This window comes from Colwellia sp. 6_MG-2023, from assembly GCF_030547765.1.
GTDB lineage: Bacteria > Pseudomonadota > Gammaproteobacteria > Enterobacterales > Alteromonadaceae > Colwellia.
Genome location: NZ_JAUOPP010000007.1, coordinates 57672 through 115342, shown reverse-complemented (window position 1 = coordinate 115342; position 57671 = coordinate 57672). Strand labels below are relative to the sequence as shown.

General features: G+C 37.4%; 41 protein-coding genes and 1 pseudogene (1 of these 42 only partly in view). 24 read left to right on the top strand and 18 right to left on the bottom strand.

Annotated features, from left to right (window positions below; genetic code table 11):
• On the bottom strand, nucleotides 1-590 hold the 5' portion of the coding sequence (locus tag Q4503_RS06590) for a GNAT family N-acetyltransferase (RefSeq protein ID WP_303601765.1). It extends 7 nt beyond the left edge of the window; 590 of the gene's 597 nt are visible here — the first part of the coding sequence; its start codon is at nucleotides 588-590; the stop codon falls past the left edge of the window.
• Between the two features lie 237 nt (nucleotides 591-827).
• On the opposite strand from Q4503_RS06590, the gene Q4503_RS06585 reads away from it, so the two are divergent.
• Complete coding sequence (locus tag Q4503_RS06585) at nucleotides 828-2204, top strand: FAD-binding oxidoreductase (RefSeq protein WP_303601764.1); 1377 nt, start codon at nucleotides 828-830, stop codon at nucleotides 2202-2204.
• 94 nt (nucleotides 2205-2298) lie between these two features.
• On the opposite strand, the gene Q4503_RS06580 is transcribed toward Q4503_RS06585, so the two are convergent.
• The 3 genes from Q4503_RS06580 to trxA all read right to left on the bottom strand — a co-directional run bounded on the left by Q4503_RS06580 (nucleotide 2299) and on the right by trxA (nucleotide 5108).
• Complete coding sequence (locus Q4503_RS06580; protein ID WP_303601763.1) at nucleotides 2299-3270, bottom strand: D-2-hydroxyacid dehydrogenase; 972 nt, start codon at nucleotides 3268-3270, stop codon at nucleotides 2299-2301.
• 83 nt (nucleotides 3271-3353) lie between these two features.
• Complete coding sequence (locus tag Q4503_RS06575) at nucleotides 3354-4559, bottom strand: NnrS family protein (protein WP_303601762.1); 1206 nt, start codon at nucleotides 4557-4559, stop codon at nucleotides 3354-3356.
• A 216-nt stretch (nucleotides 4560-4775) separates the two neighbouring features.
• Nucleotides 4776-5108 carry a thioredoxin gene (gene trxA / locus Q4503_RS06570; RefSeq protein ID WP_303601761.1) on the bottom strand — a complete coding sequence of 111 codons (333 nt, stop codon included), beginning with the start codon at nucleotides 5106-5108 and terminating at the stop codon, nucleotides 4776-4778.
• 129 nt (nucleotides 5109-5237) lie between these two features.
• Between trxA and Q4503_RS06565 the strand changes: the two genes are divergently transcribed.
• The 3 genes from Q4503_RS06565 (at nucleotide 5238) to Q4503_RS06555 (ending at nucleotide 8877) form a co-directional block, all read left to right on the top strand.
• Nucleotides 5238-6119, top strand: a complete 882-nt coding sequence (locus Q4503_RS06565; protein WP_159817288.1) for a LysR family transcriptional regulator — start codon at nucleotides 5238-5240, stop codon at nucleotides 6117-6119.
• Nucleotides 6120-6372: 253 nt separating this feature from the next.
• Complete coding sequence (locus tag Q4503_RS06560; protein ID WP_303601760.1) at nucleotides 6373-7602, top strand: hypothetical protein; 1230 nt, start codon at nucleotides 6373-6375, stop codon at nucleotides 7600-7602.
• Nucleotides 7603-7950: 348 nt separating this feature from the next.
• Nucleotides 7951-8877: a hypothetical protein gene (locus Q4503_RS06555; RefSeq protein WP_303601759.1), complete on the top strand. Its 927-nt coding sequence runs from the start codon at nucleotides 7951-7953 to the stop codon at nucleotides 8875-8877.
• A gap of 405 nt (nucleotides 8878-9282) precedes the next feature.
• Here the strand turns inward: Q4503_RS06555 and Q4503_RS06550 are convergent, their stop codons facing one another.
• Entirely contained in the window at nucleotides 9283-11979 is a 2697-nt protein-coding gene (locus Q4503_RS06550) for a TonB-dependent receptor (protein WP_303601758.1), read from the bottom strand.
• Nucleotides 11980-12634: 655 nt separating this feature from the next.
• Nucleotides 12635-13066 (bottom strand): annotated as a pseudogene (locus Q4503_RS06545) (transposase); the annotation flags it as partial.
• A gap of 264 nt (nucleotides 13067-13330) precedes the next feature.
• Here Q4503_RS06545 and Q4503_RS06540 point away from each other — a divergent pair.
• Entirely contained in the window at nucleotides 13331-15523 is a 2193-nt protein-coding gene (locus Q4503_RS06540; protein WP_303601757.1) for a M3 family metallopeptidase, read from the top strand.
• A 222-nt stretch (nucleotides 15524-15745) separates the two neighbouring features.
• Entirely contained in the window at nucleotides 15746-16603 is an 858-nt protein-coding gene (locus Q4503_RS06535) for a hypothetical protein (protein ID WP_303601756.1), read from the top strand.
• Between the two features lie 115 nt (nucleotides 16604-16718).
• Here Q4503_RS06535 and Q4503_RS06530 read toward each other — a convergent pair whose 3' ends face one another.
• Nucleotides 16719-17501, bottom strand: coding sequence for a hypothetical protein (locus Q4503_RS06530; protein ID WP_303601755.1), 783 nt, complete (start codon nucleotides 17499-17501; stop codon nucleotides 16719-16721).
• Nucleotides 17502-17562: 61 nt separating this feature from the next.
• Between Q4503_RS06530 and Q4503_RS06525 the strand changes: the two genes are divergently transcribed.
• The 4 genes from Q4503_RS06525 to Q4503_RS06510 all read left to right on the top strand — a co-directional run bounded on the left by Q4503_RS06525 (nucleotide 17563) and on the right by Q4503_RS06510 (nucleotide 21156).
• Nucleotides 17563-18492, top strand: a complete 930-nt coding sequence (locus tag Q4503_RS06525; protein ID WP_215974191.1) for a bifunctional GNAT family N-acetyltransferase/hotdog fold thioesterase — start codon at nucleotides 17563-17565, stop codon at nucleotides 18490-18492.
• On the top strand, nucleotides 18489-18971 hold the full coding sequence (locus Q4503_RS06520; protein ID WP_303601754.1) for a nuclear transport factor 2 family protein: 483 nt from the start codon (nucleotides 18489-18491) through the stop codon (nucleotides 18969-18971). Before Q4503_RS06525 ends, Q4503_RS06520 begins: the two co-directional genes overlap by 4 nt.
• An 11-nt stretch (nucleotides 18972-18982) precedes the next feature.
• Nucleotides 18983-19843 carry an NAD(P)-binding domain-containing protein gene (locus Q4503_RS06515; RefSeq protein WP_303601753.1) on the top strand — a complete coding sequence of 287 codons (861 nt, stop codon included), beginning with the start codon at nucleotides 18983-18985 and terminating at the stop codon, nucleotides 19841-19843.
• 371 nt (nucleotides 19844-20214) lie between these two features.
• Complete coding sequence (locus Q4503_RS06510; protein WP_303601752.1) at nucleotides 20215-21156, top strand: tRNA-dihydrouridine synthase; 942 nt, start codon at nucleotides 20215-20217, stop codon at nucleotides 21154-21156.
• Between the two features lie 75 nt (nucleotides 21157-21231).
• On the opposite strand, the gene hutH is transcribed toward Q4503_RS06510, so the two are convergent.
• From hutH to hutC, 3 genes are read right to left on the bottom strand one after another with little or no spacing between them, the layout of a single operon-like run.
• Nucleotides 21232-22776 carry a histidine ammonia-lyase gene (hutH, locus tag Q4503_RS06505; RefSeq protein WP_215974195.1) on the bottom strand — a complete coding sequence of 515 codons (1545 nt, stop codon included), beginning with the start codon at nucleotides 22774-22776 and terminating at the stop codon, nucleotides 21232-21234.
• 1 nt (nucleotide 22777) lies between these two features.
• Entirely contained in the window at nucleotides 22778-24481 is a 1704-nt protein-coding gene (gene hutU / locus Q4503_RS06500; protein WP_303601751.1) for a urocanate hydratase, read from the bottom strand.
• 39 nt (nucleotides 24482-24520) lie between these two features.
• A complete protein-coding gene (hutC, locus tag Q4503_RS06495; RefSeq protein WP_215974197.1) occupies nucleotides 24521-25249 on the bottom strand; it encodes a histidine utilization repressor in 729 nt (242 codons plus the stop codon).
• Between the two features lie 256 nt (nucleotides 25250-25505).
• Here hutC and hutI point away from each other — a divergent pair, with 256 nt between their 5' ends.
• From hutI to Q4503_RS06475, 4 genes are all read left to right on the top strand, one after another.
• On the top strand, nucleotides 25506-26714 hold the full coding sequence (gene hutI, locus Q4503_RS06490) for an imidazolonepropionase (protein WP_303601791.1): 1209 nt from the start codon (nucleotides 25506-25508) through the stop codon (nucleotides 26712-26714).
• Nucleotides 26715-26805: 91 nt separating this feature from the next.
• Nucleotides 26806-27501 carry a hypothetical protein gene (locus tag Q4503_RS06485; RefSeq protein WP_303601750.1) on the top strand — a complete coding sequence of 232 codons (696 nt, stop codon included), beginning with the start codon at nucleotides 26806-26808 and terminating at the stop codon, nucleotides 27499-27501.
• Nucleotides 27502-27517: 16 nt separating this feature from the next.
• Complete coding sequence (locus Q4503_RS06480; protein WP_303601749.1) at nucleotides 27518-29872, top strand: EAL domain-containing protein; 2355 nt, start codon at nucleotides 27518-27520, stop codon at nucleotides 29870-29872.
• The gene (locus Q4503_RS06475) at nucleotides 29869-31158 is read left to right on the top strand and encodes a hypothetical protein (protein ID WP_303601748.1); all 1290 of its coding nucleotides are present in this window, start codon (nucleotides 29869-29871) and stop codon (nucleotides 31156-31158) included. The genes Q4503_RS06480 and Q4503_RS06475 overlap by 4 nt, the downstream gene beginning before the upstream one ends.
• 60 nt (nucleotides 31159-31218) lie before the next feature.
• On the opposite strand, the gene Q4503_RS06470 is transcribed toward Q4503_RS06475, so the two are convergent.
• Nucleotides 31219-31911 carry a glycerophosphodiester phosphodiesterase family protein gene (locus tag Q4503_RS06470; RefSeq protein ID WP_303601747.1) on the bottom strand — a complete coding sequence of 231 codons (693 nt, stop codon included), beginning with the start codon at nucleotides 31909-31911 and terminating at the stop codon, nucleotides 31219-31221.
• Between the two features lie 121 nt (nucleotides 31912-32032).
• Here Q4503_RS06470 and rluF point away from each other — a divergent pair, with 121 nt between their 5' ends.
• A complete protein-coding gene (gene rluF, locus Q4503_RS06465) occupies nucleotides 32033-32845 on the top strand; it encodes a 23S rRNA pseudouridine(2604) synthase RluF (protein WP_303601746.1) in 813 nt (270 codons plus the stop codon).
• Between the two features lie 169 nt (nucleotides 32846-33014).
• Here rluF and Q4503_RS06460 read toward each other — a convergent pair whose 3' ends face one another.
• The 6 genes from Q4503_RS06460 to Q4503_RS06435 all read right to left on the bottom strand — a co-directional run bounded on the left by Q4503_RS06460 (nucleotide 33015) and on the right by Q4503_RS06435 (nucleotide 39336).
• The gene (locus tag Q4503_RS06460) at nucleotides 33015-34397 is read right to left on the bottom strand and encodes a lyase family protein (RefSeq protein WP_303601745.1); all 1383 of its coding nucleotides are present in this window, start codon (nucleotides 34395-34397) and stop codon (nucleotides 33015-33017) included.
• Between the two features lie 13 nt (nucleotides 34398-34410).
• Nucleotides 34411-34779: a hypothetical protein gene (locus Q4503_RS06455; protein WP_303601744.1), complete on the bottom strand. Its 369-nt coding sequence runs from the start codon at nucleotides 34777-34779 to the stop codon at nucleotides 34411-34413.
• Nucleotides 34780-35207: 428 nt separating this feature from the next.
• A complete protein-coding gene (locus Q4503_RS06450; protein ID WP_303601743.1) occupies nucleotides 35208-37103 on the bottom strand; it encodes a propionyl-CoA synthetase in 1896 nt (631 codons plus the stop codon).
• Between the two features lie 87 nt (nucleotides 37104-37190).
• Nucleotides 37191-38102: a spermidine synthase gene (locus tag Q4503_RS06445; RefSeq protein ID WP_303601742.1), complete on the bottom strand. Its 912-nt coding sequence runs from the start codon at nucleotides 38100-38102 to the stop codon at nucleotides 37191-37193.
• Entirely contained in the window at nucleotides 38095-38727 is a 633-nt protein-coding gene (locus tag Q4503_RS06440; protein ID WP_215974206.1) for a fused MFS/spermidine synthase, read from the bottom strand. The genes Q4503_RS06445 and Q4503_RS06440 overlap by 8 nt, the downstream gene beginning before the upstream one ends.
• A 69-nt stretch (nucleotides 38728-38796) precedes the next feature.
• Entirely contained in the window at nucleotides 38797-39336 is a 540-nt protein-coding gene (locus tag Q4503_RS06435; protein WP_303601741.1) for a GNAT family N-acetyltransferase, read from the bottom strand.
• 223 nt (nucleotides 39337-39559) lie between these two features.
• Between Q4503_RS06435 and Q4503_RS06430 the strand changes: the two genes are divergently transcribed.
• Nucleotides 39560-40324, top strand: a complete 765-nt coding sequence (locus Q4503_RS06430) for a CPBP family intramembrane glutamic endopeptidase (RefSeq protein ID WP_215974208.1) — start codon at nucleotides 39560-39562, stop codon at nucleotides 40322-40324.
• 178 nt (nucleotides 40325-40502) lie between these two features.
• On the opposite strand, the gene uvrA is transcribed toward Q4503_RS06430, so the two are convergent.
• The gene (gene uvrA / locus Q4503_RS06425) at nucleotides 40503-43328 is read right to left on the bottom strand and encodes an excinuclease ABC subunit UvrA (protein ID WP_303601740.1); all 2826 of its coding nucleotides are present in this window, start codon (nucleotides 43326-43328) and stop codon (nucleotides 40503-40505) included.
• 414 nt (nucleotides 43329-43742) lie between these two features.
• Between uvrA and Q4503_RS06420 the strand changes: the two genes are divergently transcribed.
• The 8 genes from Q4503_RS06420 (at nucleotide 43743) to Q4503_RS06385 (ending at nucleotide 57664) form a co-directional block, all read left to right on the top strand.
• Nucleotides 43743-45146, top strand: a complete 1404-nt coding sequence (locus Q4503_RS06420) for an MFS transporter (protein WP_303601739.1) — start codon at nucleotides 43743-43745, stop codon at nucleotides 45144-45146.
• 140 nt (nucleotides 45147-45286) lie between these two features.
• On the top strand, nucleotides 45287-45601 hold the full coding sequence (locus tag Q4503_RS06415) for a Crp/Fnr family transcriptional regulator (protein ID WP_303601738.1): 315 nt from the start codon (nucleotides 45287-45289) through the stop codon (nucleotides 45599-45601).
• Nucleotides 45602-45777: 176 nt separating this feature from the next.
• Nucleotides 45778-46884 (top strand): sensor histidine kinase, encoded by a 1107-nt coding sequence (locus Q4503_RS06410; protein WP_303601737.1) that lies wholly within the window; start codon nucleotides 45778-45780, stop codon nucleotides 46882-46884.
• A 7-nt stretch (nucleotides 46885-46891) separates the two neighbouring features.
• Nucleotides 46892-47746: a LytTR family DNA-binding domain-containing protein gene (locus tag Q4503_RS06405; protein WP_215974213.1), complete on the top strand. Its 855-nt coding sequence runs from the start codon at nucleotides 46892-46894 to the stop codon at nucleotides 47744-47746.
• Nucleotides 47747-48040: 294 nt separating this feature from the next.
• Nucleotides 48041-50689, top strand: a complete 2649-nt coding sequence (locus Q4503_RS06400) for a glycoside hydrolase family 16 protein (RefSeq protein WP_303601736.1) — start codon at nucleotides 48041-48043, stop codon at nucleotides 50687-50689.
• Between the two features lie 72 nt (nucleotides 50690-50761).
• Nucleotides 50762-53728: a TonB-dependent receptor gene (locus Q4503_RS06395; protein WP_303601735.1), complete on the top strand. Its 2967-nt coding sequence runs from the start codon at nucleotides 50762-50764 to the stop codon at nucleotides 53726-53728.
• Nucleotides 53729-53844: 116 nt separating this feature from the next.
• Nucleotides 53845-55134 carry a sugar MFS transporter gene (locus tag Q4503_RS06390; RefSeq protein ID WP_303601734.1) on the top strand — a complete coding sequence of 430 codons (1290 nt, stop codon included), beginning with the start codon at nucleotides 53845-53847 and terminating at the stop codon, nucleotides 55132-55134.
• On the top strand, nucleotides 55121-57664 hold the full coding sequence (locus Q4503_RS06385; RefSeq protein WP_303601733.1) for an exo 1,3/1,4-beta-D-glucan glucohydrolase: 2544 nt from the start codon (nucleotides 55121-55123) through the stop codon (nucleotides 57662-57664). The genes Q4503_RS06390 and Q4503_RS06385 overlap by 14 nt, the downstream gene beginning before the upstream one ends.
• Nucleotides 57665-57671 lie beyond the last annotated feature (7 nt).

Below are 57671 nucleotides of genomic sequence, written 5' to 3'. Positions count from 1 at the left end.
AAATAAATAATCATTTCCGCAGCTTCACAATGACAGTCATACCCACACAGAGTACAGTTATACCCCTGCTTACTGTCTTCGTGCCATTTATCTGGGTGAGATTTAACTAATTCCCCACCGCAATGCGTAAAGTAAGCGACAGCGCTATTATTAGGGCTCTGTTTCCAAAGGTGTGATATTCCAGCTTGAGCGCCTTGCTTTTTAGCTGTTTGAATAGAGAGTTGTAATAATGCTTTTCCTATACCAAACCCACGATACGCTTCATCTACAGTATTACACTTGAAGTAACAGCATTGATCTTTAGATACTTGCCATAACTCTGGGCTATACCATTGATCTATATTCCAATGCTCTGGCGCAAAAGTAATCCGAAAACCAATAAGTTTTTTATCTGGATCTGTTTTCTCAGGGCTTGCATCTGAATTCCATAATGCGACATAACAACAGTTTTCACTTTTACTTATGCCACGAGAAGCCCAGTCGGCGATGCTTTCTTCATTGAGGTAGCCATCACCATGTACTTCATTAGCTAAATGAATAACCTGTTTGAAGTATTGTGGTGTTAATTTTTCGTAACTAACATGTGGCATAATATTTATAAAAACTCCGCATTAAGGTTTATCGATAAGCTCACACTTGCTTTGGTGAGTATAGCGATCATACCGCAAATAAATAAAAAATAACAAAATCATCTCACTATAATATAAAGTGTATTCATGCTTAATGCTCATATAGAGTTAGAGTTAATTCACCTAGTCAGATTAGAGTGATAGACAATGAGTGTCTATGAGACAGCTAGTAAATTTCAGTAATTGAGAGAATGAAAGATGTACGATCCAATGTTAGATGATTCACCTGGTTGTGGTATTCCTTATCCTAATAGTTATTGGGCAGATGTTTCTGGCGGGCATAGCGAGAATAAATCGGAAGATGACGGACCGCTTACCAAAGATATTACAATTGACGTTGCCATAATAGGTGCGGGTTATACCGGACTTTCTTGTGCGTTACATTTAGCGCGTGAACATGGTGTTCAGGCACATATATTTGAAGCGAATCAAACAGCGTGGGGATGTAGCGGTAGAAATGCTGGTTTTATTTTAAAATCATCTGGCAGAAAGCCTTACACTACAATGCAGAAGCAATGGGGTGAGGAAGTTATGCGCGGTATTTATCAAGAAATGTGCGCAGGTGTAGAAACCGTTAATAGCTTAATTGGCGAAGGGATTGATTGCGACCAACAAGAGGCGGGTTATATTAAAGTTGCCCATAATCCGAAGATGTTTAAGTCACTGCAAACACAGGCGACATTGCAGAAAAAAATGTTTAATTATGATGTACAAGTACTCTCAAAAAGTGAATTACATCAGAATTTTATGGCCGATGAAAATGCCTATGGCGCTATTCGCTATCAAGATGGTTTTGGATTAAATCCCCTTAAACTAGCGTGGGGTTATCAACGGTTGGCACGTCAAGCGGGTGTAAAAGTACATACCTCAACACCTGTACAATTCGCACAAAGTAACTCAAAATCTCAAGCAAGCAAGGATATTGTGCTTACAACACCGCAAGGCACTGTAAAGGCTAAAAAAGTAGTGATTGCCACTAATGGCTATACACCGAAAGGGTTTCATCCTTTAATTAGCAATAGAACATTGCCAGTATTATCACAGATTATCGTGACTGAGCCGTTATCGGCTGAGCAACTAGCGGCGTGTAATTTTTTAACAAGTAATGTGGTGATGGATACACGGGCACTAAAATACTATTATCGAAAACTACCTGATAATCGTATTTTATTTGGCGGAAGAGGCGCTATTACAGGGAAAGGTGCTGAAGATCCTTATTACGCTCAGCGATTGTTATCGGTGTTAAAAACAAGCTTTCCAGCGCTTAGTACATTAAAGATTGATTATGCTTGGTCAGGTTGGATTTGCATGGCACTTGATGATTTACCGCATATTTACCAAGGTGAAAAAGGCAGTGAACATGAAAATGTTTTTTATGCTATGGGCTATTGTGGCAGTGGTGTGTCATTTTCAGTACAAGCAGGTAAACGTTTAGCCGAGAAGGTGGTAGGAAAAACATTACCAAACCTGCCTTTATATAACACAGCATTACCTAAATTTCCCTTTGCCCCATTACGCAGAGTAGGGCAATGGGGATATTTTCATTACGGTATGATTAAAGACAACTACTTCTAGGTTAATTAGTTGTAGGCCGTCGATTCTAGGCTAATTGCTCTTAGCCTTATTGATCTTAGTCTACTTAATTTTGGCTTAGTTAATGTTAGGCCAATTAAAGACTGTCGAGGCGACTCAACTTTTCACCTTGTTTAAAAGCGGTAATATTATCGCTAAGCAAATCAATTAACCGTTGCTGTGATTCATTACTTGCCCAAGCAATATGCGCCGTAATTTTTAAATTATCGACACTGTTTTCTTGTAATGCAAGTAATAATGGGTGATCAGCCGGTGGTGGCTCTTGCTCTAATACATCAAGCACGGCGTAAGCTATTTGTTTAGATTTTAATGCAGCCAGTAAATCAATGCTATTGACTAATGGGCCACGTGCGGTATTAATTAACAATGCGTTAGGCTTCATCTTAGCTAAAACGTTTTTATTAATTAAGTTGGTTGTGTCTTTGGTTTGCGGGCAATGTAAGCTGATAATATCTGCTTGTGCTATCGCTTGGTCAAAGCTAACTCTGCCTTGGCGCACTGTCGTACTACCTGGGCGTTCGCTAATTAATACCTGCATATTAAAGGCCGTCGCAAGATCGACCACCGTTTTTCCTAAACATCCGTAGCCAATAACGGCTAAGGTTTTACCTGAAAGCTCGGTAATAGCATTGCCATGATAGCAAAAAGTATCACTTTTTTGCCAATGCCCCTGAGCTGTATTGCTATTATGGTGAGATGTTTGTTGATAATACTCAAGTATTTGAGCAAAGACATATTGCGCAATAGAATTACCAGCATACCCACTAACATTGGTAACAGCAATATTGTGTTGGTTTGCCGCGTTGATATCAATATTGTTATACCCGGTAGCAGCGATACAAATTAATTTCAACTGTGGTAGTTGCGCTAACATTTCAGCGGTAAAAACTACTTTGTTAGTGATAATAATTTCAGCATCTATACAGCGTTCAAGTATCTGCTCTGTTGTCGTTGTTGGGTAGCAAGTAAGGTTAGTAACTTCTTGCTCTATTGTCGCAAAAGATATGTTTGCGCTAAAAGTTTTACTATCTAAAAAAACGGCTTTCAAATTGAATTATTTCCTATTGTCTTTATTGTCATCTTGCATGTTAGCAGTTTTTCGCCACTTAGCATTAATAAGGCTACGTTGCTTTATCCAGGGCGACCATCTTTTCTAGCGCGCATTAACATAGGCGCATAAGTTATTACAAATACTCCAAATGCTAATAGCCAAAAAGATCCACTAATATCGATAAATAATAGCGTTTTTTCAGGCGCAATCCAGGGACCAATAGCACGCATTAGTGCAGCCAGTGTAATGAATATATAAGCCAATGTCATTGCTTTTGGAGGAGTTAATGGGCGACCGGTATGGCCTAGCGACACCCTTGATATCATAGCTAAAATTAAACCACCCATGCCGCCAATAGTGATCAAATGCCAAATATGATTACTTGGTATTTCAGTCGTTAAGTAACTAGCGCCTAAAATGATTAACCCATAAGCAATAAATTTAATTGAGATATGTAAAGACCATAATAGGGGGACTTCAAGCGTTAACCAAGGCTTCCATCTTAACCAGCGCATTGTTTGAAAGCCCCCAGCAATAATTAATAACACGCCAAAACTTAAATCAGCAAAGCCGATAACAGGCTCTAATAACAAATACAACATGGCGATACCTAAGCTACCATTAGTGAGCAGATCTAACCATGGTAAAGGGGTTGCTTTAGGGGTATTCGTTCCGTTAGCAGTAAACATAGGCGTAACGCGCCCCGCCATTACAGACATTAAAAAAGTGACTAGCATCACGCCTGCGTAGGCTGAATAATTGATGGTAAAGGTGTCAGGATAATAAATCGCTAAATGCATTTCTAAATTGGCAATAGAAAACAATAGTAATAAAGGAACAAAAAATAAATTGCGATATTGTTTAATCGCTATCAGTGGTTTTGCTAAAACAAAAGCAACGGCAGGCAGAAAGCTTAAATCAAGAATCGTTGTTAATGAATGGCCAAATATGTCAGGAAACAGCAGGGCAATACGGCCCGTAAGCCAAATTAAGAACAACATCAGTAATGTGGTACCTTGAGCACCACGCGCTCCAGTCCAATTTTGTACGGCGGTAAGTAAAAAGCCTGCAATAATTGCACAGCCGAAACCAAAAATCATTTCGTGAATATGCCACCAATAACCACCACCCAAAGGTGATAAAGTGATTGTGCCCTTGTACATTAATAACCAAAGTATGACCGCCACCATACTGAAAATAGCACCACTAAGAAAAAATGGGCGAAAGCCTAAACGTAGTAGTGGTGTGATTTTTTGCTCTTTTTCTAGGTCGGTAATTTGCATCATTGCTACCTTGTAAAATTCTTGAGTAATTTACTCGGGTATTATGGAGGTATTGTAATGAAATAGTTTTGAATTTGCTTGAATTAGATCAATAAAATGCTCTTATCAATGAAATGACAACAGAATAAAATAGGGTAAAAGGTACCAACCTAAGTCAGATAAAACCTTGGCTGCTAGGTCGATCTTAACTTAGTTGGTATTTACTTAGCTAGTACGAGCTTATTGATTAACGAAAGCTCTAATTTTACTGACCGATGAAGCCCCTACATTGGTTGCAATTGGCTCTCCATTTTTTAATAACAACAGTGTTGGAAGACCTCTAATACCATATTTTATCATTAGCTCTTGACTATTATCTGCGTCAATTTTAACTACTTTAAGGCTTTCGTTTTCTTGTGCTATTTGCTCTACTACAGGCGCAATCATTTTACACGGCCCACACCACTGGGCGTAAAAATCAACCAGAACATCTCCTTCAAATTGCAGTACCTCTGTCTCATATTCTTCTGCAGTGATGGCTTTAACGGTATTTAATTGTGTTTGAACAGTCATTTTTTATTCCTTAAGTTTACAAATAGGTTTCCAAATAAATTTACAAACCGAAGTATATTCAAGTTGTATTAACTTGATTAGCCGTGTTTAATGAGAACTATTGTTCCATAAATGAAACAGTGATGTTTAATGATAACGAATTTAGATGATCTATTACTTTTTGTTGTATTAGTAGAAGCTGGGACTTTTACCGCGGGCGCCAAAAAACTCAACATGCCTAAATCAACATTAAGTAGGCGGCTAGCGCAGTTAGAAGATAAGTTAGGTAGTGAGCTATTGATACGTACTACACGTAACCAAACGTTAACAGAAAGCGGGCGCTTACTTTATTGTGCTTGTAAAAACCACATTGATGCGTTGAGCAAAGTGGAAGAGAAAATTGGCTCATTGATAGACCAGCCACAAGGTAATTTGAATATTCTATTACCGTTAGAATTCTTCAATAAAGTGATCAGTACGTTGATTGTAGACTTTGTGCAGTTATATCCAAAAATAGCCTTGAACTGTCAACATTACTCAGCAGCAATGCCTGAATTTGATCATCATTACGACTTATGTTTTGTGTTGCACGAGCAGACATTACCAGCATCTAATTGGATAGGAAAAGAACTGTTAAGTTTTCCTCAATCTATTTATGCGTCATCAGAATTTGATACGCGCAACATTAAAACGCCAGAAGATTTATCTCAATATCCCTGTATTCTATCGGAAGATGGCCAGCCATGGTTTTTTCGTGATAATAATAAGTTACAAGCTGTTTATGGTCAGAACCGCATTACACTTTCTAGTCCTGAAATGCGTTTACAGGCGACTCAGAAAAATCTTGGTTTGTGTAAGCTTGCTGATTATGTTTTACAGTCTTCGTCTCAAAAAGAGCAGCTACAACGTTTATCCTTAACTAAAAAACCGACGGCGCAACGTTTAAGCGTGCTGTATCAAAGTAGAAATGTTGCGATGAAAACCCGCATTTTCTTGGATTTTTTTCAAAGTAATATTGGTCAATTACTTTGACTTTATTGCTGCTTAAATGTAGCTGTATATAAATACAAATTTCTGTGGTTTCTCCTTTCTACAAGAAAGAAGGCAAAATGCCTTCTTTCACACATCAACCAGACGAGGGGTATCTTTTTAACTAATTGATTTGCTGATAACAATCGAGTAATGTGAATATATTATAAAATTATGGACGATTGATACTCTCTTGTAGAAAGAAGGTATGTTGCATCATAATAAAGCTGTTAAGTTTCACGGAGATTCAAAGTACATGGGTAATTCTGGTTTAATAAGTTCGTCATTATCTCAAAAGAAATGGATAGTTGAATTAATAGTTATTGCTGTAATGATTGGCTTAGGCGTGGGAATTATATCAAGCTCATTTGTTACATTTATCACTCTACCTGTATTTAACATTATTGTTATTGCTTTATTATTAATTCTGATAGGTTTTTTAGTGTTGTGTAAAAGTATTGTTGCGACGCTAAGTTTTAATGAGAAAATTAGAGCACAATTTTTATTAGACGAAAACAATTCAATTATATCAATACGTAAATATAAATTCGCAACTGAATTAGCTCGAACACTTAAAGCTGTATTTCAAGAAAGCAAAGCATTAGAAAAAATATGGAACGAGCAACATGTAAAGTCAAAAATAGGTGCTGAAGTCAGTCGTGATGAATCTTCAAACGATAATCAACCCCCTAAAAAAGACATAGAATATTATGCAGTCTGTAAAGTTGAAGAAGTTGAAGGTGAACCAAAAGCAAAACATGAAAAACAAGGAGGGCTTCTTAAAGAAGCTATTGAGTTTGTAATACTTGAAGAGCTATCGTTGCACCTTTCCTCATATTTTAATGATTATCAAGAAGATGACGAAATAAGAGAACTTCAAAGAAAAGATGTACCTGAATTTTTATTGGAAAATAGAGTTTTTGCTACTTTGACCAAACCAATAGAAGATCGAGATATTTTTATTGACGCTTTTCCGGATCCTGAAAAACGACCTGAAGGCGAGATTTGCATGTTATATGGTAGTAATGGCGCTATGTATAGCAAATTTGATTTATTACTTCCTAAAGGTACAAAAATAACTAAAAATGGAAATGGTGGTTTTAAGCTTGAAAATTCAAGATTAGTACTTGAAATTGAGGTGATATTTGAAGGGTTTAGCGCTTCATTTTCGAATGAGTTTGTTAAATTCTATGTAGGTAAGAATCCTCGTTCGACTAAAGGTAAATTAATATACGTGAATATTTCGGGTCATGTTAAGCCATTAAGCTTATTAAAAAGCTCAGGGTGGGTTTACTACAAATGGTTAGATTCTTTTATTAATAGAATGAAGAACAATCTTTCTTTTGAGCACTTTTTAGATAACGTTCATTGGGAATATGTATCGTGTAATTTGTATAGCCAAAGACACAAAAAACCAAATGTTCAAAATATTAAAGATACAAAGTCAGAATTGAAACTTAACAAGGCGCTTAAGGCGGAAAAATAACAGTTGGCCATCGCTTCGCGATTATAGCCAACCATTATTTTCCGCTTAGCTTAGCGTTATGCTTTTTTCTAGGTTTGGTAGCATGAAAAATTATGAAAAATTATGAAAAATTATGAAAAATTATGAAAAATTAAGCAAATTAAGCAAATTAAGCAGGACAGTCGCTCAAACTTGAATAACACAGACTTTTCAACTAATGCTATACCAGCGAGTGTCCTTCCTAATTTTTACAATCGAGTAATGTGAATATATTATAAAATTATGGACAATTGATACTCTCTTGTAGAAAGAAGGTATATTGCATCATAATAAAGTTGTTAAGTTTTCATCATATCATCGAGGATCATCATGGAAGAAAGTAATCACCGAATTGCATACGCATTTTATAGTTCTAAAAAGTGGATGTATGGAATAAGTGAGCGTGAGACTTTAGAAAAGCATAGTACCTCTGTGACGCCAGAAGAGTTTGATATCAGTATGAAAGGAAGTATATTTTGTCCTGTTTGTACGACCCCTTTATCGAGATCTCCTGAAGATACTACGGTTACAAGTAATAGCAGAACCGCTCACTTTAAACATAAGCCAACATATTCAAAAATCCCTTGTCGTTTAAAGTCCCCAAAAAAAGAAGGTCTATCGTATAAAACAGAAGAAGATGTAGCAAAAGCAATCGAAGACGAATCTTTGGTTATTGTATCAAGTTGGAAGAACCACCCACCAAGTCAGGATGATGATATTGACGAAACAGGTGAATATAATCAAAGTGCCGTTGAAGATGAAGATGGCCCTGAAACTGAAGTTACTATTGGCAGGCATAATAATAAGGAGTTTAAGGTAGCAAGTAGGATTTCCAGTGTCACAGCACTTTGCTGGAATTTCGATAAAAATCTTCATAGAGGTTATCATTTTCCAGACTCTAAAAATCCGAAGCTTTTATCGCAGATGCTTTTTGATGTTAATCGTATAACCGATGACAGTAGTAACCATCAACGATTGTTCTTTGGGGAGGTAGTGGATTATAAGCGCCTGACTAAACGTAATATTATCCATGTAAAGCATGAAGTATATGGTGAGTTTAGAATTTATACGTGGCCTCATCATGATGAACGAAAACATATTGATATTGGTTCTATAGGTCGTTATGTCATATTCCATTCCAGTTTGGCTTGGGAGGGAGGTAACATACCGAGAAGCTTTGTAAATGCTTGGGGTCAATACAGTTTGTTACCAGAAAAATATAATAAATTTTTACTAAAGTATAAAAAGAAAACTTAACAAGTTACTTAAACGGACGCTAAACAGTTGGCTTTAAATTAAGAAGTGCAGAAATTAAGCAGAGAAATTAAGCGGACACTCGCTTAAATTTGAACAACACAGATAATTAAAAATTAAGCGTCCATATATGTCCTTTTAATTTTCTATGAGTTGGGAAGAATTTAATCAAATTGGTATTAGCATATTTTGTTTATATGAAGTAATAACGTTTTAATGTTTATCTGTAAATGCTGGGGGAGTTTAAAATAAGTAACCAAGTTTTTAGCCTTTTGCTATGGCTTTAAGATCATATTCAAGGTATTCCTGATCTTAAGGATTAGAAAGGATTTCTAACAGGGATAAAATTAAATGAATCGATAATTGTAAACTAAATACAATTATCGATTCTAAGCTAGTAAGCATGTTTTAAAATCTAGCGCGAATACCAACAGTAAAGCGACGACCAAATTCGTTATATGTACTTAAGCGTCCGTCAAGATACTCATACGCTCGATAACTTTCATTATTGAGGTTTTTCGCTTCAAGAACAAAGGTTACATGTTCGTTCAGGTCGTAAGAGGCTGATGCATCAACTTGTCCGTATTCGTTGCCAAATATTGGTGTGCCACCAGTACCTTGTGCTGCCTGTAAGAATTCATCACGCCAATTATAAGATACTCTAAAGCTAAAGCCATATTTTTCATAATAAGTGGTAATGTTATATGCATTTTCTGATAACCCTTCTAATCCTATATCAAGACCAACATTTGTGTTTGTTGTTTTAGCATCTGTGGAAAGGTAGGTGTAATTAGCTAGAAAACCTAAGCCATCAAATGGAGATGGTAAGGTTTTAAATGTGTGTTGATATAATAAGTCAAATCCTGAAATATTTGCACCCTCACCATTACCTGGTCTAGAGATAGCATATAAGGTATTTGGATCAAAACCAGGAGAAAGTGCAGGGTCAACCGTAGTGGTGACTGTTTCAGTTTGTACAAATGAATCAACATGCTTATAGAAATAGCTTAGTGCTAAAACGTCACTATCATCGAAATACCATTCTAACGCAGCATCAAATTGTGATGCACGAGATGGTAATAAGCTTGGATTACCAGAATTGCCTGAGAACGTTGTTGTATTGACCGTTGTGCCAGGGTTTAAATTATTATAAGAAGGACGTGACATTACTTTGGCTGCGCCTATACGAAGCACCAGTTCATCGCTAAGATCAATACTTAAGTTAAAGCTGGGCAGTATGTCAGTATAATCTCCTGTTTGTAGATTGTCGAAGTCAGCAATGCTTGTACCACCTGTTGTTTTAACGTCGGTCTGTACAGCACGAACACCTAGGTTTCCTGAGTAAAATAACCCAGCGAATTCACCGCCATAATTAAGTTGCACGTAGCCTGCGAGTGTTTCTTCATCAATAGTATAGGTACCAGCACCATTTACATTGGTAAGTGGATCATCTGGAAAAGCAATATCTTGTATTTCTTTAGATGTTGCGATTGTCCAATTATTAATTAACATATCGTTATTTGGTAAAGTGTTACCAAAATTGGTTAAGCCCATTAACTCTTCAGTTGTCGTGAGAATACCTGAAATATTATTATCGCTTTCGAATTGTTCAACAGTATCTCTAGGTAAACCACTAAAGAAACCAAATGCATCTAATGCCAGTCCGCCACTTGTATAGCGCATGCCGAATTCAACACTGTTAATTAAACTACCGTTAATTTCACGCTTAATGTCAAAGCGAGCATTGATTTCATCTTGTTTACGAAAATTAACTTGTTTACGAGCATTGAAAATATACCAACCCGATGTTGACGTTGGATTGTCGCTAAATTGGCCTAGATCAGCAATAGGGATTCCGGATGCAGTGTCATAATTCCAACTTCCGTCAACTTCACGAAAAATTTGTGCTTGATTATTCTTTTCATTAGAGCTTCCTTCTGAATAGGATAAATCAGCACTATAAGTCCAAAGACCAACAGTAATTTCACCATTCAATCCGAGGACGAGATTCTCGTAATCAGTTATCAGTTCACGATTTGACACTCTAAGATCAGCACTTGTTGCGTCAAATGCCGTGATGGTATTGTTGTCGTTAATAATCAAGTTATCATTAGCAGTAATTATTGAATTTTGAAACTGTGTAGAAGTAATGACAGTTCCTTGTGACTCTATATCATCGCGTGTTGAATAAAATACGTCAAAGTCTAATTTAGCATTATCATTTGGACGCCAATGTATTGCTCCTGTAAAGCCTGTACGCTCAGAAGACAATGTTCTTGCAAATTGTCTTGAAAATCTGGGACGGAAGGCTCTTTCTTCTAGTGGAACCTCAGTTAATGAGTCAGCTCCTGTTGGACAGGCTGTACCTATGTCAGCAAGCAGTACACACTGCCAACCAGGTACATCCATTGTATCTTGCCTAGTAATTCGGTCTTGATATTGTAAGCCCAGAAGAACACCAACAGTATTATCAGCAAATGTATTGCTAATTTGTCCTGAAATACGAGGTTTCCATTCGTCTGCTAAGGTAGTGTTGACCCCTTGCGCACTACCTGCCGCTCGAAAACCACCGCCTGAGTCGAAAGGACTCGCTGTTTTAATTTCAACAGTACCACCAATACCGCCTTCAATTAGGCTTGCCATTGGTGATTTATACACATCTAATCGTGATATCATTTCAGATGGTAAATCACTAAAGTTTACTTGACGCTGATTTGAACTACCTAAAATGGTTCGACCGTTAATAAAAACACGGCTAAAGTCTGGTCCTAGTCCGCGAATACTAATTGAGTTTCCTTCTCCTCCTATAGTACTACGGTCAATCGATACTCCTGAAATACGTTGTAATGATTCAGCGACATTTTCATCAGGAAACTTCCCAATATCTTCTGCAACAATGCTGTCAACAAAATTGGGCGCTATACGCTTATTGTCTAATGCTGAAATTAGGCTCCCTCTTATCCCCCTAATTTCTATTTTCTCTATATCCTCAGCAGAAGATGCTTCATTGTCTTGAGCATAAGCTAAATTTCCTGTTGAAAATAATGCAATAGAGATAGCTAAAGCTGTTTTAGTAAATATTGTGTCTATGGCTTTACTTTTCATTTGAACCCCTTTTTATGATTTTATATAGGTATTTATTGGCTAATTTCATTATCATGCATTCTTGTTGTTGCGTGTTTTATTGTATATAAAAGTCACTTTAGTGGCAAGCGAGGACTATTTTTAACGATAGTAGAGGTTGGGTTGATAGATTATAATGTCTTATTGGTATATAAGTAGACACTAAAATTGTTATTGGTATATCCTATAAAGAATTCTGTTTGGAACTGATTAACCAGGACGTATATGGACGCTTCCTTGATGTCAAGCCGAGATTAAGTGAAACAGAAGAAAATCTCTTATGTTTTACATGGCTGAACAGCGCTATTTTCAATCTACTGTTTATGATGACAGGCTCTGTGCTTGCTTAAAGCAAACTGTACTGACATATATTCGAGCTATGGTTTGTTATCCATGATCCAGATGAGTTGCGAACTAGAAATACCTTTAAACATTGATCACTCAAACGCGCTTTATGCACTTGTCCTATCGCAGGCTTTGTTCTAGTTGGCGAGTGCCTTTTAATTTCATCTTCTAAACAACAGTCGTGAAAAGTTAAACCTTAAAAATTAGGTACTATCTAGCTGCCTAAACACTCGCACAGGCTCAGAGCCTTTGTCCCAGGCAGGCTTAGCTAGATAGTAAAACGGGTGATAAATCATGCCATATCCTTAACCAATTGAGGTGTGTAATGGCATTGTTTTTGTAATAATGTCCACATGATGCGTGCTAATTTATGTGCGATAGCTACAGCGGTGCAATTGAACGTTTTTCTTGCCCTTAATTGGGTGATCCATAAGCTTAATGCATCTTGCTTTTTTCCTGCATGACTAATGATAGCGCGAGCACCATGTATTAATTGTTTACGTAGGTATTGACCGCCTCGTTTACTTATCCCTCCCATCACACTTTTGTTACCTGAGGCAAATTGTTTTGGTGTTATTCCAAGCCACACTGCAAAGTCTTTAGCGCTGGCGAAATCTTGGTCACTGCCTATTGTAGCAACGAAAGCTGACGCATTGAGGTAACAAACCCCAGGCATACTTAACAGTATTTGGTTTAAGGGGTTTGCTTCCACTTCATTTTTTAACTGTTTTTCAATGGCTTTAATAGACTAACCTAGGACAGTCGTTTAAATTTGTCGCTTAAATTTATTTGATTTAATACTATTGATAAAACAACTAAGTACATTTAAAGCAAATAAGGTTAACCGCATACAATTTAAGATGAATACCTTCGCTAGCCATTTATTTATAGGTAGATACTTGTTAATGTTGTTTTAATTAAAAAAGATATCTTTATTAATTAAAACTTATCTTTTTTGTACGCATTCACACTCTAGCTCGAGATGACTATGAAAAAAACAATCGTATCTACTTTTTTATTATCAAGTATTTTAATGGCCTGTACAGGAACGAACTCTACTGTTGAAAAAACAGCAACTGAAGGTAAGCTAGCAGTAATGTCAGCAGCGGAAAATGCGAGTGATGTTGAGCAATCTAAAGCATTATTGTTGGCGAAATGGGAAGGTCCTTATCAAGGAGTACCAGCATTCGATAAAGTTTCATTAGCTGGTTTAATTCCAGCAATGCAAGAAGCGATGAAAATCAATTTGGCTGAAATTGAGGCTATCGCTAATAATCCACAAGCACCAACCTTTGAGAATACTATTGTTGCAATGGAAAGAACGGGAAAAGATTTAGCCCGAGTATTCACCTATTATGGCATTTGGCGCTCAAATGAATCTTCAGCTGAATTTCGTGAAATTCAAGCGAAAATGGCACCAACACTGTCGGCATTTTTCTCTAAAATAAATCAAAATGAAGCACTTTTTGCACGCGTTCAAGCTGTTCATAATAGTGATGAAGTTAATAGTTTAACACCAGAGCAGCAACGTTTAGTACACCTAACTTACAACGGGTTTTCTCGAAATGGTGCTACGTTAGATGGTGATGCAAAGAAACGTTATGCAGAAATCAATCAAAGGTTAGCCGAGTTACATACAAAATTTGGTGATAATGTTTTAGCTGATGAAGAAAACTATGTATTGTATTTAACTAAGAACCAATTAGGTGGCTTATCTGAGTCTATTATCAGCAGCGCGGCTTCTGCTGCTGAAGCACGTGATCATAAAGGTCAGTATGCTATTACTAATACACGTTCATCAATGGACCCGTTTCTAACCTATTCAACTGAGCGTGAGCTTCGTAAGAAAGTATGGGAAAGCTATTATAACCGTGGTAACAATGGTGATGAATTTGACAACAATGCGACTATAGCGGAAATTTTACAACTTCGTCATGAACGTGTTGGTTTACTTGGCTATAAAAACTATGCGTCTTGGCGTTTAGAAGATCGTATGGCTAAATCGCCAGAAAATGCCATTAAACTAATGGAAAGTGTATGGCCTGCAGCAATTGCACGTGTTGATGAAGAAGTTGAGGACATGTTAGTTATTGGTAAAGCAGAAGATGGTATTGAAAAAATTGAACCATGGGATTACCGCTTCTATGCTGAAAAAGTACGTAAAGCTAAGTACGATTTAGATTCATCTGAGGTGAAAGAGTATCTGCAATTGAATAAATTACGTGAAGCTATGTTCTACGTAGCAGGCCGTTTATTTAATTTTGAGTTTACCGAAATCAAAGATGGCTCTGTGCCAGTCTTTAATGATGATGTTCGTGTTTGGGAAGTTACCGATAAAACATCTAATGAGCATATTGGTTTATGGTATTTAGACCCATTTGCACGTAAAGGGAAACGTTCAGGCGCGTGGGCAACAACCTACCGTAGCTATACTACCTTTGATGGTAAAACCAATGTATTGTCTTCGAATAACTCTAACTTCACTAAAGGTGTTGATGGCGAACCGACATTAATTTCATGGTCTGATGCAGAAACTTACTTCCATGAATTTGGTCATGCATTACATTTCTTGTCAGCAAAAGTAGCCTACCCAACGTTGAATGGTGGCGTTCGAGATTACACTGAATTTCAATCTCAGCTGTTAGAGCACTGGTTAGCAACGGATGAAGTAATCAACAACTACCTGGTACATTACAAAACGGGTAAGCCGATGCCAAAAGAGTTGATTACAAAAATTAAACAAGCTGCGAAGTTTAACGAAGGCTTTAAAACAACTGAATACTTAGCGTCAGCGTTAGTTGATATGAAATTCCATACAGTTGACCCTACCGGTATAGACGCACAAAAATTTGAGCGTGATACCTTAGCTGCGTTAAATATGCCTGAATCTATGGTGATGCGTCATCGTTCAACCCAATTTGGTCATATATTTAGTTCAGAAGGCTATGCTTCAAGCTATTACGGTTATATGTGGGCCGAAGTATTAACGGCTGATGCGGCGGAAGCGTTTGAACAATCGCCAGGCGGTTTTTATGATAAAGATGTAGCGGCGAAACTTGTTGAACATTTATTTAGTGTTCGTAACGCAGTTGATCCAGCAGAAGCTTACCGTGCCTTTAGAGGCCGTGACGCTGATGTAAAAGCATTAATGCGTGACCGTGGTTTCCCTGTTACCAAATAACTTGAGCTAGGTTTAAGCAATTTAAGCTCGGCTTAAATAAAAATTAAGTGTTAAGTCTTGAATTAAAAACTCGCTTCGGCGAGTTTTTTGTTTTTGCTTGCTTGTATTTGGCAGATTATTTGGCAGATGATTTAGCGATACACATGTCATCATTTTTTGATTTAGCTAAAATTTGTTAGACTAGTACTTACTTGAATAATTAAGATGGTTAACAACATTTTTATGAAAAATTTATTGGCGTTATCACTCATCATATCTTTTACCGTATTACTCAGCGCTTGCTCCGTTAGCCAAGAAAATTCCCCTTGGTTATTAATTGACAACTTTGAGCAGCAAACCTTAAGCGGCTGGCAGAATGCGGATACGCAAAATAATACTAAGCCTTATGTTGCTAAGCCGCAAATAACAGAAATTCGTCTTGATAATGATACGGTGAAAAATAACCATTACCTGATTAAAAAACCGGCCAAAGATGGCGTTATCGGAAACCGTAAGGCACTTAGTATTAAAACATTACCAGAGCCTGTCCCTGTAGGAGATACATATACTTTTTATACGCGTATTCAGCTAGAAAGCTTTCCTAATAACCATGCTTTTGGCATTAGTAACTTAACGCCAGCACAGGTTAAAGACGCCGGTTATAATGCATTTGAGCCGACATTAAGAGTTACTGATAAATTTGAGTCGAATGGCTTTAAAAATGATGGTACTTTAATGGTGAAAATAGACAGCGATAACAAGTACCGACAGTATAGCAAGGTGCAAAATTTCCGAGAAGGGCGTTCAGCCAACCCTATGCAAACGAATACGTGGTATCAAATTTGGTATGTCGTCAATAACAGTCGAACCGAGCAAGGAGGCCAATCTTATGATGTTTATCTACAAGGCGGTGAATTTACCAAACAAACCTTAGTCTACAAAGATGCCGCATTTAGAATGAAAAGAGAGCTGGCCTTAATTTCTTTTGTTGCAAATACTAATACGGGATCACATAAAAAGCCTTATGGTAATGGCGGCTTGGCGTATGACGACCTTTATATGAGTAAAGGTATTAATTTAACTAATCCTACCAAACGATAATTAGTGTTTTAGACTGTTTGCTCTTATTAACCTGCCATTTTTCATTAATGCGAATCAATGGCAAGTTAACGCTACTCAGTTAATGTTAATCAGGTAATATTAACCAATTCAGGCTTTAATCCGGTAGTTTTTTACCATGTTGCCAAAACTGCTTCCATCGAGAAAAAATATTTTTCGGTAAATAACTATATTTATTTCGTTTAATGCGTTTATAGATATGCCATTGTTTTGGAATCAAATGAATAACAATATTTAAATAATTCGGTATATGAAAATAAACAATTTCATGATCTGAAGATAGCTCTTTTAATAACGTTAATAATAAATTAACTTCGTAATCAGTGGCGTCAGGTAAATTGATAGACAAACACGTGTTAGGCGTTATATTCGCCGTTAAATGCTCTAATTGATCGACCGTATTATTGTAACTTTGAATTTCTTGCTGATAAACATCACAAACATACCAATCATAATCACGAGTATTCTCTTGTAGCCATTTTTTACTATCGTTGTACACTAAGTTAGCTTGGTTATTTTGCGGATTAAAATATTGGTTAAAGCAATCTATTACTGTGCTGCTATGCTCAATACTCTGTAGGTTAATGTTGTTTGATATGTGGTGAATAAAGCGCTGAATATTACCGCCACCTAAACCAAGTTCAATCATGCTTTTAGGTTTAAAAAACAATAACGGTAACATCATTGCTGTTTGGTGAGGCAGGGTTAATTTCCAAGGTTTACGCTTAAGCATGACGCTTTGAATCACTTGCTCGCTATGCTCATTGCTACAGCCAAAAGCAAGCCAACGATAGTGTTCATTCTCGTTTACTGATATAGCTTCTTTGTCTTGACTCAAATAAGTTAATTTTCCTTGTGCAACGTGCTTTGCTAATTGCATAATTCTCCAATGGGTTAATGAAAAGAACAACTATTACTAAAATAAATAATAAGGATAGACAATGTACACCTTAAGAGCACCTATTACAGCAGCGGAGTTTTCGCAATATTACCATTTACGGTGGAAAATATTAAGGAAACCATGGCAGCAAGTGCTTGGAAGTGAGCAAGATGCACATGAAAAATACGGTATTCATCGAATGGTTGTTGATGAGCAAGATAATGTGCTGGCTGTTGGGCGCTTAGAAAGAGTTACTGAAAAGCAGGGACAAATTCGCTTTATGGCTGTTGATGATAATTCTCAGGGGCTAGGATTAGGTCAACAAATAGTTAACAACCTAGAAGCGCAAGCTACTCAATTAGGTATGAGTGAAATAACGTTAAATGCTAGAGAAAGTGCAATCAAATTTTATCAAAAACTAGGTTATCAAGTACAAGGCTATTCCCATACACTTTTTGCAGATGTTAAGCATTATACTATGGTTAAAAATTTAGTTGCTGCAACTCAACATAAAGTAGCAGAAGCAGAGGCTTTACAAGCTATTTGGCATAAAACCATTCCGTTAAGTAAAGCGATGGATTTACAAATAAGCTATTACGATGGCACTAAATTAATCACAATTTGCAATGCCGATTTTAATCAGAACTTACATCACACAATGTTTGCTGGCAGTATTTATACCTTAGCAACTTTAACTGGGTGGGGCTGGGTTTATTTGGCGCTACAAGAGCAACAACAAAACAATGCTCATCTAAACGGCGATATTGTTTTGGCTGAGGCTAATATTCGTTATCATTCTCCTATTAAAGAGTTAGCCTACGGGCAAGTAGTGGAACAAGACGTTTCAGGACAATTTGATAATTTGTTACAAGGTAAAAAAGCGCGTATTAATCTCGTAGCAAAGGTCTATTGTGGTGAGAATATTGCTGCTACATTTACTGGTAGTTACTTTATTTTGCCAACATGTAAACAAGAAAAGGAAATACAATGAAAATTCAATATTTATGGGTAATATTTACCTGCATGAGTTTTGTTGCACAAGCGCAGCATGCTAAAGAAGAACAAGCTATCGATAAGGTATTAAGCGAGTTTCATCAAGCTGCAGCCGATGCAAATGCTAAACTATATTTAAATCTACTGACTGATGACGCTATATTTTTAGGTACAGACGCTACCGAGCGTTGGACAAAAACGCAATTTACTGATTTTGTTTTACCGTATTTTAATCAAGGAAAAGGCTGGGTATATATAGCTAAAGAAAGAAATGTTAGTCTGTTAAGTCAGCATAAAGTCGCTTTTTTTGATGAGGTTTTAGAAAACAAAAAATATGGCTATTGTCGAGGATCGGGCGTATTAGTCCAAACAGATCAGGGCTGGAAAATAAGTCAGTATAATTTAACTTTGTTAGTGCCAAACGATATTGTTGAGCAGGTAACTGAAACAATCCAAACTTATCAGAAAACACAATAATGGTTAAAGATATGAATGAATTTAACAGTAAATATTCTGTTGGCATTATTGGTTGTGGTTGGTTAGGGAAAGCGTTAGCGCAAACGTTAATTAAGCAAAACATTACAGTGCTGGCGACAAGTAGTAAGCAAGAAAATGTTGATAAGTTAAATCTGCAATCCATTAATACTCAGCAATTAGTCCTACCTACAGATGCAGCAATACTTGCTCGCCATGACGTGTTTACCATGCAAAGCTTGGTTATTGCCATTACCCCACAGCTTAGGCAAGGGCGAGTAGATTACGCTGAAAAAATAGCTCAACTAGTGAATACGGCACAACAAGTTGGTGTGGTTGAGCGTATTATTCTATTATCGAGTACGGCAGTTTATGACGGATTAGACGGTGACGTTGATGAAGATAGCGTACTTAATTTAACAATAGAAAAAGTAAAAATATTGAACGCGGCTGAGCAAGCAGTATTAAGCTTTTCTAAGCACCAGCCTGCATCAGCAGCTAAGCAAGGAATTGTGCTGAGATTGGCAGGCTTAGTTGGTCCAGATCGTCATCCAGGTAAATTTATTTTAGCGAATAAAATGTTAAGCAATGCTATGGCTCCGGTTAATTTAATCCATCAACAAGACGCTGTTGGCCTAATTGCAGCATTGCTAGAGCAGACCGTTGCACCAGCTATTTTTACGGGAGTTAGTGATACACATGTTACTAAAGCAGAATATTATCAAGTGGCGGCAAAATCATTAGGTTTAAAGCCACCTGCTGTTGAACAACAAAATAAAAACGAAGCGACTAAAATGGTGTTGGGTGATAAAACTCAACGTGCTTTAGGCTATCAATTTTTCTACCCAGATTTACTTGCTTGGTTGAATACTTAAGTGAACAAGTAAGCTGAAACTCGCATCTTTAAATGGATTAAGTATAATGGCGTTAATCATCTGTTATTGGCTTATCGTTTGAAATTATTTTCTAAAACCTTTCTTGAACGCCATCGTTTAAAATTATTGTTTGTTCTTATTTGGTTACATATATCAGTGCTGGATTTAGTTTTTTTTACTTATCGTGGGCCAGTTTTTTTGTGGAAAGAAAACACTCAGCTTCTTACCATATTCGTTCACTTATTTATTGCCACAGCTACGACATTTGTGTGTTGGCTAATAAGTAACTATATCAAGAATAAGTCTAAAGGGAATTTGAATGTTAAGCCCGACGACTATGTAAATAATATAACCAAGAAGACTAAGTAACTATGCGAGTTGTGTTAGCACCTATGGAAGGTGTTCTTGATCATTTAATGCGTGAATTACTGACTAAGGTTGGTGGTTACGATTTATGTATTACTGAGTTTATACGCGTAGTTGATCAGGTTATTTCAGAAAAAGCTTTTTTGCGTTATTGTCCTGAACTAAATAATGCGAACGTTTATGGCTCTACTACCCAAGCAGGAACGCCTGTACGTGTACAATTATTAGGCCAAAACCTGACATGTATGGCTGATAATGCTGCTAAAGTAATTGAACTTGGCTCACATGGTGTCGATATTAATTTTGGTTGTCCTTCCAAGATGGTGAATAACAACCGTGGTGGCGCAATATTATTAAAAGATCCCGAAAATCTTTATCAAATCGTTAGTGCTATTAGAAAATCGGTTCCTGAAGAAACTATTGTAAGTGCTAAAATCCGCCTTGGTTATGAAGATAAAAGCCTAGCGATAGAAAATGCCCAAGCTGTTGAAGCCGCTGGCGCCAATGAACTAACAGTACATGCTAGAACAAAAGTAGAAGGCTATCGACCACCTGCACACTGGGAATGGATTGGTAAAATAAAACAAAGCATTAATATTCCTGTCATTGCTAATGGTGATATTTTTAGCCTAAATGACGCGATAAAGTGCCGAGAAGTATCAGGCTGTCAGGATATAATGGTAGGTCGCGGTGCTTTAATGATGCCTAATTTAGCGCAAGTTATTAAAGAACAAGCTAATGTTATGCCATGGTCTGAAGTGCAAAAGTTACTGGTTGATTATACGCGTTGTGAAACCTACGGTGATAAAAGCAAATATTACCCGAACCGAATTAAACAATGGCTTAAATACTTAAAGTTAGAATACACAGAAGCTGATACTTTATTTCAAGAAGTTCGTACCCTTAAAACAGCACAAGCGATAATAGATACACTCTCATGTAACTAATCGCTTGCTGATTTATTTCCCGCTTTGTCGCTAAAGAATAGCAATAATAAGATTATTAAACCGAGTTCAGGTGGTTTAGAAACTTGGCAGTAACTGCTCAGGCATAAATTGGTTTAAGTCACCCTCACTGATAATTCCAGACGCTTCAACAATATCAGGGGCAAAGTATCTGTCTTGATCATAAAAGCTCACGGTTTTACGTAACATGGCTTTAGCTTGCTCAATTATTGCCGACCCTTTAAGTGGTGCTCTAAAATCTAATCCTTGCACGGCAGCTAAATACTCAACAGCAAGCACTCCATTCGTATTTTCGCTCATATCCGCTAAACGACGCCCAGCAAAACAAGCCATAGACACATGATCTTCTTGGTTTGCCGATGTTGGTAAACTATCGACAGAAGCAGGGTGCGCTAAGGTTTTATTTTCTGATGCTAATGCAGCAGCTGTCACTTGTGCAATCATAAAGCCAGAGTTTACGCCGCCATTATCGACTAAGAATGGTGGTAACTTGCTTAAGCTTGAATCAATTAATAGGGCCATTCTACGTTCAGACAATGAGCCGATTTCGGCAATTGCTAAGGCTAAATTATCAGCAGCCATCGCAACAGGTTCGGCGTGGAAGTTACCAGCGGAAATAAAGTCACCTTCGTTAGCAAAAACTAAAGGGTTATCGGTAACGCCATTGGCTTCTACGTGAAGTACTTCTGCTGCTTGACGAATTTGCGTTAAACAAGCACCCATAACTTGTGGTTGGCAGCGTAATGAATAAGGGTCTTGCACTTTTTCACAATCAATATGTGATTGTGATATTTCAGAGCTATCCGTTAATATTGCACGATAAGCCATTGCCGCATCAATTTGCCCTTTTTGACCACGAACAAAATGCACACGATGATCAAACGGTGCACGAGAGCCTAGCGCAGCCTCGACTGAAATTGCCCCAATAACGGTACCGGCAGCGTATAAGTCTTCGGCATGAAATAAACCTTCAAGAGAGAAGGCTGTTGAAGCTTGTGTACCATTAAGTAGTGCTAAACCTTCTTTGGCTGCTAATGTTATCGGTTCAAGACCTGCAATTTTTAATCCTTCTGTTGCTGGAATTACTTGGTCTTGGTATGACATTTCGCCTTCACCTAATAAAGGTAAAACCATGTGTGCAAGTGGCGCTAAGTCGCCCGAAGCGCCAACAGAGCCTTTTTTAGGTACACAGGGGTAAACTTGTGCGTTTAGTAAAGTAATTAATGCCTGAATGACTTCTAAACGAATACCGGAATAGCCACGAGACAATGAATTAATTTTTAATACCATCATTAATCTTACGGTAGTATCTTCCATGTATTCACCAAAACCTGCTGAATGTGAAAGTACAATAGAGCGTTGTAATAGCTCCAATTCTTCGTTTTTAATACGGGTACTTGCTAACAAACCAAAACCAGTATTAATACCATAAACGACACGATTATCTTTAATGACTTGTTGAACGGCTTCGGCACTTTTATTTATTTCATTAAAAGCACTTTCATCTAATTTATAGTGTATGCCGTCGTAACGACTCACACTGCGTAATTGTGCTAGTGTGAGTTGGCCAGGGATAATATTTAACTCAGTGATTGGGTTCATTTTATTTCTCATTGATCATTGGTAAGTCTAAGCCTTGCTCTTTGGCACAATTTATAGCGATATCGTAACCTGCATCTGCATGACGCATCACACCTGTTGCTGGGTCATTCCACAACACACGACCAATACGTTTGGCAGCGTCATCAGTGCCATCAGCGACAATAACCACGCCAGAATGTTGACTAAAGCCCATACCAACACCACCACCGTGATGTATGCTAACCCAAGTTGCACCACCAGAGGTTGACAATAAAGCGTTAAGTAGTGGCCAATCTGAAACAGCATCTGAGCCATCTAACATGCTTTCCGTTTCACGGTTTGGTGACGCAACTGAGCCAGAATCTAAATGATCACGACCAATAACAACAGGAGCTGAAAGCTCGCCAGTTTTAACCATTTCGTTAAATGCCAAGGCTAAACGTGCTCTATCTTTTAAACCAACCCAACAGATTCGAGCAGGCAAACCTTGAAAGTCGATACGTTCGCGTGCCATATCTAACCAGTTATGTAAATGTGGATTGTCAGGAATAAGTTCTTTTACTTTGGCATCTGTTTTATAGATATCTTCAGGATCACCAGAAAGGGCAACCCAACGGAAAGGTCCAATACCTTCACAGAATAATGGGCGAACATAAGCAGGCACAAAACCTGGGAAATCAAATGCGTTGGTTACACCTTCTTCTAACGCCATTTGACGAATATTGTTGCCATAATCTGTTGTTGCCGCACCTGCAGCTTGCAAATCAAGCATCGCTTGTACTTGCACAGCCATCGACTTTTTAGCGGCTTTAACTACTGCAGCTTCATCGGTTAAACGCATTTCAGCGGCATGCTCCATGCTCCAACCTTGAGGTAAATAACCATTAAGGGGATCATGAGCTGAAGTTTGGTCGGTAACAACATCAGGTGTTACACCACGTTTTACTAATTCAGTAAAAATGTCTGCGGCATTACCTAATAGACCAACTGAAATTGCTTCACCCTTTGCGTTGGCTTCATTAATAATAGCTAATGCTTGGTCTAAAGTTTTTGCTTTTTTGTCAACATATCGGGTTTTTATACGAAAATCGATGCGTGTTTCATCACATTCAACCACTAAGGCTGAAAAACCTGCCATAGTTGCTGCCAGTGGTTGCGCACCACCCATACCGCCTAAACCACCGGTTAATACCCACTTGCCTTTAGCGCTACCGCCAAAGTGTTGCTTTGCCATAGCAACGAAGGTTTCATAAGTACCTTGAACAATACCTTGCGAGCCAATGTAAATCCAAGATCCGGCTGTCATTTGGCCGTACATCATTAGGCCTTTCTTATCTAATTCATTAAAATGTTCCCAGTTAGCCCAATTCGGTACTAGGTTTGAATTAGCAATTAATACACGTGGTGCATTTTCGTGGGTTTTGAATACACCTACAGGTTTTCCTGATTGCACCATTAAAGTTTCATCATTTTCAAGGCGATTCAGTACTTCAATAATTTTGTCGTAACATGCCCAATTACGTGCTGCTCTACCGATACCACCATAAACAACTAATGATTGCGGATGTTCAGCAACATCTGGATCTAAGTTATTCATTAACATGCGTTTTGCCGCTTCTGTTAACCAACTTTTTGTCGTGATTTTAGTACCACGATCAGCGCGAATTCTTCTTGAGGTATCAAGGCGTAAGTCAGTTTTGGTTGTGTTAGTTGTATTAATAGTCATGTTATCTCTTTATTACTTTGAATCGCTTTATAATTAGGATTAAAACTTGAGGTGGCTACCTAGTCGGTATTTATTGCCCGGTGTTGTTAATATGGCTAAACTCACCACGCCTTTACTTGACCAAGTTCTGCGTTTTACTTGCAAGCAAGGGATGTGGTTATCTATGTCGAGCAACTGGCAAACATCATCCGTTGCTAAAATAGCTTCAACTTCGTGAGTTGCTTCCGTTAATGGTGCAACATCCGACAAATATTCGTGGGGTGTAATATGAGTAAAGTCTTGCAATAAATATTCAGGTACTAAACTAGCATTAACGTAACGTTGTTCTAATTGAATCGGTTGATTATTTTCGAAATGTAAAACTTGAGAAAAGAACACTTGTTCATTGTTTTTTAAATTTAATAAAATAGTGACTTCTTTAGTCACGGCTACAGGTTCAAGTTTAAGCTGTTGTGCATGATGTTTATGACCACGCTCGTTTATTTCGTCACTAATATTACGAATTTCTAACAGGGATGATTGTGATTTAAAAGTCGCCACAAAGGTGCCTGAGCCTTGGGCGCGAACAAGGATCCCTTGTTCAGTTAATTCTTGTAGCGCTCTACGAGCAGTCATACGACTTACATCAAATTGTTGTGTAAGTTCATTTTCTGAGGGAACTTTATAATGCTGAGGCCATTGTCCTGATTCTATTTTATGGCAGATATGTTTTTTTATAACACTATATTTAGCTGGTTTTTTATTGTTTTTTGATTTTGTCTCGCCCATGATATCGCCAATCGATTTTAAGTATGATTTACCTTATATATACGTTCTCATAATTCCTCTTTTAAAGCAATAGTTGTATATACAACTATTGCTAATTTACTTTTTCTCGGCTAGAGTTATTCGCAATTAATGCGTAAATTTTTGGTGATTATTAATGACTCCTTCTTCAACAGCAACGAATTCAGCAGTAACAAATAGCTTAGAAACTAATCCGAGTAAATGGCAAACACTGTGGCTTAATGTCAATTTAGCGACTATGGCCTGTGACCATGAAAGCAATGGCGCTCAAAGTAATGCTAAGAATAACTATGGTGAAATCCTTGATGGAGCGTTAGCAATTAGTCATGGCAAAATTGTATGGTTGGGCAAGGCAGACGATTTACCTCATTATAATAAAAATGATGTTAAAGTGATTGACGGGCAAGGGCAGTGGTTAACGCCGGGCTTAATTGACTGCCATACTCACCTTGTTTATGGAGGAAATCGTGCCAATGAATTTGAAATGCGTTTACAAGGAAAAAGTTATCAAGAAATAGCAGAGGCTGGTGGCGGTATTATTTCCACAGTTAAAGCCACTAGAGCCGCCACTGAAGCGGAATTGCTGGCGAGTGCACTACCAAGGTTAACTGCACTTCATCAACAAGGGGTCACAACTGTTGAGATTAAGTCAGGTTATGGTTTGGATCTTATTAATGAAGTGAAAATGTTAAAAGTAGCCGGACAATTAGAGAAAACTTTACCTATAACGGTTAAACGTACTTTTTTAGGAGCCCATGCTTTACCAGCAGAGTATAAGGATAATGCCGATGGTTATATTGATTTAGTGTGTGATGAAATGCTCCCTATTATTGCAGAACAAAAACTAGCAGATTCGGTAGATGTTTTTTGTGAGAGTATTGGGTTCAACCTTGCGCAAACAGAAAAAGTATTTAATGCTGCAAAAAAACATGGATTATCAATCAAAGCTCATGCTGAGCAGCTATCTGATCTAGGCGGCACTGAGTTAGCCGCCAAATATAATGCGTTATCAACTGATCATGTGGAATTTTTATCCGAGCAAGGTATTAAGGCAATGAGTGCCGCGAATATGACAGCGGTATTATTGCCAGGGGCTTTTTACTTTCTACGTGAAACACAATTACCGCCAATTGAATTATTACGAAAACATGGCGTAGCGATGGCTGTAGCTACCGATGTTAACCCTGGTACTTCACCTCTTTGTTCCATTCTATTAATGTTAAACATGGCTTGTACTTTATTTAGATTAACGCCAAGTGAAGCACTTGCTGGGGTTACTTGTAATGCCGCTAAAGCATTAGGTTTATCAACAACAAAAGGGAAGCTTGCGATTGGTTTTGATGCTGATTTAGCGCTGTGGAATATAACTCAACCGGCAGAACTATGTTATCAATTTGGTGTTAATCCATTAAGCGCTTTGGTACAGAATGGGGATAAAGTGATTTAGTGATATTAGTTTAAAAGAACTATTCGTAACCTGACCTTTTTGGTATACACTTAATATAATAGGTTCAATTAATTTATACTAAGGTACTTCCTTGAATAATAAGAGTATTAAGTTATTTCTGTTGTTGGGGCTAGCATTGCTATCTACCAAAGGCTACAGTGAAAACCGTTGTAACGATGCTAGTTCGAACAAAAATTGTGTACAAATTTTTGTTGAAAGTAATACTGGGCAGGCATTAAAAGACCTTGTAGTATACCTTGAACCTCTTGAAGGACAAAAGCTAGGGCATAAGTCAGAGCCCTTAGTCATTAATCAAGAAGGCAGAGCCTTCGATCCCTATATTAGCGTTTCTCAAGTCGATTCCAATGTTAATTTTGTTAATAAAGATGATATAACTCACCATATATATTCAGCAGGAAGTGAGAATAAATTTTCATTTAAAATTAAATCAGGAGAAACCAATGCTTCGGTTGAATTTACCCAACCTGCTGAAGTTGCTATGGGTTGCAATATTCATGACTGGATGAGTGGATTTTTATTAGTCGTTAATACTCCTTACTTTGCCAAAACAAATGCACAAGGATATGCTTATTTTGATATTACTGAATTAGGAAAATATAAAATTGTTGTCTGGCATCCGCAAATGAACAATACAGATAATCGTATGATTAAAGAAGTAAGCGTTGCACCTAATTCACAGTTTTCGTTTAAATTAAAGAATGAAATGGCTGGAATACCTGTACAAGAAAGTGATGATGATTTCGATTTTTTGTCAGACTATGAATAATGAAGGATATTAGCCAGTGAAAAGCCTACAAAATAAAATATTTCTGTTTTTTGTACTGTTATTGCTTATGGTGCAAGCAATAGCTTTTTGGACTTTATACAGTGGTAATAAAAATCAAGAAGCCGCTGAAATTAGTAATCGTTTAACCACGGCAAAAACTATTTTTACTGAGTTATTTGAGCGCCGTTCTGAATACCTTGTTGCGTTCGCAGAAACCGCAGCGAAAGATTATGGGCTAAAAGAAGTTTTTAATGACGATACACGTAGCTTATTAGTTGCGTTAAATAATCATAGAAAACGTATTGATGCTGATTTAGCGATGACAATTTCAGCTGAAGGTGTTGTTACAGGGCAATTACAACGACATTTTCTCGATGATGAACGTAATAAAATTCAGCAAGGTATAGAGAGTGACACCGTCTTTCGCTTTACAAGCTGGTTCGATTCTGGACAATCTTCTCACCTTTACACTATTGATGAAGATCTTTATCAAGTTAGTTTATCTCCGGTTACTGTTGGCACAAAAACTTTAGGTTGGGTTGCTTTTGGTTTTCAAATCGACCAACGATTAGCCATCGAGTTTATGAATATCACTAACTTAAGTACGGATTTCATTGTTAAAGATAATGGTAAGTGGCGTCTAATTGCTTCTTCTACAACCGATGAAGAATCTTCAGAAGAATTAGCACTAGCTGAACAAATGATCCAAGGAATTATCCCTGAAAAATATATCGCAACACACTCATTAATTACCGAGTTTGATGAGCAAGAAGTGGGTGTTGTGATGTATGGCCTGCGCGCTAATTTTGTCGCTTTACTACAAGAGCAATGGTGGCGGTTTTTAATACTGGCAGCATTAACATTATTAGTATCATTAACCAGTGCCTATTTTATTGCAGCATCAATTAGTCGACCTATTAAGCGTTTGGTCGCGCAGGCTAAGGTTATTGCCAGCGGTGATTATCAGCAAACAGTGACATTAAATGATAATAATGAAATAGGGCAGTTGGCTGATGAATTTAATAATATGCAGACAGCCGTATTACAGCGTGAAGAAGCAATTAAACACCATGGTAACCATGATTCCCTAACTGGTTTACCTAACAGAAATGTGCTTAAGAAAATATTAAAAAAGTATACAGAACAGCAACAAGCCTTTGCTTTATTACATTTAAACTTAAGTCGTTTAAAAGATGTTAATGATACTTTAGGCCATGATGTTGGTGATGAAGTAATCAAGGAATTCGCCTGCCGTTTACAAGAGTTATGTAAAACAAATGAATTTAAACATTTGGTGCATTTAGGGGCCGATGAATTTGTACTGCTTGTTACTGACTTAGACATAGATACGATTGTTGTTAAAATACAAGCCGCGTTAGAGTCAACATTTGACTATCAAGGTATTAGTTTACAATTACAAGCTCGTATGGGGATTGCAACATCGCCTGAGCATTCTAATGATGCGAAAATATTAGTACAAATGGCTGACACTGCATTACATCACACACGTGATACCGGCAAGTTGGTACAGGTCTATCAATCTGATCTAGATGTGAATACCGTTGAGCGTTTAAATTTAATTAACGATTTAAAACAAGCGATACCTGCGGGCGAGCTTGAATTGCATTTTCAACCTAAAATGAACTTAGAGTCTAGAGTAATCACGCATGTTGAGGCGCTTGTTCGTTGGCAGCACCCTCGTTTAGGTATGGTGCCACCTGATGATTTTATCCATATTGCTGAACAAACAGGGCAAATTAAAGCATTAACTCGCTGGGTTTTTACTACGGCTTTAGCTCAGTTTAATACATGGAAAACATTAGATCTTGAGCTGAACGTGGCGATAAATATTTCAGCTGAAAATTTAAAGGAAGCTGATTTTCATCAATTTATTTGCCAGTCATTAATGAATGCGAATGTTCCACCAGAGAAAGTTACATTAGAAGTGACAGAAAGCTCTGTTGTTGATAACCCTGAATCAGCGATTAAGTTATTAAGTGCATTTAAAGAACATGGTTTCAAAATTTCAATTGATGATTACGGCACTGGTTACTCATCTCTTGCACAATTAAAGCAGTTACCGGTACATGAATTAAAAATAGACAAATCTTTTGTACAGCGGCTTGAGCATGACTTGGATGATCAAATCATCGTACGCTCAACAATTGAGTTAGCTCATAATATGGGGCTATACGTCGTTGCGGAAGGTATTGAAGATGAATTTTCATTGAATTGGTTAGCTGAGCATGGCTGTGAGTTAGCGCAAGGATATTTCATTAGTAAACCTAAGCCTGCGAATGAATTAACAACTTGGCTGTTAGAACAGAAAAAGCCTAAAGCGCCAATAACTAATAATGAGATTAATACGTGATTAAGCTGAATACTTTTTCTTATCGTTGTATCAGCTTACTTTTATTGTTTTTTGTACAATTAAGTGAAGCTGCTGAATATAAATTTCATGGCATCGTCGATCTTAGAGCTAGCAGTACAAACTCTTCAGATAATGGTTACGTTGCTGGCGGGCAAGGAAAGTTTGGTGTAAGTGATGGACAACAACTTCATGTTGCTCAAGCGGGAGTCGATATTAGTGCGCAGTGGGACAATGGCTTAAGTGTGCATGGTGTTTTGAATAGCTTTCTAGATCAAGAAGACAGCGCCGCTGGAATTACTGAAGCCTATGTTAAATATCGTAGTTTACCGAATGAATCAGGATATCGGTTTCAGGTAAAAGGTGGGATTTTTTATCCTGAAATATCATTAGAAAATAATGCATTTGCATGGGCAAGTAAAGATACCCTTAATTCGTCGACATTAAATACTTGGATTGGTGAAGAAGTACGTGTTTTAGGCTCTGAATTTAAAATTACACGTTTAGGTCGAATGAATAATGATGCCTACGACTTATCATTCTCTGCAACTGCTTTCGTTGGTAATGATCCTTCAGGCGCTTTACTTGCTTGGCATGGTTGGACTACTAGTAGTCGGCAAACATTATGGGGAGAAGCTAGGGCTTTTCCTTGGTTACCAGCACTAGCCGAAGGAGAAGAGCTTTCAGCACAAGCGGATAAGTCTAAGCCATTTTTAGAGATTGATGATGATATTGGCTATCACCTTCGAGGTGAGTGGTCTTTACATAATAAAATTGAGTTGTCAGCAGGTTACTATAATAATAAAGCGACGCCTTATGATGTTATTAACGGACAATACGGTTGGCGTACGCGCTTCTATCATTTAGGTATGAGTTGGCATGTTTCAAAAAACTTTACGCTTATTTCACAATATTTGTCTGGCGATACTTTAATGCAAAGTAGTCCAGGAATGGATGTTGTTAATAATGATTATAGTAATGCCTTTGTCTCACTAACGTATAAATGGGAAGACTTTCCTTGGGGGGATAAGTCGGAAAACAGAAAACATAAGAGTACTGTACGATTAGAAGATTTTTCTGTGACAGATAATGATGATACTTGGGGCGATAATAATAACGAAAATGGTCAAGCATTTACCTTAAATCATACTTATCGTTTTAGCCGCCAGTGGTTTATATCAGCAGAGTTTAATTATATAGATAGCCAAAGGCCTGCTCGTACATACTTAGATAACTCAACCGATTTGGTTGAAAAGCAAATTCAATTATCAGCACGTTATTTTTTCTAGTTAACCTTAACTGGATTTAAAATATGTCTAATTATTCGTATTGATGGCTTACGCGATTATTTAAAAAGGTGTTACGTCTTTTATTCTGGTGGGAAAGTTAGAAAAAATACCATCAACACCTAGTGTTTGCATCTCTTTAATATCATCGAGTTCATCAACCGTATAAACAAATACTTTTAGACCACGCTTGTGTGCGTCATTTACTAACGCTTGATTAATAAAGTTAACACTAGCATGAATTGAATAGGCATTAAGTTGTGTTGCAAATTTTGCGTATTCTAGAGGAATACAACTCGTGAGAGCGCCAATAGCAAATTCTGGTCGTTGTTGATTAATGTGATAAAGTAAATGATGATTAAACGAAGACAGTAAAATATTATCGACAGTTAATGATGAATTCTCTAGTGCATTATCAAGATAGGAAAACAGTAATTCTATGTTGCTAATACCTTTAAGCTCTATATTAATAATGCATTTTCCGGCAACTAATAATAACACTTCATCCAGCGTCGGAATTTTTTCGCCTAAGCCAGCATCTAAACCTTGTAAATATTGAATAGTATGTTGAGATATTTTTCCTGTTCCTGAGGTCGTGCGATTTAGCCATCGATCATGAATAACATAGAGTGTGGTATCTACTTCATGTATATCGATTTCAATGCCGGCAACATCCATATCAAGTGCTGCCTGAATTGCGCGTAATGTATTTTCAGGCTCTGTACCACTAGCACCACGATGAGCAAAAATTAACATGATAGGCCTCACTTTAGGTGATCGTTATACTATTGGGTTTTAGTATCGGAATTTAGTATAATACCGAATTCCGATACTAAATTAATTTAATATGTTTTAAAAGACAATGGCCAACAATTTAATGACTGATAACTTAACATCTACTAGTTCAACGACTGGAAAACGTTTAAATAAATATATTAGTGAGTCTGGTTTTTGCTCTCGCCGTGGTGCAGATAAATTAATTGAAACTAATCGCGTAACTATTAATGGCAAGTTACCAGAATTAGGGACTAAAGTTCAGGCAGGTGATGAAGTCAAAGTTGATGGTAAGTTAATTTCTGCTAGTGCTAAAAATAAGTCAGATCGTATTTATATTGCTTACAATAAGCCTATCGGCATTACTTGTACTTCAGAGGCGCATGTACGTGGCAATATTATCGATGCCATAGGTCACAAAGAGCGTATTTTTCCTATCGGTCGCTTAGATAAGCCATCAGAAGGGTTAATTTTTTTAACAAGTGATGGCGATATTGTTAATAAAATACTCCGTGCGGAAAATGCACATGATAAAGAATATATTGTCACCGTAGACAAACCGATCAGTGAGCGTTTTGTTGAGCGAATGTCTCGAGGTGTGCCAATTTTAGGTACTATAACTAAGCCTTGTATTGTGCGCGTAAAAAGTCGTTTTGTGTTTACTATTATTTTAACACAAGGATTAAATCGTCAAATTCGTCGTATGTGTGAATATTTAGGCTATGAAGTTAAGAAGCTAAAACGTTCACGTATTATGAATGTTGAGTTAGGTAATTTAAAATCGGGCCAATGGCGTGATTTAACGGCAGCTGAAATGGATGAGATTAATCAAGCGGTCAGTGGTTCAAGCAAAACAGCGACAGAAACTGTTGCGAAAGTGAAAGCGAAAAAGACATACAGCGATTTAATAAAATAAGTGTAGTGAGCTATAAATTTCACTATCAAAATAAGTTATTAGTTGAAATTTTATAACTGTTTAGCAGTAATTAACCAAGGTAAATCGCTTCCATAAAGAAAGACCCAACAGGTAAATGTTAGGTCTTTTTATCATTATTTATGAGTCGCTTAGATCATTCCTGTATAAATTAACCTTGAATACCACCTTTCGTTAAATTAGCAGGGTCTAACAGGCGAGTTAATTCGTCACGACTTAGCTCTGTATTTTCAGCCGCAACATCAATAATTGGTCGTCCTTCTTTATAGGCCAGCTTGGCAATTTCAGCCGCTTTCAAATAACCTATAATTGGATTTAATGCTGTAACCAGAATGGGGTTGCGAGCAAGCGCTTCTGAAAGTTTTGTCTCATTCACCCTAAAGGTAGTTATCGCCTTATCTGCCATCAAGCGGCTAATATTGCTGAGTAGCTCTATGCTTTCTAAGAGGTTCTTGGCAACAAGGGGTAGCATAACATTCAGTTCAAAGTTACCTGACTGCCCAGCTATTGTGACCGTGGTGTCATTACCTATCACTTGTGCAGCTACCATAGTTGCAGCTTCTGGAATAACAGGATTAACTTTACCAGGCATGATTGATGACCCTGGTTGTAATGCTTCTAGCTCTATTTCTCCTAAACCTGCTAAGGGGCCTGAGTTCATCCAACGTAAATCATTAGCAATTTTCATCATAGTTACTGCGATAGCTTTTAATTGGCCAGACAGTGTTACCGCAATATCCTGTGAGCCGATATGAGTAAAGAAATTTTTTGCAGGTTTGAACTTAATCCCCGTTTTCTTTGATAAAGCGTTATTAAAAGTGGTCGCAAATTCAGGGTGCGCGTTAATGCCTGTTCCTACTGCTGTACCACCTTGTGCTAATGTTTGTAAGCTAGGTTGAATTCTTTGTATATGTTCAATATTTTGCTGTATTTGATCTGCCCATGCATGAAGGGTTTGTGCCATGCTTACTGGCATTGCATCCATTAAATGCGTACGACCCGTTTTAATAAAGTGGCTGACTTCATCGGCCTTATTGTTAATTGCGTCACGTAAATAGCTTAATGCTGGTAATAGTTTATTTTCTACTTCCAGCGCCGCACTAATATGGATGGTTGTTGGAATAATATCGTTACTACTTTGCCCATAATTAATATGATCATTTGCACCTACATTGTCACCAAAGTTCTTCGTGGCCAGTGTAGCTAACACTTCATTTGCATTCATATTTGAGCTAGTACCAGAGCCTGTTTGGAATACATCAACAGGGAAGTGTCGCATAAAATTTTCAGCTAATAGTGTATCAACGGCTTGGCAAATTGCATCGCCCATTGGTAGAGGTATCTGTTTTAATTCACCATTTGCCTTTGCTGCCGAATATTTTGCAAGTAATAGTGCCTTCACAAACGCTTTCGGCATTTGCTGACCGCTGATAGGGAAGTTATTAATCGCACGTTGTGTTTGGGCGGCGTATAGTGCATTTTCAGGAACTTGTAGCTCTCCCATACTATCTTTTTCAATACGAAACTTTTCCATGGTGACTCCATCGTTAATAAGAAGATAGGCTTCTTTCTACATAATGTGTAGAAATAGCCAGTTCATTAAATAGGTGTTGTAGATGTTGTTCTGATTTATCATCATTCGCTATTTTTTTCAGTGAGCTAAGAGGAAGATAAATATTGTCTAGGCATGTGCAGCGCCAATGACGTGGTACTAAATCATCGACTATAGTTTCTAACAATAAATAGAATTGTGCAGTATATCGCTCGCGTAATAGCTTAGTTGATAAGTTGTCACTTTGGCCAATATTTAACCATAGTTTTAGTAACATAATATTATCAGGCTCTGTGCCAGTACGAATTTTTTGTTCTAGCAGCTGAGTAGCTGAAGGGCTATGAGAAGGCGGTGAAATTTGCATAGTAGACTAAAATATTTATTGCAGTTATTAATTACAAGATCAAATGTTAATGCAAATGATTTCTATTTGCAATGGTTGGATTGCTTATTAATGTAAGGATAAGTTTAAAGGTTTTACAACGATATTTTTAAATGAAAGGTGTGATATAAGCAGATCTGCTCAAAAAGGTATGTTTTTATAACTCACTTTCATCATAGGCTATTGCCTAAGTATGGACTGCTATTTTTAGGCGATAGACTATTATTATTGAAATGACGCACAGCATGAAAGCTAGTATTAAGTTTTCATTTTTGGAAGTGGGTGTTGTTTTATTTATTAAATGACTTACCCACCTGGCTGGATATTAAACTTATTTTTAGTCACAAGCTTTGGCCGCTAGATGGGTAAGTAATCAATTTTATTTAGCTTTAAGCTACCGATATTAACAACTAATTTCCAATACCTATTAGTCTTGATGATAGTTCATCTAATACTTGTGGATCATCAATGGTTGATGGGATATCTATTGCTTGTCCATCAATCATTTGTCTTAGGGTTTTACGCAATATTTTTCCTGAGCGTGTTTTTGGCAGGCGCTCAACAATGATCAATCCTTTTAAAGATGCAATAGCGCCTATTTCTGCTCGGACTTTATCTTTTAGTGAAGCACATAAACTATCATCACTTTCTTCGATGCCATTTTTGATAACGACTAGGCCAAAAGGTACTTGCCCTTTTAATGCATCATTAATACCAATAACGGCACATTCAGCGACAGCATTATGACTAGACAAAACCTCTTCCATTTCCCCTGTGGATAAGCGATGTCCAGCAACATTAATGACATCATCTGTTCGGCCCATAATAAATAAATAACCTGACTCATCGATATAGCCACCATCGCCAGTAACATAATAACCAGGGTGGGTTGATAAGTAGCTTGATTTAAAACGCTCTTCATCTTGATATATAGCAGCTAAACAACCCGGTGGCATTGGCAGTTTTATTGCGACAGTACCTTGTTGATTTGCATGAAGTGCTTTGCCGTAAACATCTAAAATTTCAACATTAAACCCTGGTACAGGAAAGCCAGCGGAGCCTGCTTTTGTTGGCATTAATTCGGTGCAACTTTCATCAGTAAATGGTGTACTAGCGATTGCCCAACCTGTTTCTGTTTGCCACCAGTGGTCAATGACAGGTAGCTGAGATTTATCGCTTAACCAATGGTAAGTTGCAGGGTCGAGGCGTTCTCCAGCAAGGTAGAGGCGCTGTAAATGTGATAAATCATAGTCATTCATTAATGCGCCATCAGGATCTTCTTTAGCAATAGCACGAAATGCAGTTGGCGCACTAAACAGAGCATTAACTTTGTATTCTTCACAGACACGCCAAAAAGCTCCTGCATCAGGTGTTTTAATTGGTTTTCCTTCATATAAAATGGTGCTACAACCAGCCATTAATGGGGCATAGACAATATATGAATGACCAACAACCCAACCAACATCTGAAGCAGCCCAGAAGGTATCTCCGGTGTTCATGCCGTAAATATTTTTCATACTGTAAAGCATAGCAACGGCATGCCCGCCATTATCTCTAACAACACCTTTAGGCTTACCAGTGGTGCCAGACGTATAAAGAATATAGAGTGGATCAGTGCTTTTAAGTTTTACAGGTGCAATGGCGTTTGCAGTTTCCATAAGTGTCTGCCAATTATAGTCGCGTTTAGCAATCATTGGTGCACTTAACTGTTCTCTTTGGTAAATAATACAACTACTTGGCTTATGTTGTGCTAGTTCAATCGCCTTATCAAGCAGGGGTTTGTAAGGTATTACTTTCTCAATTTCAATACCACAGCTAGCACTTACAACGACTTTGGGCTCTGCATCGTCAATTCGTACTGCTAACTCTTTTGCGGCAAAGCCACCAAATACCACAGAGTGAATAGCACCAATTCTGGCGCAAGCGAGCATTGCAATAGCCGCTTGAGGAATCATTGGCATATAAATAAGAACACGGTCGCCTTTTTTTACCTGTTGACTTTGCAGTACACTGGCAAATTTTGCAACTAGCTCTGTTAGCTCTGAGTAAGTGAATTTTTGTTTAGTCTTTGTTACAGGAGAGTCATAAATAAGGGCCACTTGATCGCCACGACCTTGCTCTACGTGGTAATCAAGGGCAAGGTAACTAGTGTTAAGTTCTCCATCGGCAAACCAATCAGTCCAGTCATTATCATTTGTCGACAATATTGTTTTGGGGTTTGTAAACCAAGAAACAAGCCTTGATTGCTTTTCCCAGTAAGCTTTTGTTGATTTAACTGCCTCTTCTTGTTGGTCTGCAAAGTTCATGATCTGTCCTACGTAAGTTTTTATTTATACCGACACTATAGAAGTGTCGACAAAATAAACCAATTAGACTTTCGGCTAGTTTTATAGCTACTTTACATTTAATAAATTGGCAGGAGAGAATTGATCGGTGAGTACTCGTGTATCATTTGGCCAGTCTTGATTATTTTTAGTATTGATCATTTTTCGATAAAGTAATGGAATATCAACGCCATAGTAGGATAAGGTTTTATCAAGTTTGTCGATATTCTGTTTATTTAGGCTATTGTTAATACGATTGTTAGAAAAGCCATTTTTACTTACCACAATAATGCGATTTGAATTAGCATTATTGGTGACTTGATAAAAATCACCGAACACAGCTTTATAAGTTGCAGATTCATGAGCGTAAAGTTTACTTAATGAAAAAGTATTGGCGCTTAATATGCCGTTATCGCTTAATAATGCTTTAGCCTCCTGTAAAAATTCCTTTGTCATTAAATGTTCAGGAATATAGTCACCGTTAAAAGCATCAAGAATTATCCAGTCATAACTTTCTTTTTTGAGTAGGGCACGTTTAATAAAAATACGGCCGTCTTGGGCATAAGTTTTTATTTTGTTACTCTCTAAAAAGCCAAAATAATCACGTGCTACTTTGATTACAGCGGGATCAATTTCTATATTATTAATTTCACTTTGCGGGTAAAGTTGTGCCAACGTGTTTGACATAGTACCTCCACCTAAGCCAACAATTAAAATGCGCTTTGGCTGAGTATTAAACAATAAGCTCGCCATTAATAATTTAGTATAATTAAAGACTAGGTGATCAGGTTGGCTTTTTAAAAAACAACTTTGTTGAGTTTGCGTGCTTCTGGTATTAAATTTTAAACAGCGTAAATCGCTATTATCTTCGACTAAAATATTACGATATAGCGAGCGCTCTTTGTGTATGACCTCTGCTTTAACTAAGGTGCTAGTCATTAATAAACATAATAGTAGCAGCGAGGTAATATATTTAAGCATAATTATTCTCAATTTTAGTTGATGGCTGTAATTTATGGACAAGAATAGCTAATAAACCTAAGCTCGCAAGAATACCGCTAAAGCTATAAATAATGGTATTAATATCAAACCATAAAATTAGGTAGAAAGAGGTAACAATAGTACCTAATGCGCTACCTAAGGTTGATACAAAATAAAGCTTGCCCGCCACCTGACCACTTTCATCAGAGTTGGTGACTAACAGACGTACAGAGTAAGGGGATAGCATACCAAGGATAACCGTGGGGATAAAAAAGAGTACCATAGATGCTAATAAAGAGCCGTAACGAGAATCTTCTACATTGAGAAAAACAGTTTCCATTAACCATTGACCAAACAAAGCAATAGGTAACACCATGATGGCCGCAATAAAGAAGATTTGGCCATAGATTGAAAGTGAAGGAGAGCGTGTTGAAAGCTTACCTCCAAGTAAATAACCTAAGGATAAGCTCAGCATAAAGACGGTAATAATACTGCCCCAAATATGCACCGAACTACCAAAAAATGGTGCTAAAATTCTGCCACCTAACAACTCTATACCCATGATTGAGAAGCCGCTGGTAAAGGCGAGTAAATAAATTAAAATATTGGGATAATTTTTTTCCATATATTGATTATTAGTTGAAGTTTTCAGTAGCTTAGCCCTTATCGTTATTATGATAAATACCAGAGTAAGCTATTTTATCGCCATTTGGTAGTGTACAGCGATAAAGTTGCCCAAAGGGGTGTGATGATCGTATTTTTTTTTAAAGCGCATACCCATTTTTTTCATCACTGCTATAGAGGCGATATTATCTTCCAAAGCTAAAGCTGAAAAAGACTGTATATTAGCCTGTGTAGCTAAGGAATTTTTAATGGCTATAGCTGCTTCAGTCGCATAACCTTTCCCCCATGTTTTTTTGAAAAAACGCCAACCCAATTCAATATCAGCTAAGTCAGGTTTATCGCTAAAGAAATCCATTGGCCTGGCTAATATCCAGCCAAAATATTCTCGACTATTTTTGTCAGAAACGTGCCAAAGACCAAAGCCTTTTTCTGAATCTCTATAAGCATTCATACGTGGTATAAAAACCTCGTTAATGCTTGTCATGCTAGTAGGTTGTCCACCATTAAGAAAATGCATAACTTCTGGATCTTGATCTAGTTGCCATAACAATTGTGCATCTTGTGATTCCATAAGGCGGAAGCTTAAGCGTGCAGAGTTTTTAATTATCATGATGAAGCACCTGTATTTGTTAGTTGTGTATTGTAAGGTATGCCTATTTATTGAATCAATGGGTTAAGAGTGTTCTTAATAGTTATTGGGAAGATGGATGAGATTATTTTATTTTGCTATCTTTATTCTGTCGAATATTTAAATGTGAGTAAAATTTTAATCTTTTCTAAAATAAATAGTTCGATATCAAATGGAATGAATAAATTAAAAAGGAATCGTTAACATGCCTCTAGATATGGACACTCTTACTGAAAAAACTGATGTAGAAACTGTTAAGCCTAATTCAAGTCTAATTAAAGTACTGTTGTGGTTAGCTGTATTACTTTTTGTCCCTCAAATATTGATGTTTTTGGGCTTAGGAATTTTTTACGGGGTTCAAGATGCTGGTTTTAGTGACGAAGCTATTGATGCCAAGATGACTTCTGTATTGACTTTGTTAGTGATGACGCTAATTGCACCGATTATGACTATACCATTATTGAACGCAGCAACTCAGGCGAGTAATTGGCGAGAACGCTTTGATTTTTGGGCACTAAAGCCTGTAATAGCTAAAAATTTGTTTATGTGGTTAGGTGTAGGTTTTATGTTCTGGGGAGTGTCTTCATTAGTAGGTGATTGGCTTAATGTACCCATTGAACAGTTTATGCTGGATGTAAAAGCTGCCAGTGACAGTGTGATAGCCGTTATATTAGTGATAGTTACTGTGTGTTTCGTTGTTCCTGTTATGGAAGAGTTGATTTTTCGCGGTTGGCTTTACAGTAAAATAGCGCAAACCAAGTTAGGTAACACGGGGGCATTGATTGCAACCTCGATTATTTTCACTATTATTCATACTCAGTATGACAATATGATTACTTTTTTCATCATACTTCTGCTTGGATTAGTATTAGCTTTTACTCGTTATAAAACCGGCAATGTTAGTTACAGCATTGCAATTCATATACTCTTTAATAGCCTAGGGATTGTCGTGATGTTTTTCTTTATGTAAATTTTGATTTAGCAAGAAAGGTTTAAGCTTATTTTTTGTTATTTAGCTTGAACTTGATTTAAGATATTTTCATTAATTTCATTGGTTTAAATTATTTAGCATAGTGTAGCAATAGTCAAAGGAGGGCGGAAACTATCGTCCTTCTTTGACTATTGGGTATTTTTAAAAGTATTAATTGTTAACTTAATAAGGGTTTTAAAAAGCGAGCAGTATGTGAACCTTCATGTTGTGCTACTTGTTCTGGCGTACCGGTTACTAATATTTCACCACCACCTGAACCACCTTCAGGACCTAAATCGACAATCCAATCAGCGGTTTTAATCACATCAAGATTATGTTCTATCACGACAATAGTATTACCATCATCGCGTAAGCGATGAATTACCTGCATTAATTGCTTAATATCATGAAAGTGTAGACCGGTTGTTGGTTCATCCAATATATATAATGTTTGTCCTGTGCCTCGTTTCGATAGCTCTTTAGATAATTTAACGCGTTGTGCCTCACCACCTGAAAGTGTCGTCGCTGATTGCCCGAGTTTTATATAACCTAAACCAACATCAAGTAAGGTGTTAAGTTTACGTTTTATCGCTGGAATAGCATTGAAAAACTCAAAAGCATCTTCAATTGTCATGTCTAAGACTTCATGAATATTTTTACCTTTATATAAGACTTCAAGTGTTTCTCTGTTATAACGCATGCTTTTACATACATCACAAGGTACATAAACATCAGGTAAAAAGTGCATTTCTACTTTAATTAGCCCATCACCTTGGCAAGCTTCACAACGGCCGCCTTTAACATTAAAGCTAAAACGACCTGATTTGTACCCTCGAGAACGAGACTCTTGTGTCGCAGCAAAAATATCGCGTATAGCAGTAAATATACCAGTATAAGTGGCAGGGTTTGAGCGAGGTGTTCTACCAATTGGGCTTTGATCAATCTCAATAACTTTATCAAGATGCTCTAATCCCTTAATAGATTTATATGGGGCAGGTTCATCGAGCGTTGCACCGTTAAGTTCAATATGAGCGAGTTTGTATAAAGTATCGTTAATGAGAGTCGATTTCCCTGATCCGGAAACGCCAGTAATACAAGTTAACAGTCCGTTAGGGATCACTAAATCAACATTTTTTAAATTGTTGCCGCTAGCACCTTTTAGTTCAATGACATTTTTCTTATCAAATGGATGGCGCTTTTTAGGAATTTCAATACACTCAACACCAGATAGATATTTACCAGTAAGTGAGTCCTTACATTTTAAAATATCATCTACCGTACCTTGAGCGATAATCTCTCCACCATGAACACCGGCACCAGGGCCGATATCGATGACAAAGTCGGCAGCACGAATGGCATCTTCGTCATGTTCGACAACGATGACAGTATTACCTAGATCACGTAAGTGAATAAGTGTGCTTAATAAACGTTCGTTGTCTCGTTGATGTAAACCAATGGACGGTTCGTCGAGCACATACATTACGCCAACCAAGCCAGCACCAATTTGGCTGGCTAAACGAATACGTTGTGCTTCTCCACCTGAAAGCGTATTGGCTCCGCGAGATAAATTTAAATAATTTAGTCCAACATTCACCAAAAAGCCCAAACGTTCGTTAATTTCTTTTAAAATCTTTTCTGCAACTTGCTCTTTTTGTCCTGTTAATTTTAAATTTTGAAAAAACTCAAGAGCATCCGCAATCGCATATTCAGCAACAACCGTGAGTGGGGTATCGGCAATAAAAACATTACGAGCTTCTAAACGTAAACGGCTTCCGTTACAGTCAGGACAATGTTGACTATTTAAATACTTTGATAACTCATCACGTACCGCATTCGATTCAGTTTCTTTATAGCGGCGTTGCATATTGTTAATAATGCCTTCAAATGGATGTTTACGTAGCACTACATCGCCACGGTCATTCATATATTTGAATTCAATTTCTTGTTTACCACTACCGTATAGTATTGCTTTACGGGAATCTTCGGTTAACGTTTTAAAAGGTTTGTCGATTGAAAAATCATAGTGTTCAGCTAAGGCCTGTAACATTTGGAAATAATAAAAGTTACGTTTATCCCAACCACGTATAGCGCCACCGGCAAGGCTTAAGTCTTCGTTTGCTATTATGCGGCTGCTATCAAAAAATTGTTCTATACCTAGGCCATCACATGTTTGGCAAGCACCTGCAGGGTTATTGAAGGAGAATAATCTCGGCTCCAACTCTTGCATACTATAACCACAATGTGGACAGGCAAAATTGGCGGAAAAGAGTAACTCTTCTCTATTTGGCTCATCCATAAAGGCTATTTTTGCCGTACCGGATGTTAACGCAAGTGTTGTTTCAAACGATTCTGATAAGCGTAACTGAATATCTGGACGTACTTTTAAACGATCAACCACCACTTCAATGGTATGTTTTTTCTGAAGCTCTAGTGTTGGTGGATCTGATAAGTCACAGACTTCTCCATCAATTCGAGCACGGATGAATCCCTGTGCAGCTAGGTTATCGAGTAATTTAACATGCTCACCTTTACGGTCTTGTAATACCGGCGCAAGCAACATCACTTTAGTACCTTCTTCAAGTGCTAAAACACTATCTACCATTTGGGAAACGGTTTGGGCTGCTAAAGGTTGTTTGTGCGTAGGACAGCGTGGTTCACCCACCCGAGCATATAATAAACGTAAATAATCATAAATTTCAGTGATGGTACCCACTGTAGAACGGGGATTATGTGACGTTGATTTTTGCTCAATAGAAATAGCCGGCGATAAACCTTCAATGTGATCGACATCGGGTTTTTCCATTAACGATAAAAACTGACGTGCATAGGCTGACAAAGATTCAACGTAACGACGTTGACCTTCAGCGTATAAAGTATCGAAAGCCAGTGATGATTTTCCTGAGCCTGAAAGCCCAGTAATAACCACTAATTTATCACGAGGGATAGTTAAGTTAATGTTTTTCAGGTTATGGGTACGTGCGCCTCTTACTTCAATACTCTTCATTTTTTATCTATTAATTTATAGTCAAAATCACAGCCAAACATTATGGCATAAAGAACAGCATAAAGAAAAATGATGTTCAGTTATTAAACGCTTTTATTTTGTGATTCTTCTAGATTCTGTTTAGGGGCGTATGTTTGAGTATGGACACGTGATTGGCAAATAAGTTGTCATTCCGTAGTTTACTTAATACGGAATCTTATTGAGGGATCAGTGTCATGGTTTAAATTATGAATCCAGTTCAGATGGTGGCTTTAAGTTCAGCATAATGATGTATAGAGCGATATTGACTAATATAAACTTTATTTTTACTCTTATTAGGCGTAGTCTCAGCGAGTGTTTTTTTGCTGATAATAGCGTGCTAAACTAGCACAGTTTTTTATTTCTTCCTTTATTTCCTATTAGGTAAACATTTTCATGAGCGTTTCAGGTTTAAACCGTATTGAGAAAAGAGCTGCATTCTCACTTGCCAGTGTTTTTGGTGTGCGTATGTTAGGGCTATTTATGATTTTGCCGGTGTTTGCTATTTATGGTGAACAGTTAGCAGGTTATAGTCCATTATGGTTAGGTCTTGCTATTGGCGCTTATGGTTTAACGCAAGCATTATTTCAAATACCAATGGGTATGCTATCAGATAAATATGGCCGAAAACCTGTGATATTGGCAGGTTTGGTGGTGTTTCTTATTGGCAGTGTTATTGCTGCATTGTCTACTACTATTTATGGCGTCGTTATTGGTCGAGCAATTCAAGGTATGGGTGCAATAGCAAGTGCTATTCTTGCCTTAGCTGCAGATTTAAGTCGTGAAGAACAGCGGCCTAAAGTAATGGCGACAATTGGTATGTTTATCGGATTGTCTTTCACTCTTGCAATGATTTTAGGGCCTATTGTGGCTGATGCTTTTGGCTTAAGTGGCTTGTTTTGGTTTACTGGTTTTTTAACTATTTTAGCCATGTTGATGATCCAATTTATGGTGCCTTATTCTGTGAGTAAAGCCCCTCGAGGTGATAATGTTGCCTTACCTGAACAAATCTCTACGTTAATTAAAAATCCGCAGTTGTCACGCTTAAATTGCGGGGTATTTATCTTACATATGTCGTTAACCGCTTGTTTTGTTACTTTACCTAAGCAGTTTGTTGCTAGTGGCTTAGCCTTAGAAAATCATTGGCAATTATACTTACCAACCTTGTTAGGTTCTTTCTTTTTGATGGTACCGTTTATGATTATTGCCATGAAAAAAGAGCAAGAAAAACCTATGTTTAGTGGTGCTATTGCTTTGTTAAGTGTTGCGCTATTTTTACTATGGTTGTTACCTACAGGGCTTTGGAGTTTAGTTTTTTCAGTTGTGCTTTTCTTTACCGCATTTAATTATTTAGAAGCAACGATGCCTTCTATTTTATCTCGACTTGCCCCTGCTGGTGTGAAAGGTAGTGCTATGGGTATTTATTCTAGTAGTCAATTCTTAGGGGCTTTTGCCGGCGGTATTATTGGTGGTTTGGTTGCGTCTCGTTATGGCGAACAAAGTATATTTTTAGTTATGGCGCTACTTAGCTTGATTTGGTTAGCCGTTAGTTTTGGTATGCAAAAGCTTAAAAAATCTAAAAACTTTAGTTTTATCACTAATATTAAAACAGCCGAAAAAGTAGAAGAAATTTCTGAAATATTGATTAGTATGCCGGGTATTATTGAAGCAACACTTGTACAAAATGAGACCAAAATGGGTGATAAAGAAAGTAGTAATGCGGTGGCTTATTTAAAGGTGGATGAAAAGCTCGTTGATTTACTTGCGGTTAAAGCACTATTACAGCAAGATCTTAGCTAATGTTACCATTGAAAAACATATCGCGTTTAAAGCTACTAGAAATTGTTGCGCGTATTAATTTTTTTAAACGATTAACGCTTCAAGAGCGCGAGTTGTTATTAAACTCGTCAGCTTGCTACAAATGTTATAAAGATAAGTTTGTGCAAACTGAAGATGATCATAATAGTAATTTTTATATTGTATTATCGGGTAAAATAGCTATTACAAAAAACAATACCGATAATATAGTGGGTTATATTTCTGTCGGAGAATTTATTGGTGAAAGTAGCTTTATCAATAAAAGTCGTAAAAGCGCATCAGCAAAAGCGGTGGATGACTCAATTATACTTTGTATAGATCAAGATGCTTTACGTGATTTACCTCTAAAAATTAAAGATAAATGTAAAGATGCTATTATCGAAGGAATGGCGAGTAGAATTGCTTATTTAACAGAAAACATTCAACAGCTTCCTTAAATTATCGATAGCAATTCAATTGAATATCGCTTGTTAGTAATGAGTTATCTCAAAAAACACACGCCTTATCGAAAAAATTCTTTTTTGTTGGGTATTTATTATATTGTGGTTAGGCCAATTATGACCTAGTGTAGGGCAGTATTGAAACGCTAATTTGAACTAATATACTAAATCCCATGGATGAATCAGAAATAGATCCCTCTCTTGAAACAGAATCTCAAGCTTTTTCCAAGCAAAGTCATCAATTTTGGACATTACAAATTGTTGGCTGGCTTGGCTATGCTCTTTTTGTTTTTTTAGCAATCGTTCGCCCTCAGATTTCTGAGCCAAATTTCAATTTTTCAGGACAGATCCTTAATTTATTAGTAGAAACAATGAGTGGTTTCTTTCTGTCTTACTTGCAGTGGTGTTTTATTCGCCGTATTACTCACTTCCCATTGAATCAAATGTTGTTGTTCAGTTTTTCTGCGGCGGCAGTACTTGGATTAATTTACAATATTATTAAACTCAGTACATTCAAAGCTATTGTGCATCAACAACAATGGAATGAGTCTTGGAGTACACTCGAATTTGGTGGTTGGTTATTATTTTCATTAGCTACTATGTTTGTATGGACAGCAATATTTTTTATTATGTTGTATAACAACAAGTTACAAAAAGAACATGAAATGTTACTTAGAGCACAAACATCGGCAAAAGAAGCACAATTAGAAATGTTGCGTTACCAACTGAATCCTCATTTTATGTTTAATACCATGAATGCTATTTCTACGCTTATTTATAAAAACGAAAATGATAAAGCTAATGAAATGCTTGACAAATTATGTGATTTTTTTAGATATTCATTAGATAAAAACGACAAAAGTAAAACTACCCTCCAAAAAGAGTTGGAGTTGTTAGATTTATATCTATCTATCGAAAAAGTCAGGTTTGGTGATCGTTTACATGTCGAGCTTGCCATTGATAATAATGCTCTGGGTTGTCGAGTACCTAGTATGTTGTTGCAACCTTTGGTGGAAAATGCGATTAAATATGCAATAGAGTTGCGCAAAGAAGGCGGGTCTATCATTATTCAAGCGCAAATTATTGATGACAGATTAATGTTACACGTTATTGATGACGGGCAAGGTTTAAATAAAAAATTGAATGAAGGTTTTGGTATTGGTATGACGAATACAAAAGCACGATTAGATGCTATGTTTAATGGTGACTTCGATGTAAATCTTGCTAACAGCGAAAATGGCGGAGCAACCGTGTTAATTTCTATTCCTTTTAAGAAGTAATTGAGAGATGAGTGAAAAACCTTTAACGGCAATTATTGTTGATGATGAACCTCTTGCGATAGAAGGGCTTCGTCTTCGATTAGAAAAAATCTCTCAACTAAAAGTCATTGCCGAAGCAAGTGATGGTGATCAAGCTATTCATTTGTGCAATACCTTAACACCTGATGTATTGTTTTTAGATTTACGTTTGCCTGGTCTTAATGGTATTGAGGTTGTACAAGCATTACAATCTGATACTTTACCCATGATTGTTTTTGTCAGCGCTTATGGTGAATACGCTATTGATGCTTTTGAACTTAACGCAATTGATTATGTATTAAAACCTGCTAATTTAGGGCGTTTACAAAAGACAGTTGAGCGTATTATGCAACGCGTTAGCATTAGTCAGTCGGAAAATAATATTGAGAAAGATTCGACTAAAGAAAAATTCAAATTACTTAAAGCACTAGGTGAAACATCAGGCCTTTCAGTGTCTGAACTAGAAGATTGGTTGGAGTCGGATAATCCATTACCTTCTCTCTACATACAAGAATTAGTGATTAAAAATAACGATCATGAAAAAGTGTTTTTACCTGTTAAAGACATACAATGGATAGATGCTGCTGGTGATTACATGTGTATTCATGAAAATAATGAAACACATATTGTACGCATTACTATGAAAAAGCTTGAAAGCCAGTTAGATCCTAAGATATTCACTCGTATTCACAAATCTACTTTAGTTAATGTTAGCTATATTAAGAGTATTAAGCCTATGCGTAATAGCGAAGGCATTCTTGATTTAGGTAACGACGTTCAATTAAAAGTAAGTCGTAATTACAGCTCAGCTATACAACAAATTGTTGAGTCTAAACAATATTAAAGGCAATTAAACCTTTCAGCTTATTTTTGTCTCGTGTTATCTCTTTGCTTTCAGTAAATCGATTATTGCCGCATGGTTTAACCATGATGTCGCATTTCAATTGTTAGTTGATTTTTTTTGAATCAATATGTTTCTAAGATACTACTCATATTAAAATTATATCAGAGTAGCTATCTAAATCGTTTACTTCAGTATTTTCGTGATAAAAAGTCTTATAAAACAATCAACAAAAATAATACAACCACACGAAATATCAAAGTTAAAACGAACCATAATGAAACATTGGGGACATTTATGAACAAGACATATAAAGCTACGCAGTTACTTGCTTTAGCTTCAACATTGACGTTATTAGGATGTGGAAGCGGAGTAGAAACTGAAACAAAAAATAATGCTGTAGACCCTTCTCAACCAGTAAGTGATTGGAAATTAGTTTGGGAAGATGAATTTGACAATACAACCATAGACACTAAAAAATGGACTCATGAAGTTAATTGTGATGGTGGTGGAAATAACGAAAAACAATGTTATACAGATAGTGCAGATAATTCCTTTGTTAGCGATGGGAAATTAAGCATTGTTGCACTTCCTGCTGCTGATGATGCAGATCTTCCTTATACTTCTGCAAGACTTATCACACGTTATAAAGCAGATTTTAAATATGGCCGTTTTGAAATAAGCGCTAAGTTACCTAGCGGACAAGGCAGCTGGCCTGCTTTTTGGATGCTACCAACTGATGAAGTTTATGGCGGCTGGCCTAAATCTGGCGAAATAGATATTTTAGAAGCCGTAAATCTTAATACTGTAGATGCTGATGGCAATGTAGAAGCTAACATTCACGGTACATTGCATTATGGTAAAGCATGGCCTGACAATTCTAGTTCAGGAACTTCTTACACACTTCCCGATAACATAAATCCTGCTGATGATTTTCATACTTATGCTGTTGAATGGCAAGAAGGTGAGATCCGTTGGTATGTGGATGATTATTTATATGCTACACAACGTAAATCTGAAGTTAGAACTAACAGTAGAGATGAGGCTGTTGGCTTATCACACAGAGGTTGGTTCACTGAAAATTTTGACAGTGTTACTGGTGAACTAACCACTTTCTGGGAGAACGCCCCATTCGATCAAGATTTCTTTCTTATTTTAAACTTCGCTGTAGGTGGCGATTGGCCTGAAAATGTAAATAACTTAGGCATAGATACTGAAGCTTTTGCAAATGGTCAGTCATTTGAAATTGATTATGTGCGCGTGTACGAGTGTCAACAAAATCCAGATACAGGTAAAGGCTGTGAAACTGTTCGCGGTGGTTATGACAATTTAGAGGATGCTCTAGTTGAAGGGAAAGCGCCAATTCCTTCGCCACCATCTACAGGTATTGCAGAAAACTTAATTATTTTTTCAGGCGCAGTTAATCCTAACTGGCCTGCATGGGATTGTTGTGGTGGCACTACACCTTCTTTAAACACTGATGCAGATAAAGGCGAAGTGATGGAGTTTTCTGTTGGTGCAACAGCAACAGTAAATGGCTTTATTTCACGTGCTGAGTTTATTGATAATGAAGTTGGCACTGCAAGTCCATTTGATGCATCGCCACTTGCTGAAACAGGTACGTTAAGTTTTGACATGAAAGTTGTTTCAGCGCCGAATGATATAAGCGCTCCTTGGTATGTGAAAATGGAAAGCTCTGAAGGTTCAACGGCTGCAGACTTTCTTTTAACTGAAAGTGCTGAAGCTATTGAGCCTGTAACTGGGGAATGGCAAACCTATACTTTTTCATTAAAATCATTCGCAGATAAAGGTTTAGATCTTAGTGCTCTTGATGTTGTTATGGTATTTCCTGCATGGGGAGCCGGTGAAGGTGCTGTATATCAAATTACTAACTTAAGTATTGCTGCTGACTCAACTTCACCTGAGGTTGTGATTTTTCAAGAAAGCGAAAACCCAAGCTGGCCGATGTGGGATTGTTGTGGAGGTTCAACGCCAACGGTTGAGTTAGACGATGATGCTCATACTAATGTTTCAGAGTTTTCTATTGGTTCAGAACCAACAGTAATGGGCTTTATTTCAAGAGACCCTAATACAACTCAACCTTCGCCATTTGATGCAACAGGTATCCTTACTAATGGTGTTATTCAGTTCGAAATGAAAGTGGTGACTATGCCAAGCGATTCGAGTACTGACTGGATTTTTAAAGTAGAAGCCGATAATGCTGCATCTGCTGTTGAAGTTTCTGTAGCGACAAGTGTTGAAGCTGCTGCTCCTGTTGAAGGGCAATGGCAAACTTATACCTTTAATTTATCTGACTTAGCAACTGCTGGTTTAGATGTAAGTGCTATTGATGTTCTGATGATTTTCCCAGCATGGGGGGCAGGTGAAGGTGCAGTTTATCGTATTGATAACGTAAAAATCTATGATCCTACAGCAGAAACTAACTCTGGTGGTTTTGTATTATTTGATGAACAAGCTAAAGACATGTGGAGTGTTTGGGATTGTTGTGGTGGTTCAACTCCAACACTTGAAAATGATGGTACCGAACATGGCATGACTGCTCAGTTCGTTATTGGTGCTACACCTACTGTGATGGGGTTGTTAGCTGATGATGATGTTTATTTAGATGCATCTCATCTATTAGCAAGTGGTGTTGTTAAATTTGATATGAAAGTGATTACTGCACCAACTGATCCAGAGTCTACTTGGATTTTCAAAATAGAGTCAGGTGATACAGAGACTGCTGTTGAATTACCTATCACGGCGAGTCAAGAAGGCGTTGCACCTGTAACGGGTGAATGGCAAACCTATACTTTTTCTCTACAAAGTTTATTTGATACTGGCTTAGATATTAGTCAAATAGACGTTGTTATGTTTTTCCCTGCATGGGCTACAGGCGAGGGTGCTGAGTACCGAATCGATAACGTACTTATCAGTAATCCTTAGCCTAAAAGCTGTGATTAAAAATCGAGCTTTTCAATTGCTCAATTATAAAAAATTTTTAAAAGTAGGTTCAACATGAAAAATATTAAATTTAAACAAAAACATATAGCTACATGTATCTCATTAATTTTAGCTTCAGGTGTAAGTCATAATGTATTAGCTGAAGAAGCACCATTAGCTGAGCAAAAAGCTGAAATAGAAGTGATTGAAGTGACAGGTATTCGCGGAAGTATTATGCGTGCATCTTCAATGAAACGTGGCTTTTCAGGTGTGATGGATGCTATTTCATCAGAAGAGATGGGGAAGTTCCCTGATACTAATTTAGCTGAGTCTTTGCAACGTATAACGGGTGTTTCAGTAAGTCGCTCAAATGGTGAAGGAAGTCAAATTACAGTACGTGGTTTTGGCCCTGAGTTTAACTTATTAACACTTAACGGACGTCAAATGCCTGGTACAGGTAATAGCCGTTCATATAGTTTAGAAAACTTGTCATCTGAAGGTGTTAGTTCTCTTGAAGTGTTTAAAACTGCACGTGCAGAAAACCCAACAGGTGGATTAGGCGCGACTGTTAATATTTCTACATTAAAGCCTTTTGACAGCCCGGGACAAAAAATTTCTGTTTCAGCAAAAGCTAATCACGATACGTCTAATGTAGAAGGTGATGATATTACGCCTGAGTTGAGTGCTATTTATAGCAATACTTTCAATGACGATACCTTAGGTTTTTCAGTTTCTGCAAGCCATCAACGAAGAGATTTTCAACAGCAATCTGCGAGTATTCAAGGCTGGCAAGCCAATGTAGCGTTACCTACTAACCTTGCTGATGAAAATGTGATTGATCCTCGCCCTATTAATGAGGAAGGTGAGCGTGTTGGTGATTACTTTTTCCCTCGTGATTTAGGTTACAACATTGCAAATATTGCCCGTGAAAGAACAAATGGAAATATTACCTTTCAATATGCACCGACTGAAGATCTTATTGTAACCTTGGATTACACAGCAACTATTGCAACCACCGGGGTTAACTCTATTGGGTGGGGAATGTGGAATGACTATGGGGGCAATATAAATGCCTATGAATTGGATGAAAATGGAACAGCAATTTATGCCGATATTAGTGGCAATGATGGCTCATATACTGCTTCTCGCAATACAACTGAAGTTAAAGAAGATTCATTTGGTATTAACTTAGCTTGGCAAGCAACGGATACATTACATTTAGCATTAGATTATCACGATTCAACCAGTAAAACCGATAATGGTAAAGATCCGGGACTTAACAGTTCAGCGTCGCTTACTTTAGGCTCTGATCAATTAACCACTAAAACTTATGATTATCGTACTGGTGATGTTCCATCAGGGCAGATTTTTTGGAATAACGGCACAACAACTTTAGAGCCAGGAGAAATAGATTCACATTTTAGTCAATTTATTCACTCTCCTGGTGAGGCGAATGTTGAGCAAATACAGCTACGTGGCATGTGGGAAAACACTTATAATATCCCGTTAGTCGACATAAAGTTTGGTGTAGCTAGCACTAAGCAAACTATTGGCGGCTCTAGTGCATGGAGTGGATTAATCGGTGCTTTTGGATTTAACCCTTCTTGGACTGAAATATTTCCAGACGGTATGTTTACAAAACAGAGTACTAATAACTTCTTAGATCAAATTAATGGTGGGGGAAGCAGTTTAACTCCGGATCATTATTATACGTTTGATTTTGATGAAGTGGTTACACGCTCAGAAGCCTTTTTAACAGAAGAAGCTTTAGGTAATGGTGATTATTTTGCAGCAACTCCATATCATGATTTTGCTGGTACTTTTTCGCAATCCTCAGTCGAAGAAGAAACGAAAAGTATCTACCTTCAAACAAACTGGATGTTTGAGTTAATCGGTTTTGATATGGAATTGAGTGTTGGTGTACGTTATGAAGAGACAGATGTTACGAGTAATGTTCAACAAGACGTCCCAACAAGTGTTTGGTGGCAAGGTGGCAGTGAATGGCATACTCAATATTTGAGTGGTGATAGTAATATTTTATCTTTAACGGGTGAGCATGATGTATTTTTACCTATGTTTGACTTCCGAGTTGATCTAACTGATGAACTTGTTGGGCGCGTTTCGTGGGGTAAGACAATCGCTAGAGCACCATTAGGTAATTTAGCGGGGGGACGTGTTTTATCTGGTAGTCCTAAAATAGGTTCTCGTAATGGTAATGAAGGTAACACTAACCTTTTACCATATGAATCTACTAACCTAGATCTTAGTCTTGAATATTACTACAGCGACGAAGGAAGTTATGCGTCGATTGGTTATTTCAAAAAAGACGTTAAAAACTTTATTGGAAATCAAATTGTATCAACCAGTATTGATGGTTTTCACGATATCTACCAAGGTCCTCGCTGGCAGCAAGCTGAAGCTGATTTAATTGCTAATGGTGAGCAAGCAACAAGTGATGCTATTTTTGCACAAATCCAGGCCAATGGTTCTAGTTTAAATGCTCAAGGTTATTTAGAGCCAAATAGTGATGATCCATTGATTGTTTGGGATATAAGCAGACCATTCAATAGTTCTGATGAAAAAACTGTTGATGGTTTTGAGCTGGCAGTACAACATTTATTTGGTGAGTCAGGCTTTGGTGTAGGTGTTAATGCGACATTTGTTGATGGCGATGTAGAGTTTGACGTTGAAAGTTTAGACCAACAAACACCGCTAACAGGGTTAAGTGATTCTGCTAACTTTCAGGCTTTTTATGAAAAAGATGGTCTGTCGGTAAAAGTGACCTATGCATGGCGTGATGAATATCTGATTGGTGTAGGACAAGATCAAGGCTCATCTGATAATCCGCCACAATTTGCTAAAGCTTTTGGACAGTGGGATATGAGTGTCAATTATGATGTTACCGAGGAGCTCACTGTGTTTGTTGAAGGTGTAAATATTAATAATGAAACAGAGCAGGGCTTTGGCCGTTATGAAGAGCAGTTTTTATTTGCTAGACAATACGGACCTCGTTATAGCTTAGGTGCTCGATATAGCTTTTAACTAAGCCCAAATAAAGCCTTGTTGAATGTTATAACGAGGCTTTTATTTTAAGCATATCCTAACACTAATATCTGTTCGGTTATGTGATTTAACTTAATTTATATAGGAATATATTTATGGCTAGTTCTGCAGTTATTATCGATACACAGAATAGTTCAGAAAACTCATCAAGTAATCCTCCACAAAATAATATGTTCGCTTTAGTATCGCTTACTTCATTATTTTTCATGTGGGGGTTCATTACTTGCCTTAACGACATTTTAATCCCTTACTTAAAAGGTATGTTTGATCTTAGTTATACCCAAGCTATGCTGATTCAATTTTGTTTTTTTGGCGCCTATTTTATTGTTTCTCTTCCTGCGGGCGCTTTAGTGAGTCGCTTAGGTTATAAAAAAGGTATAGTGACGGGATTATCCATTGCTAGTCTTGGCTGTCTATTGTTTTATCCTGCGGCTGAAATCGGTGTGTACGCGGTTTTTTTATTAGCATTATTTGTTCTAGCAACGGGTATTACTATTTTACAAGTCTCGGCAAACCCTTATGTAAGCGCTTTAGGTCCAAGTAAAACGGCATCTTCACGACTTACTTTAACACAAGCTTTTAATTCATTTGGCACAACCGTTGCCCCATTTTTTGGTGCTTGGCTTATTTTTAGTGGTGTTGAGTCGAGCGAAGCGGTAGATGCAAGCTCAGTACAAATTCCTTATATTGCTATTGCATTAACCTTGATGGTGCTTGCGGGTATATTTGCGTTATTGAAGCTACCTAATTTAGGTCAAAATGCACAAGCACAAATATCGCCAAGCAAGGCATGGCAATTTAAACATTTACGTTTAGGTGCTGTAGGTATTTTTGTTTATGTTGGTGCTGAAGTTGCTATTGGTAGTTTTTTAATTAACTTTTTAGCAGAGCCTACTATTGCAGGTATTACTGAAGCTGAAGCCGCTAAATATATTTCTTATTATTGGGGCGGAGCTATGGTTGGGCGTTTTATTGGAGCAGGCGTGATGCAACTTGTATCAGCTAATAAAGTTTTATTTATCAATGCTGTTTGTGCTGCCATTTTAGTATTTGTTGCTATGGTGACCGATGGTTCAATTGCTATGCTGGCGATCCTTGCTGTAGGTTTTTTCAATTCCATTATGTTTCCTACTATCTTTACTTTAGCAATTAATCAACTAGGTAATGCTGCTAGCCATGGCGCTGGTGTTTTATGTTTAGCTATTGTAGGTGGTGCTATATTACCTTTAGTACAAGGCGCTTTAGCTGACGCACTTGGTATTCAGCTTTCGTTTATTCTACCTATTTTTTGTTATGCATATATCGTTTATTACGCATTAATTGGCTCTAAGCCCGATGTTACTACAATTCAATTTCAAGAGGGTGGCAAACATGAAGCTATCTAAAAGCACATTACTATCGAGTTCATTTGTTTTATTAGCTGCAGGTTGTTCAGTTGAATCATTTGACATTATCAATACAGAAGAGTCGAAGACTTGGGCACCAATAAAATCTGAAGTGACAAAAGATCCAGTTATTGAAGCTAAAGTCAGTGAATTATTGAGTACGATGACGTTAGAACAAAAAGTTGCACAAATGATCCAACCTGAAATACGTGATATTACTCCAGAAGATATGCGTAAGTACGGTTTTGGCTCGTATTTAAATGGCGGAGGGGCTTTTCCTAAGAACAATAAACATTCAACCCCCCAAGATTGGATTGAGCTTGCTGAAACTATGTATCAAGCGTCTATTGATGATTCACTAGATGGTAGTGCAATTCCTACAATGTGGGGCACTGATGCTGTTCATGGTCATAACAATGTGATTGGTGCAACATTATTTCCCCATAACATTGGTTTGGGGGCAGCGAATAATGTTGAGCTGATGACTAAAATCGCTCAAGCAACGGCTACAGAGGTAATGGTTACTGGTATTGATTGGGTTTTTGCGCCAACGGTTGCTACGGTAAGAGATGATCGTTGGGGGAGAGCCTATGAAGGTTACTCAGAAGATCCTGAAATAGTAAAGCTTTATGCTAGTGCTGTTGTTAAAGGATTACAAGGAAGTGCTGATGATGATTTTTTAGGTGATGATCGTGTTATTAGTACAGTTAAACACTTTGTTGGTGATGGGGGCACTCAAGATGGGGATGATCAAGGGGATAATCAAGCATCAGAGCAAGACCTGTATAAATTACATGCTCAAGGTTATGTTAGTGGTTTAGCGGCTGGCGCTCAGTCGGTTATGGCATCATTTAACAGTTGGAATGGTGAAAAAATTCACGGTAGCCATTACCTGTTAACTGAAGTGTTAAAAGAAAAGATGGGCTTTGACGGCTTTGTTGTTGGTGATTGGAATGGTCATGGACAAGTTAAAGGCTGTACAAATGAAAGTTGTCCACAGTCTATTAACGCAGGCTTAGATATTTTTATGGTGCCTACGGATGCATGGAAACCTCTTTATGAAAACACTCTTGTGCAAGTACGTCGTGGCGAAATAGCTGAGTCACGTATTGATGATGCAGTCAGTCGTATATTACGTGTAAAACTCAGAGCAGGGCTTTTTGACAAACCAAGTCCCGCTAATCGTCAATTTTCAGGAAAAACTGAACTTATTGGTAGCGAAAAGCATCGAGAAATAGCTCGCCAAGCAGTACGAGAATCATTAGTGCTATTAAAAAATGAAGCTGGAATTTTACCTTTATCACCTAAAATGAATATTTTAGTGGCAGGCGATGCAGCTAACAATATCGGTAAGCAGTCAGGTGGTTGGACGATAACTTGGCAAGGTACTAATAATGAAAATAGCGATTTTCCTGGTGGTAGTTCAATTTATGATGGTTTACGTGCACAAGTAAACGCTGCTGGTGGTCATATAGAACTTAATGTTGAAGGTAAATTTACTAAAGAACCTGATGTTGCCGTGGTGGTGTTTGGTGAAGAGCCTTACGCTGAAGGGCAGGGAGACAGAGAGAACCTAGCTTATCAAGCAAGTCACAAATCTGATTTAGCTTTGTTAAAACGCTTGAAAGCACAAGGAATACCTGTTGTTTCAGTATTTATTAGCGGCAGACCTATGTGGATGAATGCTGAGTTTAATGCCAGTGATGCCTTTGTTGCTGCTTGGTTGCCGGGTTCTGAAGGGAAAGCTGTTGCTGATGTGTTATTGACAGATGTTAATAACCAAGTACAACACGATTTTATGGGGAAACTTTCTTTTTCTTGGCCGAATTCACCAGTACAAACAGTGAATCGTTTTGATAAAGATAATAAGCCTTTATTACCTTATGGTTTTGGTTTGAAATATGGTGAAAAAAGCACGTTAGCAAATAACTTATCTGAAGGTTTTACTTTCTCTCACAATAATCAACAAGACACTCAAATCTTTGCTGGTAAAGTAATGAAACCATGGGAAATGCTATTAATTTCAGAAGAGCAAACACTGAATATACAATCTAACAGTTCATCATTACCTGGCATTGCTTATCGCACCATTGATAAAAATGTACAAGAAGATGCTTTTCAGATCCAACTTGACGGCAGTACTACAGCAGGTATTAGATTTTCTGCAATTAATGCAATCAGTGCCGATCTTTCTATTGTATCAAAAGAAATGTCTGCACTGGTATTAACGGTTAAAAGAAATAGTGATGTGACTGCACCTGTGAGTATTTCAATGGCTTGTGACGGTAGTGAATTGAACTCTGAATCATGTATAGCGAGAGTTGATGTTTCACAAGCATTAGCTAATTTACCTAATGGTGAATGGGCAAAATTATCAATAGATGTCAGTTGTTTTGCTAACCAAGGTTTAAAGTTTGATAAACTTGTTAAACCTTTTGAATTAATGTCAAAAAGTAAATTAACATTATCAATGAGTGATGTTTACTTTGAAGCTAAGGCAGGAGAATCTGCTAATATTCAATGTAACTAGCCTTGTG

Excerpts from the sequence above, each read along its gene's own strand:
- hutC (WP_215974197.1), bottom strand. The coding sequence starts at position 25,249 with ATGGGCGAGACAAAATCAAAAAACAATAAAAAACCAGCTAAATATAGT.
- Q4503_RS06575 (WP_303601762.1), bottom strand. The coding sequence starts at position 4,559 with ATGATGCAAATTACCGACCTAGAAAAAGAGCAAAAAATCACACCACTA.
- Q4503_RS06435 (WP_303601741.1), bottom strand. The coding sequence starts at position 39,336 with ATGATAATTAAAAACTCTGCACGCTTAAGCTTCCGCCTTATGGAATCA.
- Q4503_RS06470 (WP_303601747.1), bottom strand. The coding sequence starts at position 31,911 with ATGTTAATTTTTGCTCATCGTGGTGCTAGTGGTACAGAGCCTGAAAAT.
- Q4503_RS06445 (WP_303601742.1), bottom strand. The coding sequence starts at position 38,102 with ATGCTTAAATATATTACCTCGCTGCTACTATTATGTTTATTAATGACT.
- Q4503_RS06510 (WP_303601752.1), top strand. The coding sequence starts at position 20,215 with ATGCGAGTTGTGTTAGCACCTATGGAAGGTGTTCTTGATCATTTAATG.
- hutI (WP_303601791.1), top strand. The coding sequence starts at position 25,506 with ATGGCCTGTGACCATGAAAGCAATGGCGCTCAAAGTAATGCTAAGAAT.
- Q4503_RS06390 (WP_303601734.1), top strand. The coding sequence starts at position 53,845 with ATGGCTAGTTCTGCAGTTATTATCGATACACAGAATAGTTCAGAAAAC.
- Q4503_RS06440 (WP_215974206.1), bottom strand. The coding sequence starts at position 38,727 with ATGGAAAAAAATTATCCCAATATTTTAATTTATTTACTCGCCTTTACC.
- uvrA (WP_303601740.1), bottom strand. The coding sequence starts at position 43,328 with ATGAAGAGTATTGAAGTAAGAGGCGCACGTACCCATAACCTGAAAAAC.
- Q4503_RS06520 (WP_303601754.1), top strand. The coding sequence starts at position 18,489 with ATGAAAATTCAATATTTATGGGTAATATTTACCTGCATGAGTTTTGTT.
- Q4503_RS06550 (WP_303601758.1), bottom strand. The coding sequence starts at position 11,979 with ATGAAAAGTAAAGCCATAGACACAATATTTACTAAAACAGCTTTAGCT.
- Q4503_RS06400 (WP_303601736.1), top strand. The coding sequence starts at position 48,041 with ATGAACAAGACATATAAAGCTACGCAGTTACTTGCTTTAGCTTCAACA.
- Q4503_RS06525 (WP_215974191.1), top strand. The coding sequence starts at position 17,563 with ATGTACACCTTAAGAGCACCTATTACAGCAGCGGAGTTTTCGCAATAT.
- Q4503_RS06395 (WP_303601735.1), top strand. The coding sequence starts at position 50,762 with ATGAAAAATATTAAATTTAAACAAAAACATATAGCTACATGTATCTCA.
- Q4503_RS06555 (WP_303601759.1), top strand. The coding sequence starts at position 7,951 with ATGGAAGAAAGTAATCACCGAATTGCATACGCATTTTATAGTTCTAAA.
- Q4503_RS06420 (WP_303601739.1), top strand. The coding sequence starts at position 43,743 with ATGAGCGTTTCAGGTTTAAACCGTATTGAGAAAAGAGCTGCATTCTCA.
- rluF (WP_303601746.1), top strand. The coding sequence starts at position 32,033 with ATGACTGATAACTTAACATCTACTAGTTCAACGACTGGAAAACGTTTA.
- Q4503_RS06410 (WP_303601737.1), top strand. The coding sequence starts at position 45,778 with ATGGATGAATCAGAAATAGATCCCTCTCTTGAAACAGAATCTCAAGCT.
- hutH (WP_215974195.1), bottom strand. The coding sequence starts at position 22,776 with ATGAACCCAATCACTGAGTTAAATATTATCCCTGGCCAACTCACACTA.
- Q4503_RS06535 (WP_303601756.1), top strand. The coding sequence starts at position 15,746 with ATGAAAAATTTATTGGCGTTATCACTCATCATATCTTTTACCGTATTA.
- Q4503_RS06405 (WP_215974213.1), top strand. The coding sequence starts at position 46,892 with ATGAGTGAAAAACCTTTAACGGCAATTATTGTTGATGATGAACCTCTT.
- Q4503_RS06515 (WP_303601753.1), top strand. The coding sequence starts at position 18,983 with ATGAATGAATTTAACAGTAAATATTCTGTTGGCATTATTGGTTGTGGT.
- Q4503_RS06560 (WP_303601760.1), top strand. The coding sequence starts at position 6,373 with ATGGGTAATTCTGGTTTAATAAGTTCGTCATTATCTCAAAAGAAATGG.
- Q4503_RS06530 (WP_303601755.1), bottom strand. The coding sequence starts at position 17,501 with ATGCAATTAGCAAAGCACGTTGCACAAGGAAAATTAACTTATTTGAGT.
- Q4503_RS06430 (WP_215974208.1), top strand. The coding sequence starts at position 39,560 with ATGCCTCTAGATATGGACACTCTTACTGAAAAAACTGATGTAGAAACT.
- Q4503_RS06455 (WP_303601744.1), bottom strand. The coding sequence starts at position 34,779 with ATGCAAATTTCACCGCCTTCTCATAGCCCTTCAGCTACTCAGCTGCTA.
- Q4503_RS06540 (WP_303601757.1), top strand. The coding sequence starts at position 13,331 with ATGAAAAAAACAATCGTATCTACTTTTTTATTATCAAGTATTTTAATG.
- Q4503_RS06385 (WP_303601733.1), top strand. The coding sequence starts at position 55,121 with ATGAAGCTATCTAAAAGCACATTACTATCGAGTTCATTTGTTTTATTA.
- hutU (WP_303601751.1), bottom strand. The coding sequence starts at position 24,481 with ATGACTATTAATACAACTAACACAACCAAAACTGACTTACGCCTTGAT.
- Q4503_RS06460 (WP_303601745.1), bottom strand. The coding sequence starts at position 34,397 with ATGGAAAAGTTTCGTATTGAAAAAGATAGTATGGGAGAGCTACAAGTT.
- Q4503_RS06450 (WP_303601743.1), bottom strand. The coding sequence starts at position 37,103 with ATGAACTTTGCAGACCAACAAGAAGAGGCAGTTAAATCAACAAAAGCT.
- Q4503_RS06565 (WP_159817288.1), top strand. The coding sequence starts at position 5,238 with ATGATAACGAATTTAGATGATCTATTACTTTTTGTTGTATTAGTAGAA.
- trxA (WP_303601761.1), bottom strand. The coding sequence starts at position 5,108 with ATGACTGTTCAAACACAATTAAATACCGTTAAAGCCATCACTGCAGAA.
- Q4503_RS06585 (WP_303601764.1), top strand. The coding sequence starts at position 828 with ATGTACGATCCAATGTTAGATGATTCACCTGGTTGTGGTATTCCTTAT.